Below are 54,048 nucleotides of genomic sequence, written 5' to 3' on the forward strand. Positions count from 1 at the left end.
GAGGGGCGCTCGTCGGACGAGTGGGTCGACTTCGACTTCCACGGTCACCAGATCGTCGCCCACCTCGCGCCAGGGCAGGCCGGGGACCGCGCCAGCAACCACGTCGACGGCCACGGCGTCCCCGTGCCCCACTTCGGCCTCGTCCTGACGATGGAAGCCTGGGAGGCCCTCGCCGCGCGCCTCACCGCCGGCGGCTGCGACTTCGTCATCGCGCCCACGATCCGCTTCAAGGGCCAGCCGGGCGAGCAGGCGACGATGTTCCTGCGCGATCCCAGCGGCAATGCGCTCGAATTCAAGGCCTTCGCCGACATGGGAAAACTCTTCGCCACCTGAGCCCCCCGCCGCCGCTTGCCCCGATGGTGCGCGTGCTGCACAAGCCGGGCATGGACATCGTCGCGCTTCTCTCCGACCCCGCCGCCTGGCTCGCGCTCCTCACCCTGATCGCGCTCGAGGTGGTGCTCGGGGTCGACAACCTCATCTTCATCGCGATCCTCTCGAACAAGCTCCCGCCCGAGCAGCAGGAGCGCGCCCGCCGGACCGGGCTGCTGCTCGCGCTGGTGATGCGCATCGGCCTCCTCATGCTGATCGGCTGGATCGTCACGCTCAAGCAGCCGCTCTTCGACCTCGGCCTCGTCGGCCCGCCGAGCGCCACCACCGGCGAGCCGAGCTTCGAGACCGCCTTCTCGGGCCGCGACCTGATCCTGCTCGCAGGCGGGCTGTTCCTGCTGTGGAAGGCGACCAAGGAGATCCATCACGCGATGGAGCCCGAGGATGCCTCGGGCGACCTCCTCGACAAGACGCCGAGAGTGGCAGGGGGCGCCGCCAACGCCGCCACGGCGAGCTTCGGTGCGGTGATCGCGCAGATCATCGCCATCGACCTCGTCTTCTCGGTGGATTCGATCCTCACCGCCGTGGGCATGACCGACGACATCCCGATCATGGTCGCCGCGGTCGTCATCACGGTCGGGATCATGCTGGTCGCGGCCAACCCGCTCGCGCGATTCATCGAGAAGAACCCGACGCTGGTGATGCTGGCGCTCGCCTTCCTCGTGATGATCGGCCTGGTCCTGATCGCCGACGGCTTCGGCTTCCACGTGCCCAAGGGCTACATCTACGCCGCGATGGCCTTCTCGGTGACGGTCGAACTGCTCAACATGGTGCAGCGCAACCGCCGCCGGCGGCTGGCGAAGGGGTGAGGGCCCAAGGCACACGCTCCCTTTGACGTCACCACGCCCCGGGTCAGGCCGCCTCGAGCTCCTCGAGCAGCGCGCCGGCGGCGAGCCAGGCTTCCTCGGCGGTGGCGAGGTTGTCGGCGGCGCGGGCGCGTTTCGTCAGCAGCGCCTGCATCGCGCCGCCCGCCGGGCCGCCCGGCCTGCCGCTCAGCGCGAGGATCTCGGCGTCGAGCGCCTCGACCTCCTGCGTGAGGCGGGCGATGGCGGTCTCGGCCCTGGTCAGGTCCGAGCGCGCCGCGCGCAGTTCCGCGGCGGCGTTGGGACCGCGCCCCGGCTTCGCCTTTCCGGCGCCGCCCGCGCGCTCCGCCTTGGGCTGATTCCGGCCGAGGATGAAGTCGATGTAGTCCTCCATGCTCCCATCATATTCGCGCGCCGTCCCGCCATCGACCAGCACCAGCCGGTCGGAGGTCAGCTCGACCATGTGGCGGTCGTGGCTGATGAGGATCACCGCGCCCGAGTAGCCGTTCAGCGCCTGGATCAGCGCCTCGCGCGCATCGACGTCGAGGTGGTTGGTCGGCTCGTCGAGGATGAGGAGGTGCGGCGCGTCGCGGGTGATGAGCGCGAGCGCGAGCCGCGCGCGCTCGCCGCCCGAGAGCTTGTCGACCCGCTGCTGGGCGCGCGGGCCCGAGAAGCCGAACCGCCCGAGCTGGGCGCGCACCGCCGCCGGAGACTGCCCCTCCATCGCGCGAGTCATGAGACCCAGCGGAGTGTCGGCGCCCGCCAGTTCCTCGACCTGGTACTGCGTGAAGTAGCCGACCTTCAATTTGCCCGGCAGGTTGACCGCGCCCTCGGCGGGCGGGAGCTGCGCGGCGAGCAGGCGCGCGAGCGTGGTCTTGCCGTTGCCGTTGCGCCCGAGCAGCGCGATGCGGTCGTCGGCCTCGATGCGGAAGTTGAGGCGCTTGAGGATCGGCGGCGCCGCGCCATAGCCGACCGCGGCGTGCTCGAGGGTGATCATCGGCGACTTCATCTCCGCCGGATCGGGGAAGTCGAAGCTCAGCGAGGGGTCTTCCATCAGCGCGGCGATCGGCTGCATCTTCGCCAGCATCTTGGCGCGCGACTGGGCCTGCTTGGCGGTCGAGGCGCGGGCGGAGTTGCGCGCGATGTAGTCCTTGAGCCGCGCGGCCTGCGCCTCCTGCGCGGCCCGCGCGGCGGCGAGCTGCGCGGCGCGTTCGGCACGCTGGGCCTCGAAGGCGTCGTAGCCCCCGGAGTAGAGCGTCAGCTGCCCGCCCTGGAGGTGGAGGATGTGGTCGACCACCTTGTTCAAAAGGTCGCGCTCGTGGCTGATGACGAGGAGCGTCGCGGGATAGGACTTGAGGAAGTTCTCGAGCCACAGCGTCGCCTCGAGGTCGAGGTGGTTCGAGGGCTCGTCGAGGAGCAGGATGTCGGGCTCGGAGAACAGCAGCGCGCCCAGGGCGATGCGCATCTTCCACCCGCCCGAGAAGCTGTCGACGGGGCGCTGCTGCATCGCTTCGTCGAAGCCGAGGCCGGAGAGGATCTTCGCCGCGCGCGCGGGGGCGGAGTAGGCGTCGATCGCGAGCAGGCGCTCGTGGATGTCGCCCATGCGGTCCATGTCGGTGCAGGTCTCGAGCTCGGCGAGGAGCGCGGCGCGCTCGGTCGCGGCGGCGAGCACGACCTCCTCGGGGGTCATGCTGCCGTGCGGGGCCTCCTGCGCGATGTAGCCGATCCGGGTGCGGGCGGGCTTGCTGATCTCGCCCGCGTCGGGCTCGATCTCGCCGATCAGCGCCTTCATCAGCGTCGACTTGCCCGCGCCGTTGCGGCCGATCAGCCCGACCCGCGCGCCGACCGGGATGGTCGCGCTGGCGCCCTCGAGGATCGCCCGCCCGCCGAGCCGCACGGTGATGTTGTCGATGGTGAGCATGGCGGGCGAGCGTCTAGCCGGGCCAGCCCTCGCCCAGCGCGTCGGCGACGACCGCCGCGCGCAAGGCTGCGATCCCCATGCCCTTGTCCGAGCTGGTGAGGTGGATCTCGGGATGCGCCGCGACGTGCTTCTTCGCCTCGGCGGCGGTCTTTTCCGCGACGGCGGCGAGCTCGCTCGCCTTGATCTTGTCGGTCTTGGTGAGGACGATCCGGTAGCCCGCCGCGGCCTTGTCGAGCATCGTCATCATCTCGCGATCGACGTCCTTGAGGCCGTGGCGGCTGTCGACCAGCACCAGCGTGCGCGCCAGCACCTGCCGCCCGCGCAGGTAGGAATTGACCAGCGCCTTCCACTTCTCGACCACCTTCACCGGCGCCTTGGCGAAGCCGTAGCCGGGCATGTCGACCAGCCGGAACAGCGGCAGCGCACCCTCTTCCTCGGGGCGGCCCACGTCGAAGAAATTGAGCTCCTGCGTCCGCCCCGGCGTCACCGAGGCGCGGGCGATCGCCTTCCTGCCGGTCAGCGCGTTGAGGAGCGAGGACTTGCCGACGTTCGAGCGCCCGCAGAAGGCGATCTCGGGCACCGCCGGATCGGGCAGGAATTGCAGCTGCGGCGCGGAACGCAGGAAGTCGACCGGCCCGGAAAAGAGCTTCGATGCCGCCTCCTCGCGGGCCAGCTGCTGCGCCTCGTCCACCATCGGCCCGCTAGGTCTTCTTCGCGTTCGCGGCCGCCGCCGCGTTCGCCGCCTTCAGCTGCGGGTGGCGCGAGTAGAGGTAGCTCTGCTGCGCGACGGTGAGCAGGTTCGAGGTCACCCAGTAGAGCAGCAAGCCGGCCGCGAAGGGTGCCATCACGAACATCAGGATCCACGGCATGATCGCGAACATCTGCTGCTGCACCGGGTCCATCGCGGAAGGGTTCAAGCGGAAGGTCAGCCACATGGTGATCCCGAGCAGCACCGCGAGCGGCCCGATCGCGAGGAAGCCCGCGGGCACCTGGTAGGGCAGCATCCCGAACAGGTTGAGGATGTGCGCCGGATCGGGCGCCGAGAGGTCGTGGATCCAGCCGATGAAGGGCTTGTGGCGCATGTCGATCGCCAGCACGAGCACCTTGTAGAGCGCGAAGAACACCGGGATCTGGATCAGCATCGGCAGGCAGCCCGACAGCGGATTGACCTTCTCCTCCTTGTAGAGCTTCATGATCTCCTGCTGCTGGCGCTGCTTGTCGTCGGCGAAACGCTCCTGAATCTCCTTCATCTTCGGCTGCACGGCCTTCATCGCCGCCATCGAGGCGAAGCCCTTCTGCGCGACCGGGAACATCAGGCCGCGGATGATGACGGTCAGCAGGATGATCGCGACGCCGAAATTGCCGACGAGGCTGTTGAGGTGCCGCAGCAGCCACAGGATCGGCTTCTCGAAGAACCAGAACCAGCCCCAGCTGATCGCGAGGCCGAAACGGGTGATGCCGCTCTCCTCGTAGCGGTCGAGCGTCTCGCTCTCCTTGGCGCCCGCGAACAGGCGGGTTTCCTGCGTCAGGCTGCCGCCCGCGGGGATGGTCGTCGCGCTGTAGAGGAGGTCGGTGCGGAACAGGTCCTTGCCCAGCGAGCGGAAGCCCGCGTCATCGACCGAGACGTTGCCCTTGCCGTCACCCGGGATCAGCGCGGCGAGCCAGTACTGGTCGACGAAGCCGAGCCAGTCGGGCTTGCCCTCGCCCTTGTCGGAGCCGAGCTCGGCGAGCTCCTTGTAGGAATGCGGGTCCCACAGCGTGTCGCCGAACACCCCTACCGGGCCGGAGTGCGAGGCGAACTGGTCGATCGTCGCGGTCTTGTCGGTGCGCTTGATGAGCGCGAAGGGCTGGACGATCGCGGCGTTGGCGCTGGCGTTGGTGACGCTCTGGCTGGCGGTGATCATGTAGTTGGCATCGACCGCGAAGCGGATGCGGTAGGTGATCCCGTTCGCGTCGGTGCGGCTCAGCGTCACCGGGGTGCTCGGCGTGAGCTTCGCCCCGTCGGCCTGCCACAGCGTGTTGGAGGGCTGGCGCACCCCGCCGGCGATGAAGCCGAACTCGGCGAAATACTGGTTCGGCGTCCCCTCCGGCGCGAACAGGCGCACGGGGCCCGAATCCTTCTTCACCGTCTCGCGGTAGTCCTTCAGCACGATATCGTCGATCCGCGCGCCGACGAGGTTGATCGAGCCGGCGAGGCGCGGGGTGTCGATCGCCACGCGGTTGCCGCCAGAAAGCGCGGTCTTGAGGTCGACCTTGCGCGCCGCGCCGTCGGTCCCGATGCTCCCCGTCCCGGCGGCCGCGGACCCGGCCTGCGCGGCGGGCGCGCCCTGCGCCGCGGCGGCGGACTTGGTCGCGGTCGGCGAGCTCGCCTGGCCCGAGAGCGCGGCATCGGGATAGAAGTAGCGCATCCCCACGTCCCACCCGAGGATGAGCAGGCCCGAAAGCACGACGGCGAGGAGGAGGTTGCGGTTGTCCAAGGATGCTCTCTTCGAAGAATGCGACGGGTCGGTGTATTATGGGGATAGAACGGTGCGAATCCAGCCCCCGGCGAAATGGCCTCAGGGAACCGGGTCGTGACCGTGACCGCCCCAGGGATGGCAGCGCATTAGCCGCTTGAAGGCCATCCATCCACCCTTGAGTGCGCCGTATCGCTCGATCGCCTCGATCGCGTATTGGCTGCACGAGGGGGAGTAGCGGCACGAGGGCGGGAGGAGGCGCGAAGGCCCGAGCTGCCAGCCGCGCGCGACGAGGATGAGCAGCTGTTTCATCGCGCCTTGCTCCCCCGGTTACCCTTGCGCGGACGCCGCCCGCCCGCCGGATCGCCGCGTCCCTCGCGCGCGCGTTCGAGCGCCTTCGCCAGTTCCTCGGCCATCAGGTGAAAGTCGCGCTCGATCCCGCCGGCGCGGCCGATCAGCACGTGATCGTGGTCGGGCAGCCCCTGCGCGGGAAGCGCGGCGCGCAGCAGCTCGCGGAAGCGCCGCTTCATGCGGTTGCGCACGACGGCATTGCCGATCTTCTTGGTGACGGTGATGCCGAAGCGGATGCCCTGTCCCTCGTTAGGCCGGGTGAGCAGCACGAACCCGGCGCGCGCGTTGCGGGTGCCGGAGTTGGCGGCGAGAAAGTCCGCGCGCTTGGTGAGGACTGAAATCACAGGGTCAAGATACGACAAACGGGCTCCCGAAGGGAGCCCGCAAGGCCGAACGGCCGCCCGCAGCGACGCGGCCTTCAGGCCGTGTGAGCGAGGATATCGCACCCGCGGATGCGGGTGCGCCGAAAATCACGCGCAGAGCTTCTTGCGGCCGCGGGCGCGGCGGGCGCGGAGCACCTTGCGGCCACCCGGGGTCGCCTTGCGCGCGAAAAAGCCGTGGCGACGGGCACGCACGAGATTGCTGGGCTGGAAGGTACGCTTCATATCATCCTCGAGAAAACTGACCGGCACGCAAGGCCGGGGCTCACCCTGAAGCGAGCCGCAAAACAGACCGGGGCCGTTATGGGAAAGAGGCGGGCGAGTCAAGCGCACCCGCAGCCGCGAAGGCATAGGCGAGCCGGGGGGCGGGCGGCTCGGCGGGCGCGGCTTCGGGCGCACTCGCCGCGAGCCGCTCGAGCGAGACCTTGAGGACCGCGCCGGAGCGGGCCAGCGCGGCGCGCAGCGGGCTCGCGAGGTCCTGCGCGATCGCGCGGGTTCCGGCGAGGCGCGGGCTTTCCGGCTCGGGTTCGATCCAGCGCGCCATTTCCGCGCCCTCCATCCAGCGCGCCCCGGCGTGGGGCACCGAGTTGGTCATCGCGTAGAAGGCGCGGGCCTGCGCGGGGGTCATGCCCATCTCGGCGTAGTAATCGAGGTAGAGCCGGTTCTCGGGCGCGTCGGGGGCGAAGTCGGCGGGCTCGCGGCCGAGCGCATCGCGCCACGAATGGACCGCGAAGAGCGCGCCGGGATCGACGCTGCGGTGGGTGCCGGCGAGGAACAGCTCGACCGCACCCGAGCGCGCCGAGCCGCCCGCGGGGACGTGGGTGGCGAGGCCCGCGGCGCGGATCGCGCGGCCGAGCCGGAGGTTGGCGAGATCGTGGCTGGTGCCCGGCGCGTCGAGGAACTCGAGCACCGCGAGGTCCGGATAGGCGGCCAACATCGCCGCGAAGGCCTGCGGCGAGGCGGCGTCGGTCGCATCGACGAGCGCGGCGTGGCGGCTGTCGAGCACGCGGAACGGGCCGAAGCGGGCGATCCCGGCGGATTGCAGGTCCGGCCGCGCGCGGGCGGCGATGAAGCGCACCGGCTCGGCTTCGCGGATCGTCTCGGTGACGAGGGTGTTGCCGCTGCGGCTGACGCCGATGGTAGTGACCGGGGTGGAGGTGCTGTCGTAGCTTGCGCGGGCGAGGCTCGCGGGGGCCTCCTCGATGCGCACCCAGCTTCGGGTGGCGGGGTCCCATTCCTCGACCCAGCTGATGGTCGAGACGATCCGCGCGCCGCTCGGGGCGGTCTGCGCGAGCGCCGCCGCACCGGGAAGGAGCAGCGCGAGCGCCGTCAGCAGCAGGGGGGCGAGGGTGCGGAACATCGCAGCCTGTCTCGCCCGGGCGGGGCTGCGAAATCGCGAAGATTTATCCTTACGAATTGCCTGCGTGGTGCTGCGTAGGTCGCTTGGGGGCGCGGGCTGGTTGATGCGCGAATTCCAACTGTTGGATCGGCTGAGGGCGGCTCCGACAGGGTTCGCGCCCAAAGCCCGAAAGCGAATGACTTTCGTCAACTTGCCCGCAGGGCGCTCGGCGCTCGACAAGCCCCTCGGAAGACTGCACAATCGGCCTCGGGGCAGTTCGGGGGGCAGGCAGCATGGTCGCGCTGGTGAGGACGGTTGCCTACCTCGGGCTCGAGGCGCGCGGGGTCGAGGTGCAGTGCCAGGTCGCGCCGGGCCTGCCGCGCTTCACCGTCGTCGGCCTCCCCGACAAGGCGGTGAGCGAGAGCCGCGAGCGGGTGCAGTCGGCGCTCGCCGCGATGGGCCTCGCGCTGCCGCCCAAGCGGATCACCGTGAACCTCTCCCCCGCCGACCTCCCCAAGGACGGATCGCACTACGATCTCCCCATCGCCCTCGCGCTGCTGGCGGCAATGGGCGTGACCGACGCCGAGCAGCTCGGCGACTGGATCGCGGTCGGCGAACTTGCGCTCGACGGGCGGGTGGTGGCGAGCCCCGGGGTGCTGATCGCCGCGCTCCATGCGAGCGAGGTCGGCGCAGGGCTGATCTGCCCCGCCGAACAGGGCCCGGAGGCGCGCTGGGCGAGCGGCGTGCCGGTGCTCGCGCCGCGCGACCTCGTCAGCCTGCTCGGCCACCTCAAGGGCTCGCTGGTCCTCCCCGAGCCCGAACGCGGCAAGGTCGCCGAGTCGGTGTCCGGCAACGACCTCAGGCAGGTGCGCGGGCAGGAGACCGCCAAGCGCGCGCTCGAGATCGCGGCGGCGGGCGGGCACAATCTGCTGATGGTCGGCCCCCCGGGCTCGGGCAAGAGCCTGCTCGCCTCGTGCCTCCCCGGCATTCTCCCGCCGCTGAGCCCCGCCGAGGCGCTCGAGGTGTCGATGGTGCAGTCGGTCGCGGGCACGCTCGAATCGGGCCGGATCAGCCGCGCCCGCCCGTTCCGCGCCCCGCACCATTCCGCGAGCATGGCGGCGCTGACCGGCGGCGGGCTCAAGGTGCGCCCCGGAGAGGTCAGCCTCGCACACCTCGGGGTGCTGTTCCTCGACGAGCTCCCCGAGTTCCAGCGCCCTGTCCTCGATTCGCTGCGCCAGCCGCTCGAGACCGGGACAGTCGACGTCGCGCGGGCCAATGCCCATGTGACCTTCCCCGCGCGGGTCCAGCTGGTCGCGGCGATGAACCCGTGCCGCTGCGGCTATGCGGGCGATCCGGCGAGGAACTGCAACAAGTACCCGCGCTGCGTCGGCGACTACCAGGCGCGGCTCTCCGGCCCGTTGCTCGACCGCATCGACCTCCACGTCCACGTCGCCGCGGTGAGCGCGCTCGACATGGCGCTCCCCCCGCCCGCCGAGGGCAGCGCCGAGGTCGCGCGCAGGGTTGCCGCCGCGCGCGCGAGGGCGACCACGCGGGGCGTGCGCTCCAATGCCGAGCTCGAGGGCGAGAAGCTCGACGCCTTCGGCGCGCCCGACGAGGCCGGGCGCAAGCTGCTGATGCAGGCGGCCGAGAAGCTGCGGCTCTCGGCGCGCGGCTACACCCGGATGCTGCGGGTCGCGCGGACCATCGCCGACCTTGCCGAGGCGGACACGGTCGGGCGCGTCCACATCGCCGAGGCGCTATCCTATCGGCTGATGACGGGCTAAGGGACAGCACAAGGCCCCGCACCCCCTCTCGCCGGCGGCCTCATCGAAGGCGCAGTGGCGATACCCGACAATCCTTCAGCGATGGTGGACGACCAGGCGCCGCGCGGGCTCGCCGCGCTGGTGGCGGCGGTGCGCGATGCCTCGCGGCGGCGCAAGCTCGCGGCGCTGGGGATCGCGCTGGCGCTCGAGGGGCTGATCCTCGTCCTGCTCCTGACGCTCGGCGCGAAGATCGTCGGGGACGAGGACGGGAAGGAGGAGGTCACCACCTTCAAGTCGGTCGAGTTCGCCGCCCCGCCCGACCCAGAGGAACAGCCGCCGGAGACGAGCCAGGCCGAGACCCCGCGGGAGAGCCCGCCGGTTACCGCGCCCGAGCAGCCCGCCCGACCCTCGCCGCTGCTGCTCAACCCGCAGCCCGCGCCCTCGCCGCCGCCGCCCGCTCCGCCGACGCCGCCGCAGCCTTCCCCCACGCCCCAGCCCCAACCGAGCGCCCGGCCCAAGATCGGCGCGCGCATCAACCCCGATCGCGGCTACGGCCCGGTCGACACCGGCAACCCGCGCACCGTCGGCGACAGCGAGCGGGTCGGGACGATGGCCAATGGCGAGCCGCTCTACGCCGCGCGCTGGTACCGCGAGCCGACCGACCAGGAGCTCGCCGGCTACCTCTCGACCGCCAACGGCCCCGGCGTGGCGCTGATCGCCCGCCGGACCGTCGACGGTTACTATGTCGAGGACTGCCAGCTGCTCGGCGAAAGCCCGCAGGGCTCGCAGATCGGGGCGCGCGGTGCTCGCCGCCTCGTGGCAGTTCCGGGTCCGCCCGGCGCGGATCGGCGGGCGCGAGCAGTTCGGCTCCTGGGTGCGCATCCGCATCACCTATTCGGTGAGTCAGAAGCCCCGCTGACGGCGGGCCGCGGCCCACGGCTTGCCACCGGCCGGCACGTCGTGCGAATCTCCCCCCTAATCCGGATCGGCGATTCGCCTGGGGATGCGCGTCGTCATCGGGCCCGGAGCACAAGGACAAGGGGGGCATCATCATGGAACTGTTTCGCGGGCGCGGCCTGGCGCGCACCTGTCTGCTCGGCGCATCGGCGGCGGCACTGGCGACGCTCGGGCAACCGGTCATCCGGGCAGCCCTCGCGGTCCCACCCGCCGCGGCGCAGGGCCCGAGCCTGCCCAAGCCGTTCGTCTCGCGCGCGATCGATGCGACGCTGATGGAGCTCACCCCGCAGGTGCGCTCGACCTTCGGGATCAAGCCCGACGTCAGGGGCGTGCTGGTGCTCTCGACCGACCCGAGAGGGATCGCCGCGAAGAACGGCATCCTGCCCGGCGACGTGATCACCGACATCCGCGGCCGGCGCGTCGCCAAGCCGATCGATGTCGACACCCACGTGCTCTACTACCTGAAGCGCGGGGACACCGCCTTCCAGTTCGCCGGCGAGCGCGGCGGCAAGGGCTACAGCACTGCCGCCGACATCACGCTCGCGCTGTTCGACGCGGTGATCGACCTTGCCACCCTCGGCTCGTGGAGCGCCTATTCCTACGGCAGCTTCAGCTACGCCGAGTATTACGAGGAGTACCGCGTCTCCATCGTCGAGGAATATTCCTATACCGAGACGCTGATCGAGGAGACGGTCGAATCCTCGAGCTTCGAGAGCGAGATGACCACCGAAGAGGTGACCGAGGAGACCACCGTCGAGGAGGAGGCGACCCTCGAGGAAGAGCGCGCGGAGGATGAGGCAGAGGCCGAGGATGAGGCCGAGGATGAGGCCGAGCAGGCAGACGACTCCGAAGATGAAGCCGCCGACGAAGCCGAGGGCGAGGGCGCGGACGAAGGCGAGGACGAGGGTGCCGACGAGGGCGAAGATCCGGGATCGGATGACGAGGCGGATGTCGATGTCGCGATGGCTGCGAGTGGCCTCTTTATCGCGGTGTCAGCCTGACGCGGCGAGGTGCTCGCGGACGATCGCGACGAAATCCGGCCCCCAGGTCTCGAGCTTCTTCGTACCCACGCCCGGGATCGCCGCCAGCTCGCCGAGGGTCTCCGGGCACTGGTGCGCCATGTCGCGCAGCACCGAATCGTGGAAGATGACATAGGCCGGCAGGCCGTGCTCGCTGGCGAGCGCCTTGCGCTTGGCGCGCAGCGCCTCGAACAGCGGGTTGCCGACCGGGTTCGGGGTGTCTCCGCCTGACCGCTCGCGGCGGCGGCTGCCGCGGGTCCTCACCGGAGGCTCGGCGATCGTCACCGCCGCCTCGCCCTTGAGCACGGCGCGCGCCTCGGGTCCGAGCATCAGCCCGCCGTGCTCGGTCACCGCGAGCATGCCCCGCGCGGTGAGCGTCCGGGCGAGCGGCCGGAGCAGCGCCGCCTCCTCGCGGCCGACGATGCCGAACACCGAGAGCTTGTCGTGGCCGCGGGATTCGATGCGCTCGTCGCTCGCGCCGGTCAGCACCTTCTCGATATGGCCGATCCCGAAGCTCTGCCCGGTGCGGTAGACCGCCGAGAGGAGCTTCCTCGCCAGCTCGCTCGCGTCGATCACGCTGGGCGCCTCGAGGCAATTGTCGCAGTTCCCGCAAGCCTCAGGGGGATGCTCGCCGAAATGCCGGAGCAGGATCGCGCGGCGGCAGGTCGGCGCCTCGACCAGCACGGCGAGCGCATTGAGGCGCGCCTGCTCGGCGGGGAGGCGCGCGGGCTCGACCTCGGAGAGACGCTGGCGGGCGAGCTGGAAATCGCTCGCGCCCCAGAACAGGTGCGCCTCGGCCGGATCGCCGTCACGCCCGGCGCGGCCGGTCTCCTGGTAATAGGCCTCGATCGACTTCGGCAGCCCGGCATGGATGACGAAGCGCACGTCGGGCTTGTCGATGCCCATGCCGAAAGCGATGGTCGCGGCCATCACCATGTTCTCCGAGGCGACGAAGGCGCGCTGCACCGCGGCGCGGCGCTCGGGTTCGAGGCCCGCGTGATAGAACGAGGCCTCGCGCCCCGCGCGGGCGATCGCCGCGGCGAGCTCCTCGGCCTGCTTGCGGCTCGGCGTGTAGACGATCCCTGCCCCCTCGAGCCGGCGCAGCAGGTCGACGATCTGGCGCGGCCCGTTGCTGCGCGGGGTGATGGCGTAGCGGATATTCGGACGGTCGAAGCCGGCGACGATCAGGCCCTCGTCGGGGATGCCGAGCTGGCGGAGGATGTCCGCGCGGGTCGCGCGGTCGGCAGTGGCGGTGAGCGCGAGGCGCGGCACCTCCGGGAAGCGGTCGAGCACCGGGCGCAGCGTCCGGTAGTCGGGGCGGAAATCGTGCCCCCACTCGGAAACGCAATGCGCCTCGTCGATCGCGAAAAGCGCGATCGGCGCGCGCTCGAGCAGCGCCTGGAAGCCCGGGGTTGAGGCGCGTTCGGGCGCGACGTAGAGGAGGTCGAGTTCGCCGCTACGGAAGGCCTCGGCCGTGGCGGCATTGTCCGAATCGGCCGAGGTCATCGAGGCGGCGCGGATGCCGGCGGCCTCGGCGGAGCGAATCTGGTCGTGCATCAGCGCGATCAGCGGGGAAATGACGATGGCGGTGCCGGGGCGGGCGAGCGCGGGGATCTGGTAGCACAGGCTCTTGCCCGCCCCCGTCGGCATCAGCGCGAGGGTATGCTGCCCGCGCATGACGCGGCCGATCACCGCCTCCTGCTGCCCGCGGAAGGCGGGGTAGCCGAAGGTGCGGTGAAGGATGTCATAGCATTCGGGTGGGAGGGCCGCGCTCATGGCGGCGGCCCTAGCCCAAGCGGCGCGCGATGGGCACCCGCCGCATCGCGCCTATCGACGGATTAGCAGGCGCTTGAGCGAACCGCGCGCTTTTCGCCATAGGCCTCGACCGGCACGAGAATGAGGTCCGCGTCCCCTTCCCGGCGATAGGTGAGTTCACCAGACCGGGCACCGGGCGCCCCCTGAGCCATAAGCGGCGGTCCGGCGGGCGCGCTGGCGGCGGCGTCATGCAGGAAAAAGCCGGGCGAGATTTCGAAGCGACCCATTGCCTTGTCGCGCCACGGGCCGATGGCTGCCGATTGAACATCACCCTTGATGAGAAGCGCAATCCTGCCCGGTTCCACCCTCATCAGCCAAGTGCCGTCCTCGAGGGCATAGCACCCGACGGGAGGTATCGCCGACACGTCCGAACATCCTGACAGCATGAGGGCCGCGACCAGAACCGCGAAGAACCCCCGCCTGCTCAGCGCAAGCTCGCCTTCTTGCTGGCGAGATCGACCACGTCGCCCTGCGCAAGGTCCGCGCCGCGAGTCGCGATGCTGCCGTCGGCGCGCTTGCCGAGGTCGGCGGGGCGGGTCAGCCACAGGTCCTGGTGCCCGAGAATCCGCCCGTCATGGGCGAGGATCGAGACCGGGCCGATCGGCAGGCGATCCCGCTCGTCGACCAGCACGGGGTCCTCGACGACCCGCTCGACGGCGTATTTCTGACCCCACTGCCGCAGCGCGAGCATCGCCGGGAGCAGGTCGAACCCCTTGTCGGTCAGGCGATACTCGATCTTGCGGCGGTCGTCGGCGCAGGGCTCGCGCTTGAGGATGCCGTGCTCGACCAGCTTGGCGAGGCGATTGGAGAGGATGTTGCGGGCGATCCCGAGCTCGCTCAGAAATTCCTCGAAGTGCTTGAGACCATTGAAGCTCGCGCGCAGGATCATGAAGGACCAGCGCTCCCCCATCACCTCGAGCGCCTGCGGCAAGCCGCATTCGATCAGTTCGCGCAGCGGTTCTCTCAGCTCACCCATAGGTCTCGTGTCCCTTCCCCTTCCGGGGCTGTGTGTAACCACTTTTTGGGCGGCTCACAAAAAAATTCAGTTTTCAGTTGCAACCCGCAACCTAAGGGCTTAGGTGGCGAATAGCAACCGGTTTCGAATCGAAATGTTGCGCTGCGAAAACACGGTGAAAGAGACCCGGGGGCAACGGCTCCCGAACAAAAGGCAAAGGATACCCCGATGATGACCAACACCCTCTCCCTCCCCCGCACCGGCAAGCTGGCCATCCTCGCCTCGGCGCTGGTCTACACGGGCGCCATGCTTGGCGTCGCCACCGGCGCCGCGCCGGTCGAAGCGGCCGGCGCGCCCTTCTACACCGCCAAGCTCGCCGCCCCCGCGAGCGACGTGCGCGCGGTCGCCGATGGCGTCGCCTGGGCCTGCAAGGACGAGACCTGCGTCGCCAACAAGACCTCGGCCCGCCCGCTGCGCGTGTGCCGCGGCCTCAACCGCAAGTTCGGCGAAGTGGCCGAGTTCAAGGTCAACGGCGAGCTGCTCGCCGCCGACGAACTGGCCAAGTGCAACGGCTGATCGCCGCCTGACACCGGTCCCTCTCCGTCCGGCCATCCCCCTCTCCACCGGACGGAGCTCCACGAACCCCCGGCCCGCGCCATCCCCAGAGCGCGGCCGGGGGATTTTTTGTGCGGGATGCAAGGGGAGAAGGATCGCCACGCTCACCGGACGGGCGAGCGGAAGGGCAGCTCGCTACAGCAGCCCCGCTTCCACCAGCTGCGCCTCGAGGCGCTTCGCATCGGTGAAGAGGTGCGCGTCCCAGCCACGCGCCCGGGCCGCGGCGATGTTGGCGGGGTTGTCGTCGGTGAAGAACAGCGCCGCGCCGCTGCGGCCGCTGCGCTGCTCGACGATCTCGTAGATCCGCGCATCGGGCTTGGCAACCTTCTCCACACCCGAGACGACGATATCCTCGAACAGGTCGAAGATCGGCTCGGTCGGGCGGAAGGCGGCGAAGAACTCGTCGCCGAAGTTGGTGAGGCAGAAGAGCGGCACGCCGCGGGCCGCGAGCCGTTCGACCAGCGCGTGCGTGCCCGCGACCGGGCCGGGGATCGTCTCGTTGAAGCGTTCCGCATAGGCGCGGATGTGGCTTTCGTATTGCGGGAAGAGCGCGATCCGCTCGGGCACCATGTCGGCGAGCGCGCGCCCCCGGTCATGCTCGAAATGCCACTCCTCGGTGACCACGTTGGCAAGGAACCAGTCGAGCTCCTCGCGGTCCGCGATCAGTTTCTCGAAGAGGGCGCCGAGCTGCCACTCGAACAGCACCCGCCCGATATCGAACACCACGGCCTTGCGCATCGAACTCCCCAAAAGCCTGCGGCCCGCGCTCCGGTGAGGAGGCGGGCCGCGAATTCCTCAGCCGCCCCGCGGGCAGCCGCGCCGGCTTAGCCCTGGCGGGCCTTGAAGCGACGATCGGTCTTGTTGATCACGTAGGTGCGGCCGCGACGACGGATCACGCGGTTGTCGCGGTGACGGCCCTTCAGCGACTTCAGGCTGTTGACGATCTTCATGGCTGTTTTCCAAATGCAAAGCGCGCCGGATCGGTCCGACGCGCGGAAATTCGAAGGGGGCCGATAGCCGCGCCGCGCCCCGGCGTCAATGCGAGTCTGTCAGGCCGGGGCCCTGAGATCGGTCAGTTTGCGCTCCCAGGCGAGCGCATGGGCGATGATCGTGTCGAGATCGGCGTTCCGCGGCTCCCAGCCGAGCGTCGCCTTGAGGCGCGAGGGGTCCGAGATCAGCGAATCGGGATCGCCCGCGCGGCGCCCCTCGATACGGCGGTCGAGCTTGCGATTCGTCACCCGGTCGACCGCGTCGAGCACCTCGTTGACCGAGAAGCCGCGCCCGTAGCCGCAGTTCATGGTCAGCGAGCGCGCGGGCTCGCCGATCAGCGCCTCGAGGGTCAGCACGTGGGCGGCGGCGAGGTCGCTGACGTGGATGTAGTCGCGCACCCCGGTGCCGTCGGGGGTGGCGTAATCGGTCCCGAATACGCTCACCGATTCGCGCTTACCGAGCGCCGCCTCGATCGCGACCTTGATGAGGTGCGTCGCCCCGGCGGTCGATTGCCCGCTGCGCGCCTGCGGATCGGCGCCCGCGACGTTGAAATAGCGCAGCACGCCGTAGTTCATCGGATGGGCGGCGGCGACGTCGGCGAGCATCTGCTCGGTCATCAGCTTCGACCAGCCGTAGGGGTTGATCGGGCGCTGCGGGGTGTCCTCGGACACCGCGCTCACCTCGGGGATGCCATAGGTCGCCGCGGTCGAGGAAAAGATGAAGTGCGGCACGCCCGCCTCGACCGCCGCCGCGATCAGCGCGCGGCTCTTGGCGGTGTTGTTGTGGTAGTACTTGAGCGGGTCCGCGACGCTCTCGGGCACCACGATCGATCCGGCAAAGTGCATGATCGCGCCCGTCCCCTGATCGGCGAAGATCCGCGCGAGCAGGCCCGCATCCTCGATATCGCCCTCGTAAAGCGGCACGCCCTCAGGGATAGCGAAGCGAAATCCGGTGGTGAGGTTGTCGATCACCGCGACCGGCCAGCCGGCGTCCTTCAGCGCGAGGACCGCGTGGCTGCCGATATAGCCGGCACCGCCGGTGACGAGGACGGAGGGTTTGCTTTGCTTTGTCATGGTGCGTGCCCCTAGCACGAAATGCGCTGAAAGAATCTCAACCTGGAGCAGACAAACGAAGCCTGTGCACCGAACATCGCGGGGCCTATGATGCCGCCCCCACCACAGGAGCCCGCCCCCATGCCGCGCCTTCCGTTCTTCACCGCCGCGCTCGCCGCCGCCCTCGCGCTGTCCGCCTGCGCGACCTCGCCCTACACGGGCCCGGTCGAGGTCACGCGCTTCGTCGCTCCCCCTGCCGAGCGCGCGGGGCTGGGCAGCGGCACCATCGCGATCGCCTTTCCCGACGGGCCCGAGAACCAGAACGCCCGCCGCGCCTTCGCCGCCGCGGTCGGCGCCGAGCTGACGCGGCTCGGGTATACCGTCGTGCCCGAAGGCGCCCCTGCCGATCAGACCGCCGCGGTTCGCACCACCCGCAACGCCATCGCTGCCGCCCCGCGCGAGCGGCAGGGGCCGGTCAGCGTCGGGGTCGGCGGCGGGACCGGCAGCTTCGGCTCGGGCGTCGGGCTCGGGGTGGGCATCAACCTCGGCGGGGGCAGCGAGGGGCCGAGCGCGATGACCGATCTTGCGGTGCGCATCACCCGCGCGGGCGGGGCGACGCTGTGGGAGGGCCGCTCGCAGATCGAGACCGGGGTGAAGAGCCCCTATTCGCAGGTGGACACCAGCGCCCGCGCCCTCGCGGCGGCCTTGTTCCGCGACTTTCCCGGTGGCAATGGCGAGACCGTGACGATCCCCGTCAGGAAGCTGCAAGGGACCAAATGAGCGCGCTTTTCATCGATGCCGGCTTCGACAGCGGCAATATCGAGGTGCTGGGGATCGAGGGGCGGACGGCGCGCCTCGCGATCCGCCGCGACAGGGAATCCGAGTTCTTCCAGTGGTTCCACTTCCGGGTGAGCGCGCCGGCCGGCGAGGAGGTCGTGCTGAGGCTCACCGGGCTCAACGCCAGCGCCTATCCCGGCGGCTGGCCGGGCTATGACGCCTGCGTCTCCGAAGACCGCGCCTACTGGACGCGCGCCGCCTCCACCTTCGACAGGGACGAGGAGGGCGGCACGCTGACGATCCGCTACCTGCCGGCGGGCGGGGTGTTCTGGGTCGCCTATTTCGCGCCCTACTCGATGGAGCGCCACCACGACCTCGTCGCCGAGGCGGCCTCGTCCGAGGGCGTCGATTACGTGCGGCTCGGCACCACCCTCGACGGCCAGCCGATCGACTGCCTCGAAATGGGCGAGGGGCCGACGCAGGTGTGGCTCTATGCCCGCCAGCACCCGGGCGAGACGCAGGCCGAGTGGTGGATGGAGGGCGCTCTCGAATGCCTTACCGACCCCGCCGATCCGGTGGCGCGGATGCTGCGCAAGAAGTGCCGCCTCCACATCGTGCCCAACTGCAACCCCGATGGTTCGCGCCGCGGGCACCTCAGAACCAATGCGGTTGGCACGAATCTCAACCGCGAATGGGCCGAGCCGAGCCCCGAGCGCTCGCCCGAGGTGCTCGCGATCCGGAACCGGATGGACGCAACCGGCGTCGACTTCGCGATGGACGTCCACGCCGACGAGGCGATCCCGGCGGTGTTCCTCGCCGGCTTCGAGGGCATCCCCTCGTGGACCGAGGCGCAGGGCGAGGGTTTCTACCGCTACCAGCGCATCCTCGACCGCCGCACGCCCGACTTCCAGACGAAGCTCGGCTATCCCAAGGCGCCTGCGGGCAAGGCCAACCTGGCGATGAGCACAAACCAGCTCGCCGAGCGCTTCGGCGCGGTCGCGATGACGCTCGAGATGCCCTACAAGGACCTCGCCGACTTCCCCGAGCCGGAACAGGGCTGGTCGCCGGAACGCTGCAAGCTGCTCGGCCGCGAATGCCTCGCCGCGCTGGTGGAATGGCTGGAGGGGCGGGACGCCTAAGCCTCGCTCGCCCTTCGTGTCGAGCGCAGTCGAGACACCCCGAGCGAGCCTGTCGACTTCGCTCGAGGCGAACGGATCAGGCGAGGTGCCCCGGCCCGAAGGCGTGCGGCAGCAAGGCCGACAGCTTGACCCGCCGCACCTCGTCCTTCCCGACGCACAGCACCAGCGGGTCCGTGCCGCCGAGCGCGGCGACCTCGTTCAGCACCTGGCGACACCGCCCGCAGGGGGTGATCGGCGCAGCGTCCGCCTTGAGCCCGACCACGGCGACCGCCGCGAGTCCCCCGCGCCGCCCCTCGCCCAGCGCCTTGGCGACGGCAACGGTCTCGGCACACAGGGCAAGGCCGTAGCTCGCGTTCTCGACATTGCACCCCGTCACGACCGCGCCGTCACCGAACAGCAGCGCGGCACCCACGGGGTAGTCGGAATAGGGCGCATAAGCGTGTTCGGCCGCGGCGAAGGCGGCGGCGATGAGGGCCTGTTCCTGTTCGCCCGCAAGGTTCATTTCTGCACCACCACCCATTCGACCGGCTCCGCGCTCGCCTCGGTGACGCGCGCGCCGTTGGCGCTCCATAGCAGCCAAGGGCGGCCTGCATAGTCGGGCCGCGCGCGGTCGCGGGACAGCCACAGGTCGCGCACGAGCGTGGTCGCGGTGTTGTGCCGCTCCTGGAAGCCGCGCGAGAGCTTGAGGATCACCGGCTTGCCCGCGTGCGTCTCGACCTGGTTGATGAGCGTCATCAGCTCGCTCTCGACCGCGGCATCGCTGACCTTGGGCGCGCAGCCGTCGGCGAGCGCGGCCAGGCCGATCGCCGGGGGCAGCAGGTCGGGATCGCGCGGGACCATCTGCGCGAACATGCCCGACTGCGCGTCGGCGCCGGTGCAGGGGTCGAATTCGAGCACCACCCCGACCCTGAGCCCCGCCGCCCGCGCCCGCACGAATCGGTCGGCGAAGCCCCCGGGCGCCTCGGCCCCGGCATCGCCGAGCGCGAGCGGAAGATAGACGAACTGCGCGCCGACCGCCTTCAATGTCGCGAACCGCACCTCGCCGCCGCCCGCCGGGACGAAGGCGCCCTGCTCGGGATATTGCGCTGGATCGGGACGCCACGAGCGCATGTCCCACCACAGCCACGCCGCGAAGGCGAGGCCGAACAGCACGACGAGCGCCGTGAGCCGCAACAGCCAGCGCCGCGGTGCCCCGCGCGACTTGGCGCGCGCGCGCGCCCTGCCCCCCTTTGCCATGCCCTCGGTGCCCCTCAGCCCTTGATGTGCAGCACGCAGATCAGCGTGAACAGCCGCCTTGCCGTGGCGAAATCGGTCTCGACCTTGCCCTCGAGCCGCTCGAGCAGCAGCTCGGCGGCATTGTTGTGGATGCCGCGGCGGGCCATGTCGATGGTCTCGATCTCGGCCGGCGTCGCCTTGCGGATCGCCTGGTAGTAGCTGTCGCAGATCGCGAAATACTCGCGGATCGGGCGGCGGAAGCGCGCCATGCCGATCAGCAGCGTCTCGAGCAGCTGCTCGCCGGTATCCCTGATGTCCATCGCCAGCCGCCCGTCGGTGACCGAGAGGTGGAGGTGGTAGGGCCCCGGCGCCCCGCGCTCGGCCGAGCGCAGCGGCTTGAAGGTGTTTTCCTCGATCAGGTCGTAGATCGCGACCCGCCGCTCCTGCTCGACGTCGGCATTGCGCCACAGGATCGTCGCCTCGTCGAGGGTGATGTGGGCAATGCGGTGCGCCCCCGCGGCGCCGGGCGCAGGGGAAAGCGGCAGGGAATCGGACGGCGGCTGGGCCATGCGCCCTGCCTTCGCAGATCGGGGGCACGCACTTCAAGCACTTCGATGCGCCGCGGCACGCGCTCTCCCCACTATCCACAGCGCGCGAAAAAAATATACCGGTGCTGCGCCCTTGCCCCGCCGGGGCCGCGCGCGCATCACGCAGCCCATGGCCGAACCCGAGAAAGTGACCCCGATCAAGCCGCCAGCCGGAGAACCCGAGCTCGCGGTGCGCAAGCTGCCCGCCAATCTCGAGGCGGAGGCGGCGTTCCTCGGCGCGGTGCTGATCGACAACCGGGTGATCGAGGAGTTGCAGGTCCCGATCCGCCCCGAGCATTTCTTCGAGCCCCTCCACGCGCGCATCTACGAGCGGGTGCTGACCCTTATCGAGCGCAACGCGACCGCCTCGCCGGTGACGCTGCGACCCTTCTTCGAGGCCGACGAAGCATTGAAGGAGCTGGGCGGCACCTCCTACCTCGCACAGCTCACCGCGAGCGGCGCGGGCCTCCTCGTGCCGCGCGAGCTCGCCCAGCAGATCTACGACCTCGCCCTGCTGCGCGAGCTAGTGAGCGTCGGGCGCGGGCTCGTCGAAGGCGCGCTCGACACCTCGGAAGACACCTCGCCGATGGAGCGCATCGCGCAGGCCGAGGCGGACCTCTTCAAGGTCGCCGAGGGCGCATCGACGGGCCGCGAGGCGGCGACCTTCCGCGAAGCCGCGATGACGGCGATCAAGATGGCCGAGGCCGCGATGAATTCGGGCGGCGGCCTGTCGGGCAAGACCACCGGCCTTGCCACCATCGACCAGAAGACGAGCGGCCTCCACAATTCCGACCTCGTGATCCTCGCCGGGCGCCCGGGCATGGGCAAGACCTCGCTCGCCACCAACATCGCCTTCAACTGCGCCGAGGCGCACCTCACCTGGCAGCGCGAGGGCGGCGAGTTCAACTACGGCGCGCCGGTCGCCTTCTTCAGCCTCGAAATGAGCTCCGACCAGCTCGCGACGCGCATCCTCGCCGAGCAGGCCGAGATCTCCTCGGAGAACCTGCGCAGCGGCAAGCTGACCCGCGAGGACTTCCAGAAGCTCTCCTACGCGAGCCAGCGCCTCGCCGAGCTGCCGCTCTACATCGACGACACCCCGGCGCTGACCATCGCCGCACTGCGCACCCGCGCGCGGCGGATGAAGCGGCGGCACGACATCGGGCTCATCATCGTCGACTACCTCCAGCTCCTCCAAGGCTCGGGGCGCGGCAACGACAACCGCGTCAACGAGATCTCGGAGATCAGCCGCGGGTTGAAGACGCTCGCAAAGGAATTGCAGGTCCCGGTGATCGCCCTGTCGCAGCTCAGCCGCGCGGTCGAGAGCCGCGAGGACAAGCGACCCCAGCTCTCCGACCTTCGCGAATCCGGCTCGATCGAGCAGGACGCGGACATGGTGTGGTTCATCTTCCGCGGCGACTACTACCATCTGCTGGTCAAGCCCGACACGCCAGACGCCTCCTCGACGCCCGACGTGCAGGAGAAATACCGCCAGTGGGAAGAGAAGTTCGAAGGCCTCGTCGGCCGCGCGACGCTGATCGTGGCAAAACAGCGCCACGGCTCGACCGGCAACGTGCCGCTCCACTTCCAGAGCGACATCACCAAGTTCACCTCGCCCAACTTCAAGGACTACTCGGACTACGGCTACGAGTAGCGGGCGGCGGGTTTCGGGGTACTACGCTCGGGCCGCGAATGACCGAAGCTGGGTGGTAAGGCGAAAGGCGGATCATTAGTGCCCGATCGCTCCCTAGCGATCCGGTCTATGGCGCGACAACCCAAGAATACATCGATGGGCGTGTCGAAAGAAGCTGACGACGGAGCCGTTGGGCGCGCGCCCAGAGCGCTGGCCCGACTGAATGGTTCTCGCACTCATGACAACCGTGCGGACTGACCTCGGTCAACAATCCATGCTGATGCGCGAGCGCCAAACAGCATCATCCTTATGTACCGCGCATGCTGAAGAGGTGAATGGGATGCACGTCGATACGGTCTTTGTCAGCGTCAACGCCGATGACTTCGGGGCTCAATCTCGGTGGTGGAGCCTTCTTCTCGACCGATCATGGGATCAGGAACCGAGGCCGAGTTGCCACGAATGGAAGCTAAGCGACAGCGTCCTCTTTCAGGTTCTCGACAATCCTCCGGGCCCACGGACGACTGTCACCCTGCGAGTGGCTGATCTCGACGTCGAACTGGCGAGGCTGAGGGCGCAGGGTGTGAGTGTTGCTGACCCGTCGAAGGTCGAAAGCTTCCAGACACTTCGTTACGTTCAGTTTGTCGACCCCGAAGGCAATACGGTCGGTCTGCTTGACGGCCGATAGACAGACTAGGGAGGGAATTCCGGTGAGCGCAGACGACGAAATCAGACGCGTGCTCGATAGCAGGCGCGCAGCGATATCTGCGAAAGCGGCTGATGCGAGTATCGAGAACCTCGCCGAGGATGTGGTCTTGTTCGATCTGGCACCGCCACTGGCTCAGTCTTCGACCGATGCGAGAGATCCGGCGCAGGCGCAGAAGTGGTTCGACACTTGGGACGGGCCGATAGCGATTGAAATCAACGATCTTGTGGTGAGGGCGGAGGGTGATACCGCTTTCGCATTCGGGCTGCTGCACATGTCCGGCAACAGGACAGACGGCAGTCAAAGCGACTTCTGGTGCCGGACAACCGTGTGTCTGGAACGGCGAGCCGGCAAGTGGCGCATCGTGCATGAACATAACGGCTTTCCGATGCTGATGGACGGCAGCGGCAAGGCGGCTTCCGATCTGCGACCCGAAACATCCATTGATTAGGCGGGCCTCGCCAAGACCGCAGAAACAGGTATGAAGCTGAACGGAACCTCCATCGCCTTGGGCACGGCAATCGGTGTCGTCATCGGACTTCTGATGGACAACGTCATCGCAGGTATCGGCATCGGGATCGCCATAGCGATTGCACTGACGCTTCCGCGCGCAAGGAGCAGGAAACGAAGAACATCCGAGGGATGAGGGCAGATAGCCTACTGCCGCGGGCACTTCTCGGGCGGCAGCTCCTGCAAATGGTGGATATCAGTCGACTTGCCTGCGATACCTGCGCGACCTTTGCGAACGCAGGCTTCAACGTGGTCTATCAGGATGTAATTCTCAGCAAGCACTTGGAAGTTGTCGTCGCGCGACTCGCTCGCTTTGACCCCTTGGTGGTCGTTCTCGATCCCAGCTTCGCCGAGATCGCAAAGCGCGATGCCTCGCGTCAGAAAACAGCATATGGCGGCTCGTGGACACCCGCTAGCCTCGGCGCTGCATTGCGCGAGACACCGCCACTGGGTCATTGGATCGACACATCGTCGATGACGGTGTCCGATACCGCAGAGTCGATCCTGATCCGATGGGGGGCCTTGCAGACGCAGGCTCGCAAATGACTGATCGTGAACCTGATGCATTACATCAGCTAAGCCGCAGAAGTGTCCGCTTCGGGGTCGATAACGGAACGGCAGCTTTCGGCCGCCAGCCAGCGATAACCGCCGTTTCCTACACCCTCCGCCACCCGCTGCCCCCGCGTCGCGGCCTTGGCCTGATAAAGCGCGCGGTCCGCGTGGTGGCGAGCAGCACGACGTACATGACCGGGGTCTGCGTCTCGACCCGGCGCGCGCGCAGCAGAGTGAACTCGTCCCGGATCGCCTCCGGAAATGGGGGCATCACGGGCGCGCGCAATTTGTGGATCATCCCCGCATCCCGCCATGCCTGGGGAGAGGCCGCAAGGTCCGCGTTAACGATATTCGGCGCGCGCGGCTAACGGGTTAAGCGGTGCCCGTCTTGCTGATGCGGTAATCGGCAAGGCTCAGCCAATAGGCGATCCGCCAGCGCAGCCGGGCGAGCGGGGTGCTGTGCTTGGCATACCACGAGGGGGTGATCGCATCGCTCGATCCCTCGAGGTGGTCGATCATCTCACGCAGTTTCGCCGCGAGCCCCGCGTCCTCGACCCGCACCATCAGCTCGACATTGATCCGGAACGAGCGCTTGTCGAGGTTGGCGCTGCCGAAGTAGCTGTTGTCGTCGACCACCAGCAGCTTCATGTGGAGCTTGCAGATGGCGAATTCGTAAAGCTTGACCCGCGCGCGCAGGAGCTGCCCGTAGACGAGCCGGGCCATCGATATCGAGGCGGCGATGTCGGACTTGCCGGCCATGATCATCCGCGCCTGCCCCCGCTCGCCGACCCGCGCGATCAGGCGGCGGAAGCTGCGCGGCGGGGAGAAATACGCCGAGACCGTGTCGAGGCGCCGCGCACCGACCAGGTCCTTGCGCAGCACCCAGGCCCAGTGGCCCTTCCTCACCAGCGGCCCGCCGACCAGCAGGCGCACCGGTCCGTCGCCCCCGTCCCAGTCCTTGACGATGTCGCGCAGCCGCCGGAGCTGGGGCGTGTGCCCCTCGGCCTCGTTGACGACCCAGCTCTTGAGCAGGCCGAACCAGCGGGTGAACTGCTCGACCACCGGGCCCTCGACCAGCACCGAGAGGTCGCACCAGCCGTTCTCGGCGGGGACCGCGAAGTAGTGGTCGGAGATGTTGGCGCCCCCGGTCATCACCCGGGCCTCGTCGACGATGGCGAGCTTCTGGTGGTTGCGCACCAGGTAGCGGGTGCCCCACTTGGGCGAGAAGATCGCGAAGTGCCCGCCCGCCTCGACGAGCGGCTGGAAGAAGGCCGCGCCGGCTTCGTTGCCGAAGGCGTCGACGATGAGGTCGACCATCACCCCGCGCCGCGCCGCGCGCACCAGCGCGTCGCGCACCATCGTCCCCGAGACGTCGCCGGCGAAGAGGTAGTAGAACAGCTTCAGCGACACCCGCGCGCTGTCGATCTGCGTGAGCAGCGCCTTCAGCCGGTCCTGCCCGTGCGGGTAGAAGGTGAAGTCGTGCCCTGCCGCCGCGACATGAAAGGGGTTGAGGTCGCAATAGTCCGGTGCCTCGTCCGCGGCAGGGGGCTGTTCGGGAGCGGTGGCCATGGACCGCAGCCTCAGCACAGCCGGGCGCTGCCCGACAGCGCCAAGCGGCGAGTGGTGCAGCGGATGCGGGCGGGTTGACCTCTTTGCCTACTCGGCAGATAGACAATCCATGCTCTCGCAGAAAACCCGCTACGCCATCCGCGCCATGCAGCACCTTGCCGACCACTACGGCGAGGGGCCGGTGCAGCTCGCCGCGATCGCCGAGGCGCAGAAGATCCCGGCGAAGTTCCTGACCGTGATCCTCTCCGAGCTGACCCGCTCGGGCCTCGTCGAATCGCAGCGCGGCCGCGACGGGGGCTACTGGCTCGCGATCCCGCCGCTCGACATCACCTATGGCGACCTCATCCGCCATATGCGCGGCAGCCTCGCGCTGGTGCCCTGCGCGAGCCGCTATGCCCACGAGAAGTGCCAGAACTGCGTCGCCGAGGGCGAATGCCGGACGCGGGCGCTGATGCTCGACGTGCGCGACCGGACCGCGCAGATCCTCGACGGGATTCGCCTTTCCGACCCGATCGAGCCGGTGCCGCCCTTCGCCGGCGACACCGCCTGAACGCGGCTCCCGCAAGGGCCTGAAGAGCGGCTGCCGCCGGGGCCTGAAGCTGAAGCAGGTCTGCTCCAAGCCGCATCCGTTCGGCGCACAAAGCTAACCTTTCGCCCCGAGACAGAATTTCTGCGTCGTCCTCCCTATTGTCAACCAGATCGCTTGAATTTAATTCCTGTCCCGTCGGCGCACTCCTGCGCAACGAAAGGGCTATCCATGGACCGCACCGAGAAAGCTTCGTCGCAGCGCGGTATCGTGCCCGAGGCGCTTGCCGTGGTCGACGAGGCGCTGTCGCGCCTGCGCTACGGCACCATCCAGCTTACCGTGCATGACGGCAAGGTCATGCAGATCGACGTTACCGAGAGGAAGCGGCTGACCGACTGAGGACAGCCCGCGAGACACATCCATCAACAGGGGAAGCGCAGACCGGACTGCCGGATGCATGCCCGCTTGCAAAGGCGAGACATCATGAAGACACATGCGATCCGCAGCGCCCTCCTGCTCGGCGCGGCATTCACCGGGCTGGCAGCCGTGCCGGCCCAGGCCCAGGACCAGGCCGCAGCGGCCACCGACCAGGCGACCGATTCCACTGCCAGCGAGGCCCAGGGCGGCAATGGCGGCGACATCATCGTCACCGCCCGCCGCCGTCTCGAGAGCGCGCAGGACATCCCGCTCGCCGTGACCGTGCTCGGCGGCCAGCAGCTTACCGAGACCGGGGCCTTCAACGTGGCGCGCCTCCAGCAGATCGCGCCGACGCTCCAGCTCTACTCCTCGAACCCCCGCAACACCTCGCTCAACATCCGCGGCCTCGGCGTGCCCTTCGGCCTCACCAGCGACGGCTTCGAGCAGGGCGTCGGGATCTACATCGACGACGTCTACTACTCGCGCGTCGCCGCGGCGACCTTCGACTTCCTCGACGTCGCGCAGGTCGAGGTGCTGCGCGGCCCGCAGGGCACGCTCTACGGCAAGAACACCACCGCGGGCGCGGTCAACATCAAGACCAACCAGCCGACCTTCGACTTCGAGGGCACTGCCGAGGTGTCCTTGGGCAACTACGAGTTCAAGCAGGCCCGCACCGCCGTCTCCGGCCCGCTCAGCGACACCGTGGCGGTGCGCGTCGCGGCCTCGCTCACCGACCGGCGGGGCACGATCCGCAACGTGCGCACCGGGCAGGACATCCAGAGCCTCGACAACCTCGGGCTGCGCGGCCAGGTGCTGTGGCAGCCGGCCGAGAACCTCCGGATCACGCTCGCGGGCGACTACAACAAGCAGGACGCCAATTGCTGCGGTTCGGTGTTCGTGCGTACCGTATCCACCCAGCGTCCGCTCAACCGCCAGTTCGCCGCGCTCGCCGCCGCGCTCAATTACGCGCCGCCGAGCACCAATGCCTTCGACCGCCTCAGCGACCTCGATTCGACGCTCAATGCCGGGAACGTGATCGCCGGGGTCTCGCTGCGCATCAACTGGGACGTGGGGCCCGGCACGCTCACCTCGGTGACCGCGTGGCGGCACTGGGACTGGAAGCCCGAGAACGACCGCGACTTCACCGGCCTTCCGATCGTCGCGCGCTCGCAGAACCCCTCGCAGCAGGACCAGTACACCCAGGAATTCCGCTACGCCTACACCAGCGAGGCGATCGACTTCGTGGTCGGCGCCTTCGCTTTCAACCAGCGGATCGACACGCAGGGCCTCGAATCCCAGGGCGCGGCCGCCAGCCGCTGGAACATCGCGCCGAGCAACGCGCTGTCGAACGATCCGAGCGTCCTCAACGGGCTGACCGCGCGCAACACGCAGTTCCTCAAGTCGACCAGCGCGGCGGTGTTCGGCCAGCTGAGCTGGAAGGTGACCGATGCCTTCACCATCCAGCCGGGCGTGCGCCTCAACTACGACAAGAAGGAAGGCTTCTACCAGCGCCGCGTCTTCACCGGCACCGGGACCGAGCTCACCGGCACCGAGACCGATGCCCGCAGCCGCGCGCAGCTCGCCATCTTCCAGCCGCAGCTCAGCGCGCCCGAGGACAGCGACTGGAACTTCACCTACGACCTGACGCTTAGCTACGAGCTGGCACCCGACGTGCTCGCCTATGCGACCTATGCGAAGAGCTTCAAGACCATCGGCATCAACCAGAACGGCCTGCCCACCGACGCCAACGGCGTGCCGATCGCGGCGGCCGGGGCGATCAAGCCCGAGAACGTCAATCACTACGAGATCGGCGTGAAGTCGCAGTTCTGGGACCGCAAGGCGACGCTCAACCTCGCCGCCTTCCGCACCGACATCCGCGATTACCAGGCGACCGTCACCAACGGCCAGTTCGGGGTGCTGCGCGGCTTCCTCGCCAATGCCGACAAGGTCCGCTCGCAGGGGATCGAGGCCGATTTCACGGTCCGCCCGAGCGAGCGCTTCAACGCCTATGTCAACGGCGCCTACACCGACGCCAAGTATGTCCGCTTCGTCGATGCGCCCTGCCCGCCCGAGCTGTCGGGGGGCACCACCGCGACCGCCGGTCAGACCCCCTCGGCGCCCGGCACACCCGGCGGGATCAGCCCGGCCAACTGCGACATCTCGGGCCAGCGGCTCGCGGGCGTGTCGAAGTGGGCCTTCTCCTTCGGCGCCGAGGCAAACGCCCCGGGCAGCCTGTTCGGCGAGGCGGGGCAGTTCTACCTCGGCTATGACGGCTCCTACCGGTCGGACTTCTCGTCCAACGCCTCGCCCTCGGCGGCGACGCTGGTCAAGGGCTACAGCCTGTCGAACTTCCGCGCCGGCTTCCGCAGCGACGACGGCCTCAACATCTTCGCCTGGGTGCGCAACGCCTTCGACGAAAACTACTTCGAACAGCTCTTCATCGCGCCCGGCAACACGGGCCTGATCGCGGGCCTCCCGGGCGACCCGCGCACCTGGGGCGGGACCGTGAGCATCGCGTTCTGATCCCCTTCACGGCTGCCACAGAGAGGACCGCCTCATGCCGGACATAGCCCAGCTTCTTGTCGACATCCTGCCGTTCATCCTCATCGGCTTTGCGGCACAGATGATCGACGGGGCGCTGGGCATGGCCTTCGGGGTCACCACCCAGACCCTGCTGGTAAGCGCGATGGGCGTGCCCCCTGCAAGCGCCTCGGCGAGCGTCCACCTCGTCGAGTTCTTCACCACCGGCGCCTCGGGCCTCAGCCACATGTGGCAGCGCAATGTCGACTGGGGGCTGTTCCGCAGGCTGGTGCCCTTCGGCGTGCTCGGCGGGGTGACGGGCGCCTATATCCTCTCGAACATCGACGCGAGCGCCGCGCGGCCCTTCGTCATGCTCTACCTGACCGGGATCGGCTTCTACCTGCTGTGGCGGGCGATCCGCATGCTCAAGCCCCGGCTCGAGGACCCACGCTACACCAGCCCGCTGGCCGCCATCGGCGGATTCCTCGATGCGGCGGGCGGCGGCGGGTGGGGGCCGGTTGTCACCTCCAACCTGCTGATCCAGGGCGGTGATCCGAGGAAGGTGATCGGCACGGTCAACACCGCCGAGTTCCTGCTGACCACCTCGATCTCGCTGACCTTCCTGCTGACCCTCGGCCCGGCGGCCTTCACGCTCATCACCGTCGGCCTGATCATCGGCGGGGTGATCGCGGCGCCGTTCGGCGCGATCCTCGTCAGCCGGATCAATCCGCGCCTCCTGCTGTTCGGGGTCTCGCTGGTCTTGATCGTCACCAGCGCCTACAGCATCTGGAAAGCCTGGCCGATCATCTAGGGTCGGCGGAGCCTCCCGATGGATACCGAACTGCTGCTCATCTGCGCGCTCACGGGCGTCATCAACCTCATCGGCGCGCTCGCCTATGCGGCGCGCATCGCGGGCGTGAGGACCGGGCGCATCGCCCTGTCCTTTGCCCTCTTCAACGTGCTGCTGCTGGTGAGCCGCACCTCCAACGGCTTTCTCGGCCCGTTCCTCGCCAAGCGGATCGAGACCGCGCTTCAGACCGGCAACGGCGACCTGCTGCTGCTCGACCTCAGGCTGGTGCTCGCCTCGGCGGCGCTCGCGGTGTTCGTCGGCATCCTCATGGTGCCGAGCTTCCAGCGCCTGTTCGCCGCGGCGATCACCTCGTTCCAGCACAAGCGCTCGACCGGCCGCCTGCTGCTGCGCGCCGCGACCCCGGCGGGGCTGAGGACGATCCGCGAATCCGTGGCGCTGCCGAAGAAGGCGACGCTCGAATCGCTGAGGGGCCCGCGCGGGGTGAGCTGGGGCGTGCTCGCGGCCAATGCCATCGCGCAAGGGCTCCTCGCCGTCGGCGTGATCGCCTCGCTCTATGCCGGCTACCTCGTTCCCGAGTTCCGGGTCACCGCCTCGCAGATGACCGCGATCGTCAACGGCTTCGCGACGATCCTGCTGTTCGCGCTGATCGACCCGCAGATCTCCGCGCTGACCGACGACGTGGTCGACGGCTCGGTGAGCGAGGCGACCTTCCGCCGGGCGATGATCTGGGTCTCGCTGAGCCGCCTCGCGGGCACGCTCGCGGCACAGGCGCTGCTGGTGCCCGCCGCGGTGGTGATCGCCTGGGCGGCGGGCTGGCTCTAGGCGAGCTGGCCCAGGAGCAGGCCGCCCGCCGCGCAGACCGCGAGGAGGCGCAGCACCGACCACTTCGCCCCGAAGGCGAGCGCGAAGGCGAGCGCCGCCAGCAATCCCGCACGCCAGTCGAAGCTGGCAAGCTCGGGCCAGGAGAGCCTCAATGGCCCCGCCTCGACCTCGCCGACGCGGGCGAACAGCACGTGCAGCGCGAACCACGCGGTGAGGTTGGCGATCACGCCGACCACCGCCGCTGTCACCGCCGCAAGCCCCCCCTTGAGCCACACCGCGCGCCCCATCCGGTCGATCCACGGCGCGAGCGCGAAGATCCACAGGAAGCACGGCGCGAAGGTCACCCAGGTGGTCAGCAGCGCGCCGAGGAAGCCGGCCATCAGCGGCGAGAAGGGCTCCGGCGCGCGGAAGGCGGCGAGGTAGCCGACGAACTGCGTCACCAGGATCAGCGGCCCGGGGGTGGTCTCGGCGAGACCCAGCCCGTCGGCCATCTCGCCGGGCTGAAGCCAGCCAAAGCCCTGCACCGCCTCCTGCGCCATGTAGGCGAGCACCGCATAGGCGCCGCCGAAGGTGACGATCGCGAGCTGCGAGAAGAACGCGCCGATCTCCCACAGCACGTGGCCGCGCCCGAGCGTCGCGGCGATCAGCACCATCGGCGCCGCCCAGATCGTGCCCCACACCAGCACCGAGAGGATCGTCTTGCGCCACGGCCGCGCCGGGAGCTCGCCCGAGCCCTTGCCGGGCTTCAGGGCGAGGAGATCGGGCCTCGTCCGGGCGATCACCATGCCGATGACGCCCGCACCCAGCACGATCAGCGGGAAGGGCAGGTCGAGCAGGAACAGCCCGACGAACGCCGCCGCCGCGAGCGCCTTCTTCACCCCGGTGTCGAGCGCCCGTCCCGCGATCCGCAGCAGCGCCTGCACCACCACCGCGAGCACCGCCGCCTTCACCCCGAGGAACAGCGCCGCCACCCAGCCGAGGTTCGCCGCGAGCGCATAGAGCACCGACAGCGCGAGGATGATCGCCGCGCCGGGAATGACGAACAGCAGCCCGGCCGCGAGCCCCCCCTGCCAGCCGTGCAGCCGCCAGCCGATCCAGGTCGCGAGCTGCTGCGCCTCGGGCCCGGGGAGCAGGTGGCAGAAGTTGAGCGCGTGGAGGTAGTCCTCCTCGGCGACCCAGTGCCGCTCCTCGACGAGCTCGCGGTGCATCAACGCGATCTGCCCGGCCGGGCCGCCGAAGGAGAGCAGGCCGATGCGGGTGAAGACGCGCACCAGATCGGCGAATCTCGGCGTGGGGGCGGTGCCCTGAAGGTCGGGGGAAAAAGATACGTCCAGCTCGGCCATGCCTACCTCGAAAATGGCCCCGCCGCGCGCGGGCGCAGGGGGTGATGACGAGGCAACACTTGGGCCTGTCTCGGCCTGGACGGGAGGTCGCTTGGCCCCGTGGAGCGCGTGATAACGGGGCCGCGCCCCGGCTTCAAGAGGTGGCGCGCACCGAAGTCTGCGCTATAGCAGGGTGCGCGCGGCGGGTCGGTGGGGCTCGCCCGGCCAACGGGGGACGACCATTGCGGAAAGACACGAGGAGGCGCGGCATGGCGGTCGATTGGCGGCCTGCCCGTTGGAAGTGTCGCGGGGCTCACCCAAAAGGGGAAGGATCGCCGGCCTCACCGCATCCCGTGCCAGCGATTACGTTTCCGGGAGCCCGCAAGTGATGATGAACAAGGTTCAGCTACCCGGGACGCCGATCACCTGCGGCGTGCTCGGCATGGGGTGCGCATCGCTCGGCTCGCGCGTGTCGCGCGCGCAGGGTCTGCGGGCGCTGGCCGCCGCGCACGAGCAGGGGGTCGACTGGCTCGACGTCGCGCCGGTCTATGGCGCCGGCCAGGCCGAGGAGATCATCGGCAGCTTCGTCAAGGGCCGCCGCGACCGGGTGCACATCTGCTCCAAGGTCGGGCTCTCGGTGGCGCGCAGCGGCGCGGCGCTGCGGCTCGCCTACGCGCTCGGTCGGCCGCTGATCGGGGCGGCGAAGGGCCTCAGGAGCCGGTTCAAGAAGGTCACCGCGGCGCAGAACGTCTCCGTGCCGCTCACCCCGGAACTGATCGCGACCTCGCTCGAAAGTTCGCTGCGGCGGCTCGGCACCGACTATCTCGACATGCTCGCGCTGCACCGCGTCGAGGTGGCGGACCTCGCCCGCGACGAGATCCGCCGCGCGCTCGAGGATGCCGTCGCCGCGGGCAAGGTGCGCCACGTCGGCGTCGCGGGCAGTGTCGAGTCCGCCGAGGCGGCGCTCGCGTGGCCGGAGACCTTCACGATCCTGCAACTCGCCGACGCGCCGCACGAGGCGCCGCTGCCGCGCCTGCGCGCCGCGGCGAGCCGCCCGCCCGCCTTCATCACCCACTCGGTGTTCGGCGTCGGCGGCGCGATGGCCGCCGCCGAGACCGCGCTCGCCGCGAACCCCGCGCTGCGCACACGGCTGGCGGAGGCGGGCTATGCCGGGGGCGACCGGCAGGTGATCGCCGACCTGCTGCTCGACCGGGCACTCGCCTCGAACTGCGAGGGCGTGGTGCTGGTCAGCATGTACGACCCTGCGCACCTTGCCGCCAACGTGGCGCGCGCGCGCGGGCCCGCTCGCGAGGAGGCGATCGCGCTGGTCGCGGCCTTGCAGGGCGCCGCCGCCGGTTCCGGCGCGGCGGCGCCTGCCCCCTAGCCGGACGGCGTATCGGGATTGACCAATATCGGGGGCACAGCGCATGGGGCGCTCGCGGGGCAGGGCGGGTCGGGGGATGCCCCCGCACGGCCCATTCGCCAAACCGGCTTGCCTGACATGGCGTGCCATCAGGAGACGATGATGACTGCCGATGCGGATCGCGGTGAGACAGGGAACGACACGGCAAGCGCGGCGCCGCGCATCGCCGTCATCATCCCGCATCTCAACACCCCGGACCTGCTTGCCCGGTGCCTCGCCTCGATCACCTCCCAATCGCTCGATCACGGGCGGTGCGAGGTGATCGTCGTCGACAACGGCTCGCGCGTCAGCCTCGATGAGGTGAAGGCAGCCTTTCCCGAGGTCACCTTCCTGCTCGAGCCCACCCCCGGGCCGGGCCTCGCGCGCAACCGCGGGATCGCCGCCACCCGCGCACCGGTGCTCGCCTTCACCGACGCCGATTGCCAAGCGGCCCCCGACTGGCTGCAGACGGCCGTCGCGGTGGTCGAGGCTGCGCCCGATCGCGCGGTGGTCGGCGGCGACGTCATCATCGAGACCCGCGACGATACCTCGCTCAATCCCGTCGAGGCCTTCGAGAAGGTGTTCGGGTTCCGGCAGAAGATGTACATCGAGCGGCTCCATTTCTCGGTGACCGCCAACCTGGTGATGAGCGCCGCGGTCGCCCGCGCGGTGGGGCCTTTCGCCGATATCAGCATCGTCGAGGACAAGGACTGGTGCCTGCGCGCGCGCAAGGCGGGCTTCACCGTCCGCTACGAGCCACGCCTCAGGGTGCGGCACCCGGCGATCGCCGATTACGAGTCCCTCACCCGCAAGTGGCGGCGCAATGTCCACCACTACTACACCGACCACCTGCGCGCCGGACATCCGGCGTGGCGCTGGCAGCTCAAGACCGCGATGGTGGTGGCCTCGATCGTGCCGGACACGTTCCGGGTGCTCGCCTCGCGCAACCTCGCCGGGATCGGCAACCGCTGGCGCGGGGTGCTCGGGCTGGCCAGGATCAGGCTGTTCCGCGCCGCCGAGATGATGCGGGCCCCCGCCAGCCGGACAAACTCCCCCGCGACGTTCTGGAACCGCTGACCGGGCATTCTCCGGCCTCACCCGCTTTATAGAGGCAGTTGAACACCAAATGATCGATGAACAGGTCGAGCTTCTTCATCGAAGATGCTGATCGTCGACCCGAACAGATCATCGGACGAGGCGTTGCTGTTCAAGGAACCAGCGAATTCCCGCAGAGGTTGGCCTCAGCCATTGCGGCAATTTGTGAGAAGGGATGTTCCATGAACAAGTCTATCTACTTCGCGGGAGCGGCAGCGGCCGCGCTCCTTACCGCCTCGATCGGCTACGCGCAGTCGACCGGCACCACCGGCACCGGGAGCGGGACCAACACCGGCACCTCGACCGGCACCAACCCGGCCGGCAGCGGGCAGGCAACCGGCACCACCAGCGGCTCGCGCACCGGCAGCACGACCACCACCGGCGAAGGCACCGGCACGACCTCGAGCCAGACCGGCACGACGGGCTCGACCGGGACCGGCACCTACAACTCGGGCACGACGGGCACCACCGGCACCGGCACCTACCAGAACGGCCAGACCTCGAGCGGCACCTACGCCACCGGCCAGACCTCGACCGGCGGGACCTACAACGGCACCGCGGGCTCGACCGGGACCACCGGCGGCACCTACAACAGCACGACCGGCACCACCGGAGGCGCCCGCGGAGGCTCGAGCTGGCAGGGCGCCGGAGAGCGGGGCTGAGGCCCCCTGACCCCGTGACCCACAGGACATCTGCCGCGCCGGACCCGGCGCGGCAGTTTCTGCGCGGCGCGGCCGCCTGGACGCTGGCGCTGGGCGGCGGCGCGGCGCTGGGACTGACCGCCCTGCACCTCGCCGGACCTTCCGGCGGCCTGCCTGCGATGGCGGCGCTCGCCGCAGCCCCTGCCGCCGCGTCGCGCGGCACGCCGTGGCTCGACGCGCAGGGGCAGGCGAACGCCGAGACCCGCGCCTTCCTCGCCCTGCTCCGCCGCGCGGGCGAGCACGGGCTCGACCCCGCAGCCTACCGCATCGACGCGATCGAGACCGCGCTGGCAGACGACCCCGCGGCAGCGACAGCCCTGCTCGACGAGACCATCGCCGCCTATGCCCGCGACCTCACCGTCCCGCAGCGGCTTGCCGAAGTCATCTATATCGACCCCGAGCTCGTTCCCGCCCCGCCGACCCTCGCCGCGCTGACCGCGCAAGGCACGCCGGTCGCGGCGCTCGAAGCGCTCCAGTCCGGGAACCTCGCCTATCAGGAACTGCGCGCCGCCCTCGCCGACTACCGCGCGCGCTGGGGCCACCTCCCGCAGGTCACCATCCCGCAAGGCCCGACACTCGCCCCCGGCAGCCGCGGCGCGCGCGTCGCGCTGCTGCGCGAGCGGCTCGGCCTGCCCGAGGGCACGAGCTACGACACGGCGCTCGGGCAAGCGGTGCTCGCCTTCCGCGCCGCGCATGGCCTCCCCCCCGCGCGCCTCGCCGACGCCGCGACCATCGCCGCGCTCAACAAGGGCGCGGCGGGTTACGAGGCGCTGATCCTCGCCGACCTCGACCGCCTGCGCGCGCTCCCCGCCGACGGGCGGCGCCACGTCCTCGCCGACACCGCCGCCGCGCGCCTGCGGATGATCGAAGGCGGCCGGGAGGCAGGCAGCATGCGCGTGGTGGTCGGCAAGCCCGGCATGGCAACGCCGCTGCTCGCCGGGCTGATCCGCTATGCGCTGGTCAACCCTTACTGGAACGTGCCCCCCGACCTCGTGCGCGCGACCATCGCCCCGGCGGTGCTGCGCGAGGGGCCGGGGATGCTCGCCCGCCGCCGCTACGTGCTCTCCCCCGACTGGCGCTCGACCGCGCCGCTCGATCCCGGCGCGGTCGACTGGCAGGCGGTCGCGGCGGGACGCGCGAGCGTCTGGGTGCGCCAGCTGCCGGGCGGGCGCAACATGATGGGCCGGGTCAAGTTCATGCTGCCCAACGACATGGGCATCTACCTCCACGACACCCCCGACAAGACCCTCTTCACCCGCGCCGACCGCCGCCTGAGCTCGGGCTGCGTGCGGGTGGAGGACGCCGCAAGGCTCGGCGCCTGGCTGTTCGGCCGCGACATCCTCGCCGGCGACCCCGCGCCCGACCGGCGCGTCGATCTCGAAGAACCGGTGCCGGTCTACACCCTCCGACTGAACACCGGCGTGGAGCGCGGGCGCGTGCGGTTCCGGTCGGAAGGGCTCGACGGAGGAGAGCCAAGTCCGCCACACCTCCCTCCCCGGCACGGAGCGACGAAAACAGATCGCTCGGTCCACATCAAGGAGCCGAGCGCCCAGCAATCCGCGCATTGATCTCGGCAATTTGCGCGCGCAGGAGCTCGACTTCGGCCTCGGCCTTGGCGCGGGCGATCGCCTTCATCGGATCGGGCACCGGGTCGGCGGTGAGACCATCGAGCTTCTTCTTGGCCTCCTCGTAGGCAATCTCCTTCTGGAGACGCGCGGTCTCGTCGCGATTGGCACGCAGTTCGTCCTGGCGCTGCTTGTAGAAGCCTGCGCCTTGCGATGCGGCATCGGCAAGGGTCTTGGCGAGAGTGCTGCTCGAGGCGTACTGGAACTTCTCGACCGCCCCTTCCTTGCTCAGGCTGAGCGACAGGCCGTTGTTGCTGAACATCTCGTTCCGCAACCGCACGAAGCGCAGCTGGCCGAGTTGCGGCACGAGGACCTTCTCGTCCTTGACGAGATCCGGCGAGTCCTTCGCGCACTTCGACGTGTTGCCCGGCCCGTTCTTGCCGAACTCGGCCCGGCAGATGGTCAGCGTGCCGCGCGCCGGAGGCCGGATGAACAGACCCTGCTGCGCGCTCGTCCCGCGCCCGTCCACCTGACGCGGGAAGTCGTCCTTCGCGAGGCTCGCGTCGCTGGCGAGCGTCCGGAGGCATTCGGCGTCCAATTTGGCGCCTTCTGGGCAAGCGGGCAGATTGTCGGTCGCGACCGCATCGAGCGTGGCGGCAAGCTTCGTCAACCCGGCGATGCAACCCGGCACGTCGAGACTGCCCGCCTTGGAGCAAGCGTCTGGCGAGACCACTTCCTCGAACGTTCTCGCCCTGCCGTCGCGATCGATGTACCGCTCGACAAAATCCTTGGCAAACCCGCGGAGCGCTTCGCGGTCCGGCGAGGCCGCGATGGCCTTGGCGAGGGCCTGCTGATCGACCATCCGGCGGCTCTCGACTGTCACCAGACCCTCGATCCGGGCCTGGTCGGTCTGCGACAGCGGCGCGAGGCCGACGATCGCACGTTCATCGAATTTGCCCGGCCAGACCGCGGTGGCTTTGGCCGCCAGGCGCTTCTCGATCTTCCCCAGCTCCTCGGTGCGAGCCTCGATCAACGCCTGCTGGAGGAGCACGTCCTCGAGCTCCTGGCGGAGCGCCTCGCGGCCTGCGGAATTGAGGCCGCCCGCCTCGGCGAGCTTGGTGCGCCTCTCGAGGACGCCGTTCGCGGCCTTCAGCTTCGCATTGAGGCCGGAGAGCTCTTCGCCGATGGCGGCGCGCCGGACGACATCTTCGCGCACGCTCGGCTGACAGACGATGACGGCTCGCGCTTCTCGGCTTGCGCTCGCCTCGACAAGGTCGGCCAGCGTGTTGCGCAAGCGGCTCTGTTCGTCCTCTACCGCCTTCTGCGCAGCCGCATCGGTCGCATACCGTGAGAGGTCGAGTTTGAGGCCCTTGGCCAGAACCGAAAACTCGCTTCGCTTCTTGTCGCCGACGGGAAGCACCGCCGGAATGGCCGCCAGCCCTGCCGGCCCTGCCGCCACCGCGGCCACGGTCAGGCCTGCCTTCAGCAGCGTGCCGGCGACTTCCCCGCTCTGATCCGCTATGCTGACGTTGATCCCCTTGAGGATCTCCGTTCCGGGCTGATACTCAATGGCGAAGCTTGTGGTCTTGAGGAAGCTGTCGAGCTTGGAATGGTCGATGAGGTAACGCTCACCGGCGATCTGCGTCGGCTTGGCCGTGGCGCCGAGTTCGACGGCGAGCTGGCCCGTCCAGAACTGGCCATCCTTGGGGTGCCCTGCGATGGCGATCGGCTGCGGACAGGCCGACAGGATGCGGGTCGCCTCCACCTCGTATTGCAGCATCGGCAGCGCGTAGGGTGTGCCCGAAAGCGCCATGCGGGGTTGCGCGCTGACCACTCGGTCGGGGATGACGGAAAGGCTGGTGCAGCCGGTCATGGCGAGCCCCGCCGCAGCGGCCACCAGCGCCCGGGCAATCGGCGTCATGGGCCTGCGCGGTGCAGGCGAAGTCTTTCTCGTCGCGATGTTCATGGCTCACCCCCCGGTTGCCGTTGCCGCTGGCACGCAACGGCCTTGAACGAATCGCCGATTGCCACGCGAGATACTTCTTAAAACAATCGATTAGGCGGCACTATAGCGATTCTCGGCGGTCTGGCCGCGTCTGTTGCGCTCAGCTTGGCCGATTTCCGCCCCGTCCCCTTCTCCTTGACTTCGCGCCGGGTGCGCCCTAGCGGCTGCGCTTTCCTACTTTCCCCGCGATTCTGCATAAGGGCCGCCCATGGCACGCGTTACCGTTGAAGATTGCGTCGACAAGGTTCCGAACCGCTTCGACCTCGTCCTGCTCGCCGCGCAGCGTGCGCGCGAGATCTCGGGCGGGAGCGAGCTGACCATCGACCGCGACCGCGACAAGAACCCGGTCGTGGCGCTGCGCGAGATCGCCGAGCAGACCATCACCCCGGGCGCGCTGCATGAATCGCTGGTGACGGGCCTCCAGAAGATCCTCCCCGACGACGAGGACGAGGCCGACGAGATCGGCTCGCTCAGCCAGTCGGCCGAAGCGCTGCGGATCACCGCCTCGGCGCCGGCCCGCACTTCCTCGCTGGGCGGCGATTACGACGGGTAATCGTTGCTTTTCAAAAATTTGAGCCTTTTTCAGGGGCGGTCTAGACCCGGTCTAGGCCGCCCTTGCTGCATCTCAGACCCCGGTCAGACCCCCCCTTGACCCCTCCTTGACCCCCGCTTGACCCCCGTCAGAGCGGCCTTGCCAAGGGTTTCGGGGGCGCTATCCCTTGGTCCGGTCATCCGGTGGTCGCACCGGAAAAGCTGGGGGGTGCGCATGGCGGGTATCGCGGTCTACAGCGTCAAGGGCGGGGTCGGGAAGACCACCCTGGCGGTCAACCTCGCCTGGGCCGCGGCGAGCATCTCGCGCCGCCGGACGCTGCTGTGGGACCTCGACGCGGCGAACGGATCGGGCTTCCTGCTGGGCGTCGATCCGCGGAAAAAACGCAGCGCCGACAGCATCTTCGCCGAGGGAAGCGATCCTGCGAAGCTGATCCGCGAGACCGCCTACCCGGGGCTCGACCTGCTCCCGGCGGACGAGAGCATCCGCACCCTCGACCGCACGCTCGACCGGCTCGGCAAAAAGAAGCGGCTGGCGCGGGTGACCGAGGGGCTGGCCAAGGAATACGAGCGGATCATCTTCGATTGTCCCCCGGTTCTCAACGAGTTGAGCGCGCAGATCATCCGTGCTGCCGACCTCGTGATCGTCCCCCTGCCCCCCTCCCCGCTCTCCGCACGGGCGCTCGAGGCGGTGACCGAGGAGGTGCGGAGCGCCGGCAAGGGGCACCCGCCGATCCTCCCGGTGCTCTCGATGCTCGACCTCCGGCGTTCGCTGCACAAGGCGGCGCGCGAGGCGAACCCGGACTGGCCGGCGATCCCGCTGGCGAGCGCGGTCGAGCAATGCGCGGTCGAGCGGCGGCCGGTCGGCGCCCTCGCCCCCCGCTCGGCCGCGGCACGGGCGGTGACCGGGCTGTGGACCGCGGTGGAACGCAAGCTCGCACGGGGGTAGGCCCGGGAGGGGGCAAATCGCCGCTTCCGCTGGCGCGGCAAAGGCGATTATACCGGGCGCAACGGGGTCCGGAAGGGGCTGGAAATGGGCGATTTCGGCGATAGCATCGGGACGGTGATCGAGGGCGGGCTGCTCGGCCGGGCGGTCGAGCCAACTGCGGGCGAGGTCGCCGCGCACGCCGCCACGCCGGTCGACTGCCCCAATTGCGGGACCTCCCACCGCGGCAACTTCTGCCCCGAATGCGGCCAGAAGGCGCATCTCCACCGCAGCCTCGCCGCGATCGCCCACGACATCATGCACGGCGTGTTGCACCTCGACGGCAAGCTCTGGAACACGCTGCCGATGCTGGTCTTCAAGCCGGGCGAGCTGACCCGCCGCTTCGTCGCCGGGGAGCGCGCGAAGTTCGTGAGCCCGATGGCGATGTTCCTGTTCACGGTCTTCGCGATGTTCGCGGTGTTCCAGATGGTCGGCCTTACCGCGCCGACCGACCTCGCCGAGGGCTTCGCCGACGGCGCCGGCCAGGGAGCCGGCGTAGTGCAGACCAACATCCGCGAACAGATCACCGCGCTCGAGAAGGAGAAGGCCGACCTGCCCCGGGAAAGCCCGCGCCGCGAGGAAATCGACAACGAATTGAAGGGCCTCAACACCGTGCTCGAGAAGGGGATCGGCGCGGCGAGCGAGAACAAGGGGAGCGTCACCTTCAACACCGGGAGCAGCTGGCTCGACGAGCACCTGCTCGAGAAGTGGAAGAAGAACCCCGGCCTGATGCTCTACAAGCTCCAGTCGAACGGCTACAAGTTCAGCTGGTTGCTGATCCCGCTGTCGATCCCCTTCCTGTGGCTGATGTTCGCGTGGCGGCGCCAGTTCAAGGCCTATGACCACGCCGTGTTCGTCACCTATTCGCTGAGCTTCATGTCGCTGCTGTTCATCGCAATGTCGATCCTCAGCACCATCCCGCAAGGGCCGGGGATCGCCGCACTGCTGTTCACGATCGGCGGGCCGCTGCACCTCTACAAGCAGTTGCGTTATGCATATGGGCTGAACCGGTTCTCGGCGCTGTGGCGGTGGTTCGTGCTGCTGGTCTGCACGCAGATCGTGCTGACGATGTTCCTGCTGATCCTCGGGGTGCTCGGCGCCTTCTGAGCGGGGGCGCGTCAGGACTTGCAGCTCGGCCTGTCCCGCTCAGGGAACGTTTCGCCGGGCCCCTTGTTGATTCGCGAGCGAGGGTGCAAGGTCGGCGCAGGAGTGCGTCATGGCAATTATCGCGGTCTACAGCGCGAAGGGCGGCGTCGGGAAAACGACCATAGCGACCAATCTGGCATGGTGCGCCGCGCAAGGACGCGCGCCTGCGCGGCGGACGCTGCTGTGGGACCTCGATGCGGCCGACGGTGCGGGGTTCATGTTCGCGCTCGAAGCGGGGCGCAAGCGGCAGGCGCGCAGCCTCTTCGCGGGCGACGTCCAGCCCCATGCGCTGATCCAGCCGACCGCCTATGCGGGGCTCGACATCCTCCCGGCGGACAGCAGCCTGCGCGAGCTCGACGGGCTGCTGCTGCGCATGGGCCAGCGCCACCGGCTCGCGACGCTCGGGAGACAGCTCGAGCGCAGCTACGACCGGCTGATCCTCGACTGCCCGCCGATGCTCAACGAGCTCTCCGCGCAGGTGCTGCGCGCCGCGACGCTGGTGATCGTGCCGCTGCCGCCCTCGCCGCTGTCGGCGCGGGGCTTCGACTTCGTGGTCGAGGAGATCCGCCGCCACACCAAGCGCCCGCCGCCGATCCTGCCGGTGCTCTCGATGATCGACCGCCGCCGGGCGCTGCACAACGAGGCGCTGGCGGCGAACCCGACCTGGCCGTGGATCCCGCTGGTCAGCGCGGTCGAGCAATGCGCAGTGCACCGCCGCCCGCTCGGCGCCTTCGCGCCGAACTCTCCGGCAGCCGACGCCTTCGCGCGCCTGTCGCAGGGGATCGAGCGCAAGCTCGCGCAGATGGCGCAGCGGGCGGCTCAGGCGGCCTAGAACAAGGGCGCCCGGATCGCTCCGGACGCCCCCTTGGTGATTGCCTGAAAGACGCGCGGGGCCTCAGGCGCCCTGCGGAGCCTCGTCGCTGCCCGGGTGGGTGCCGAAGCGCTTGCCCGCCCGCGGGATCGCGGAGCCGCGCACCGGCGCTGCCAGTGACGGCCCGCGCGGGGCGTCGGGACGGTCGATCTTGCCGGTCTCCAGAAGCGCCTTGATCTCCTCGCCGGTCAGCGTCTCGTATTCGAGCAGCGCCTGGGCGAGCAGGTGGAGCTGGTCCTCATGAGTCGTGAGGAGTTCGGTCGCACGCTTGTGCGCACCCTCGACGAGGCCCTTGATCTCGTTGTCGATCAGCTCGTTGGTCGAGCCCGATCGGAAGGTCCGCTGCGCCGCGCCCATGCCGAGATAGCCTTCCGACTGCTCCTCGTACTGGAGCGGCCCGAGCTTCTCCGACATGCCCCACTGGGTGACCATGTTGCGCGCGAGGTTGGTCGCATACTGGATGTCGGACGAGGCGCCCGAGGAGACCTTGTCGTGTCCGAAGATGATCTCCTCCGCCACGCGCCCGCCCATCGCGACCGAGAGGTTCGCGTGCATCTTGTCGCGGTGGTAGGAGTAGCTGTCGCGCTCGGGCAGGCGCATCACCATGCCCAGCGCCCGGCCGCGCGGGATGATCGTCGCCTTGTGGATCGGGTCGGAGGCGGCCTCGTGCACCGAGACGATCGCGTGGCCGGCCTCGTGATAGGCGGTCATGCGCTTCTCGTCGTCGGTCATCACCATGCTGCGACGCTCGGCGCCCATCATGACCTTGTCCTTGGCGTCCTCAAACTCCTGCATCGCGACCAGCCGCTTGTTGCGGCGCGCGGCGAGCAGCGCGGCCTCGTTGACGAGGTTCGCGAGGTCCGCGCCCGAGAAGCCGGGGGTGCCGCGGGCGATCACGCGCGGGTTCACGTCGGGGGCGAGCGGGACCTTCTTCATGTGCACGCCGAGGATCTTCTCGCGCCCGTCGATGTCGGGGACGGGGACGACCACCTGACGGTCGAAGCGGCCCGGGCGCAGCAGCGCCGGATCGAGCACGTCGGGACGGTTGGTGGCGGCGATGATGATGATGCCCTCGTTCGCCTCGAAGCCGTCCATCTCGACGAGCAGCTGGTTCAGCGTCTGCTCGCGCTCGTCGTTCGAATTGCCGAGGCCGTGCCCGCGCGAGCGGCCGACCGCGTCGATCTCGTCGATGAAGACGATGCAGGGCGCGTTCTTCTTGGCCTGTTCGAACATGTCGCGCACCCGACTCGCCCCGACGCCCACGAACATCTCGACGAAGTCCGAGCCCGAGATGGTGAAGAACGGCACGCCCGCCTCACCCGCGATGGCGCGGGCCAGCAGGGTCTTGCCGGTACCGGGCGAGCCGACCAGCAGCGCGCCCTTGGGGATCTGCCCGCCGAGCTTGGAGAAGCGCTGCGGATCGCGCAGGAACTCGACGATCTCCTGCAACTCCTCGCGCGCCTCGTCGATGCCGGCGACGTCGTCGAAGGTGACGCGGCCCGAACGTTCGGTGAGCAGCTTGGCCTTGGACTTGCCGAAGCCCATCGCCCCGCCGCCACCGCCCTTCTGGACCTGGCGCAGCGCGAAGAAGGCGATCCCGAGGATAAGGATGAAGGGCAGCGAATTCAGAAGGATGAAGAGTAGCACGTTCTGCGATTCACGCGGCTTGCCGGTGAAGCGCACGCCGTTGTCTTCCATCAGCTTGGTGACTTCAACGTCGTTCGGCACGGGGACGGTGCTGAAGGTCTCGCCGTTCTTGAGCGTGCCGGTGATGAGCTCGGGGCCCATCTGCACGTCCTGCACCTGGCCCTCGGCCACAGCGGCGCGGAAGTCCGAATAGCGGATCGCGGTCCCGGCGCTCTGCCCGGCATTGCTGAACATGGTCACCACCAGCAGCAGGGCGAGGAAGATCCCGCCCCAGATCATCAGCTGCTTGACCCAGGGGTTGGGACCGTCGCCTTGCGGCTGGGGATCGTTGTGCTGACTCATCGCCGGGGATTCCTTTCGTCGCGATCAATGTAGGACGCGAGGGCTGAATGGCAAGATAATGCGCCGACCCGATCGGATACGAAAAAGCGCAAGCGCAAGATGCATTGCCGCGCGTCTTGCGGCGCGGCTCACGCGGGGCCGTAGGCCGCGAGGAACACCTCGACCGCGCCGTCGATGCGGCGGTCGCGCTCGGGGCCGGTGACGATCGCCCCGAACCGGCGCTCGAGGTCGCCCATGCCCTTGCACATCGAGACGAATTGTTCGGCCGCCAGCATGGGGTCGGGGATCGTGAGTTCGCCGCTTTCGCACGCGTGCTCGAGCCAGGCGGAGAAGGCTGCCTTCATGCGCCATGGGCCAGCTTCGAGAAAGGCCACGCCGAGCGCCGGATCATCCTCGGTCTCGGCAGCGATGCGGCGTTCGAACTGGAGCATTTCGGGCCGCGACAGGAACACGCAGATCGCATGGCCGATGTCGGTCAGGCGCGCGCGGATCGGGCCTCTGGGCGTGTCTTCGAGCGAGAAGTGCCCGCGGATCTTCTCGCATTCGCACTCGACCGCGGCGGCGAACAGCGCGCGCTTGTCGCCGAACTGGTTGTAGATCGTGACCTTGGACACCCCGGCGTCGGCAGCGACCTGCTCGATCGCGGTCGCGGCGTAGCCGTGCTGGAAGAAATGATGCGCCGCGGTCTCGACGATCGCCGCGCGCTTGGCGGCGTCGAGCGGCCGTCCGGCCTTGCGCCGGGCGGGGCATCTTTCCGGGGCAGGCGGAATGTCAATTGACAAAGTGAACGGTTCCGTTCAGTTAAACGCGACCGTTCAATAATGCGCTGATTCGGACGTCGGTGCAACCCCGTCCCCGGAAAGAGGTTCCCGCCCACGTGCTCTGGATCGCCATCAGGATGCTCACCGGGGATGCCCAGAAATTCTACGGGCTGCTGTTCGGCATCGCCTTCTCGACGCTGCTCATCACCCAGCAGATGACGATCTTCGTCAACCTCGTCGAGCGCGGGGCGAGCGGGGTCTACAACGCGCCCGAGGCGCAGGTGTGGGTGATGGACCCGGTCAGCCGCACCACCGACGTCAGCTACGCCATGCCCTCGACCGCACTCGACAAGGTGCGCTCGGTGCCGGGCGTCGAGTGGGCGGTGCCGCACCTGCGCGCGGTCGCCAACGTCCGCACCAAGGACGGCGATCTCGAGGGCGTGGCGGTGATCGGGGTCGACGATGCGACGCTGATCGGCCTGCCCAAGCGCATGGCGAGCCAGGACAAGAACGTCCTCTTCGCCCCCGACACGGTGGTGATCGACGACGTCGGCGTCACCCGCCTGTTCTCGAACGGGGCGAGCCCGCTCGGCGAGCGGCTCGAGCTGAACGACCAGCGCGCGGTGATCCGCGGCATCGGCGACGCGATCCCCTCCTTCACGAGCCAGGTGACGCTCTACACCCGCTATTCGAACGCGCTCAACTTCGTCCCCGGCACCCGCAACCGCCTGTCCTTCGTGCTCGTCGGCATCAGCCCGGGCGAGACCCCCGAGGGCGTCGCCGCGCGGATCGAGCAGCAGACCGGGCTGAAGGCCGAGACCCGCCGGGAGTTCGCGCGCGCCGGGGTCGACTTCATCATCCAGAACACCGGCATCCCGACCAATTTCGGGATCACCGTGTTCCTGGGCTTCGTCGTCGGGGTGGCGATCGTCGGCCTCACGTTCAGCCTGTTCCTGCGCGACAACATCAAGCAGTTCGGCGCATTGAAGGCGATCGGCGTGACCAATTCCAAGATCGTGCAGATGGTCGCGGCGCAGGCCGGGCTCGTGGGCATGGTCGGCTATGCGCTGGGCGTGATCGGCACCGTCGCCTTCATCAAGGGCTTCGGCTCCAACCCCTTCTTCAAGGGCTTCTACATCCCCTGGCAGATCCCGCTGATCAGCCTGGCCGCGGTGGTCGTGATCCTCGCCATCACCGGCTTCATCGCGATCCGCTCCGTTCTCAAGACCGAACCGGCCTCGGTGTTCCGGTGAGCGAGGCCCCCATGACCCTCCCCGTCCCCGCCCCCGCCCCTTCCGCCCCCGGCTGCGACGCCGAAGCCGCGATCTGCGCGCGCGGCATCACCCGCGACTTCGAGGCCGGGCAGTCGACGATCCGCGTGCTCCACGGCATCGACGCCGACATCCGCCCGGGCGAGCTCACCTACGTCGTGGGCGAGAGCGGCTCGGGCAAGACGACGCTGATCTCGATCATGTGCGGCATCCTCTGGCCGACCGAGGGCGAGGTGAAGGTGTTCGGCACCGACATCTACAAGCTCTCGGACACCGAGCTGGTGAAGTTCCGCCTCAAGAACATCGGCTTCATCTTCCAGCAGTACAACCTCATCCCCTCGATCGACGTCGCCTCCAACGCCGCGGTGCCGCTGATCGCACAGGGGATGCCCCGCGAGGAGGCGCGCGAGCGGGCCAAGGTGCTGCTCGACAAGCTCAACATCGGCAACCAGGCCGACAAGCTGCCGCGCCAGCTCTCCGGCGGCCAGCAGCAGCGCGTCGCGATCGCCCGCGCGCTGGTGCACGAGCCGCGCCTCGTGGTCTGCGACGAGCCGACCGCGGCATTGGACGCCTCCTCGGGCCGGCGCGTGATGGACCTCCTGCGCGAGGTCGCGGTCGCGCCCGACCGGGCCTGCGTGATCGTCACCCACGACAACCGCATCTTCGATCTCGCCGATCGCATCATCGTCCTCGAGGACGGCCGCGTGACCCATGACGGCACCGAGATGCCCGATGGCCATTGATTCACCCTCTCCCTCCCTCTCTCCCCTCATGACCCGCCGAGGACCCCATGCTGCGTAATGTGAGCTTTGCCCGCCAGATCCTGCCGGCCGCCGCGCTGATCGGCCTTGCCGTCGCCGCCTGGCTGATCCTCGTCGGCCTGCCCGACCGCTCGACCGCCGAACCCGTCGAGCAGCCGCCCAAGGCGGTCGGCAAGCTGGCGAACGGCCCGCGCGTCGCGGGGGCCGGGGTCGTCGAGCCGTCGAGCGAGACGATCGACATCGGCTCGGCGCTCTCGGGCCTCGTCACCGACGTGCTGGTGCGCCCGGGCGACCGGGTCGCGAAGGGCGAGGTGCTGTTCCTCGTCGATTCCCGCGCCGCGCGCGCCCAGCTGGCCGAGTCCAACGCCGCCATCACCGAGGCCCGCGCTTCGATCGCCGAAGCTGTCGCAGCCCAGAAGACCGCCCGCGAGCAGCTGGCGCTGTACCGCAGCCTCGCCGATCCGGCCGCGGTAAGCCGCTCGGAAGTGATAAAGGCCGAGGGTGACGAAGCCGCCGCGACGAGCCGCCTCGGCATAGCCCGCGCGCGCCTCGTCTCCGCCCAGGCCGCCGCCGACGCCGCGCGCACCGAGATCGAGCGGCTCACCGTGCGCGCCCCGATTGCGGGCGAGATCCTGGCGGTCAACGTGCGGCCCGGCCAGTTCGTCGCGACGCAAGGGGGCGGCAACCAGGACCCCTTCATCCAGATGGGCGAGACCAACCCGCTCTACGTGCGCGTCGATATCGACGAGAACGAGATCGGGCGCGTCGCCCTCGGCCAGCCGGCGGTGATCTCCCCGCGGGGCGCCGCCGAGCTCCACGTGAACGCCACCTTCGTGCGCGCCGAGCCGCAGGTCGTGCCCAAGCGCTCGCTGACCAACAGTGCGGCCGAGCGGGTCGACGTGCGGGTGCTCCAGCTGCTCTACGCCCTGCCGCCCTCGGACGCGTTCCGGGTCGGCCAGCAGATCGACGCCTTCATCCCGGCCAAGGCGGGCGCCCCGGCCCAGCAGAAGGGGGGCTGATCCGATGCGCCGCCTGATCCTTGCCGCGCCGCTCGCGCTGGCGCTCGCTGGCTGCATGGCGCAGCCCGCCCCCAAGATCGCCACCCCCACGCCCGAACTTCCGCAGGCCTTCTTCTACCGGCCCGAAGCGTCGACCGGTGCGGCCTTGGCGGCCCTGCTGCCGCAGAGCGACCCGGCGTGGCAAAAGCTCTCCGCAGCGGCGCTCGCCGGTGCGCCCGACCTCGCCGAGGCAGCCGCGCGGATCGAATCCGCCCGCGCCAATGCGCGCAGCGCAGGCGCGGCGCGCCTCCCCAACATCACCGCCGACGGCAATGCGAAACGCAACCGCATCAACACCGCACAGTTCGGGCAGGCCGGGCAGCAGGGCTTCATCCCTGCCGAACAGACCTCCTACGGCGCGAACATCACCGCAAGCTGGGACCCCGACATCTTCGGACGCCTGAAGGCGCAGGAGCGCGCCGCGCGCGCCCGCCTCGACGCCGCGACAGCGGAAGCGCAGAGCGTGCGGCTTGCCCTGCTCGCCGAAATCGCGGGGAGCATCACCGACTGGCGCACCCTCGACGCGCGCGCCGCCGCCATCTCGTCCGACGCGGCGGCGGCCCGGCAGCTGGCAAGTCTGGCCAAGGTCCGCGAGGACGCCGGCATCGCACCCGGCTTCGACCGGGTGCGCGCCGAGGCGACCGCCAGTGCCTCGGCGACGCGTCTCGCCGCGCTGGAGAGCGAGCGTGCGAGCCTGATCGGCCGGCTCGTGACCTTGACCGCGCAGGATGCCGCCACGGTCCGCGCCGCGCTTTCAGCGCCCGCGCCCGAGCTTGCGCTGCCCCCTGCCCCTGCGGGCCTGCCGTCCGAGCTGCTCGCCAACCGCCCCGATGTCACCGCCGCCGCCGCCAATCTTGCCGCGAGCGACGCCGACCTTGCTGCGGCCGCCCGGGCGCGCTTCCCGAAGATCACGCTTTCGGGCGTGATCGGCCTGCTCGCCTTCGATCCTTCCGACTTCTTCGACGGGGATTCGCTGGTGGGCACGCTGACCGCCGCAGTCGCCGGGCCGCTGCTCGATTTCGGCCGGGTGGGCGCGCAGATCGATGCCGCCGCAGCCGACAAGCGCGCGGCCTTCGCCTCTTATCGCGGCGCGGTGTTCACGGCGCTCGGCGATGCCGAGGCCGCCTACGGCACCGTCTCGGCCGCAGACGCCGAGGCCGCGCTCGCCGTCAAACAGCGCGACCAATTGAACCGCGCCGCAGCAATCGCCGAAACCCGCTATCGCGCTGGCCTTGGCAGCTTCCTCGACGTGCTTGAAGCCCGCCGCGCGGCGGATTCGAGCGGGGAGAACGCGGCGGCAGCTCTGGGCCGTGCGGTCCGCGCGCGGATCGTGCTGTGGCAGGCGCTGGGCGGCGAAGCGGCGGGGACGCGCTGAGCAGCGCGGCGATTTCCTACGCGGCGCGGGCGGGCTATTGCCGGCCCGCTCTTTCCCATCGTTGTCTCGCCCCTAGGGGAGTTTGCGCGTCGCCCCCCATGTCCGCCTCGGTCTGCGCGAGCAGGCTATGACCTTGCCGTTTCAAGATAATTCCTGTCGGAGACAAGCGGACAGGGTGTCACCTTTGTCCGCTTAGCGCGCGCTGGAGCAGTGCGGTCCGCTCGCAGCGGCACACCACCTCGTCGCGCTGGTTCCACATCTCGTGCACCCAGGTGACGATCCCCGCGTCGGGCCGCGACTTGCTCTCCCGCAACTCCTTCACCTCGGAGGAGGCCCGCAGCGTGTCGCCGATGAACACGGGCTTCGGCGTCACCACCTTGTCGAAGCCGAGGTTGGCGACCAGCGTGCCGAGCGTCGTCTCCCCCACCGACAGCCCGACGAGGAGGCTGAAGGTGAAGGTCGAATTGACGAGGATCTGCCCGAACCCGCTCGCCTTCGCCGCCTCGACATCGAGGTGCAGCGGCTGCGGGTTGTGGGTCATCGTCGAGAACAAGAGGTTGTCGGTCTCGGTCACGGTGCGGCGGATCGGGTGCTCGATCCGCTCGCCGATCCGCCATTCGTCGAAGAACTTGCCCGGCATCAGGCGGCACCCCAGCGGGCGACCACCTCGGCTCCGTCATCGGCGCTCGAGCGGACCGCGCCCGGCGTGCGGCTGAAGCGCGGCGCGGGGGCCGTGTGCCAGATGCCGTCGTGCTCCACGTAGGCGCCGCGCGCCTTCATGTGCGGATGCTCGCGCGCCTCCTCCAGGGCGAGCACCGGCGCGAAGCAGGCGTCGGTGCCTTCGAGGAGGTCGCACCACTCGGCTTGCGTCTTCGTCTTGAACAGCGCCGCGAGCCTGTCGGCGTAGGCGTCCCAGTTGGCCGGGCTCATCTGCCCTTGCGCCAGTTCCTCCGGCGCCCCGGCGCGCTTGAGCATTTCGGCGTAGAACTGCGGCTCGATCGACCCGAGGCTGATCTCCTTTCCGTCGGCGCAGGTGAAGCAGCGGTAGAAATGCGCCGCCCCGCCGAGCATCCCCTTGCCGCGTTCGGTCGAGAGGTGCGGCAGGTGGCGCACCCCGAAGAAGAAGCTCATCAGGCTGGTCGCCCCGTCGACGATCGCGGCATCGACCACCTGGCCCTTGCCCGACCGCTCGCGTTCGTAGAGCGCGGCCATGATCCCGAAGGCGCAATACATCGACCCGCCGCCGAAATCGCCGACGAGGTTCTGCGGCGGGGTCGCGGGCTCGCCCGGCTTGCCGACGGCGGCCAGCGCGCCGGTGATGGCGATGTAGTTGATGTCGTGCCCGGCCGCCTGGGCGAGCGGGCCGTCCTGCCCCCAGCCGGTCATGCGCGCATAGACGAGCCGCGGGTTGCGGCCGAGCAGCTCCTCCGGCCCGAGCCCCAGCCGCTCCATCACGCCGGGGCGGAAGCCCTCGATCAGCACGTCGGCATGGGCGGCGGCGGCGCGCACGGCGGCCTTGCCCTCCTCGCTCTTGAGGTCGAGCGCCAGCCGGTGCCGCGCGCGCTCGACCACCGGGTTGCTTGACCCCGCGCCCGGCCGGTCGATCCGCACCACCTCGGCGCCGAGGTCGGCGAGCAGCATGGCGACGTGCGGCCCCGGTCCGATGCCGGCGAACTCGAGGACACGAAGGCCCGAAAGCGGGCCGGTCGGATGGCTCATGATGTCTCTCCCTTTTGCCCCGCTCTAAGCGTGGGCTGCGCAACAGGGCAAGCCTCGCCTTGCCGCACCCAAAGGCAAACTTGCTTGTTGCCGCCATCGAAGCGGCTAACGGCGAGGCCATGCGCAGTCTGACCCATCTCGAACGGCTCGAGGCCGAGAGCATCCACATTTTCCGCGAGGTCGTCGCCGAGGCGGAGAACCCGGTGATGCTCTATTCGGTGGGCAAGGACAGCTCGGTCATGCTGCACCTCGCGCGCAAGGCCTTCCACCCCGCGCCCCCGCCCTTCCCGATGCTGCACGTGGCGAGCGGGTGGGACTTTGCCGACCTCCTCGCCCACCGCGACCGGACGGTGCGCGAGTACGGCCTCAAGCTCATCATCGCCCAGAACGAAGAGGCCGAGGCGCAGGGCATCAACCCCTTCGACACCGGCAGCGCGCTCTATTCGCAGGCGCAGCTCACCGACCCCTTGAAGCGCGCGCTGACCCAGCACGGCTTCGACGCGGCCTTCGGCGGCGGGCGGCGCGACGAGGAGAAGGCGCGGGCGAAGGAGCGCATCTTCTCCTTCCGCAACGCCGCGCACCGCTGGGACCCCAAGAACCAGCGCCCCGAGCTGTGGAACCTCTACAACGCGAAGAAGAACAAGGGCGAGAGCATCCGCGTCTTCCCGATCTCGAACTGGACCGAGCTCGACATCTGGCAATACATCGCGCTCGAGAAGATCGACATCGTGCCGCTCTACTTCAGCAAGCCCCGCCCGACGGTGGAGCGCGACGGGATGATCCTCGTGGTGGACGACGACCGCTTCCGCCTCGAGCCCGGCGAGGAACCGGTGACCCGCCCGGTCCGCTTCCGCACGCTCGGCTGCTACCCGCTGACCGGGGCCACCGAGAGCGAGGCGACCGAGATGAACGACATCATCCAGGAAATGCTGCTCGCCACCGGATCGGAGCGCCAGGGCCGCGCGATCGACAAGGGGCAGTCGGCGAGCATGGAAGACAAGAAGGCGGAAGGGTACTTCTGATGCACAGCCCCTCCTCCTTCCAGACCGACGCGCTCATCGCCGAGGACATCGCGGCCTATCTCGAGGCCCACCAGCGCAAGAGCCTCTTGCGCTTCATCACCTGCGGCTCGGTGGACGACGGCAAGTCCACGCTGATCGGGCGGCTGCTCTACGATTCGAAGATGATCTTCGAGGACCAGCTTGCCGCGCTCGAGTCCGACAGCCTCAAGCACGGGACGCAAGGGCAGGAGATCGACTTCGCGCTGCTCGTCGACGGCCTCGCCGCCGAACGCGAACAGGGGATCACCATCGACGTCGCCTACCGCTTCTTCGCGACCGAGAAGCGCAAGTTCATCGTCGCCGACACGCCGGGGCACGAGCAGTACACCCGCAACATGGTGACCGGCGCCTCGACCGCGGACCTCGCCGTGATCCTCGTCGATGCGAGGAAGGGCGTGCTCCAGCAGACGCGGCGGCACTCCTATCTCGTCCACCTGCTCGGTATCCGCCACGTCGTGCTGGCGGTGAACAAGATGGACCTCGTGGGCTACGATCAGGCGACCTTCGAGGCGATCGTGGCCGACTACCGCAGCTTCGCGAGCGAGATCGGCATCAGCGACTTCACCGCGATCCCGATCTCGGGCTTCAAGGGCGACAACATCACCGCCGCGCCCTCCGCGAACACGCCGTGGTATGGCGGCCCCGCGCTGATCGCGCATCTCGAGACGGTCGAAGTCGATGCCGCCGCCGCGCAAGGGCAGCCGTTCCGGATGCCGGTGCAGTGGGTCAACCGCCCCAATCTCGACTTCCGCGGCTTTGCGGGCCAGATCGCCAGCGGCACGATCCGCCCCGGCGACGCGGTCCGGATCGTGCCCTCGGGCAAGACCAGCACGGTCACCCGCATCGTCACCTTCGACGGCGACCTCGACGAAGCTGTCGCGGGCCAGTCGGTCACCCTCACCCTCGCCGACGAGGTCGACTGCTCGCGCGGCGACCTCATCGCGGCTGCGGGCGATCCGCCGCAGGCCTCGGACCAGTTCTGCGCGACCTTCGTGTGGATGGACGAGGAGGCGCTGAAACCCGGGCGCGGCTACTGGCTCAAGATCGGCACCCAGATGGTCACCGCCACGGTCCAGCCGCCGAAATACGAGATCGACGTCAACAGCCTCGAGCACCTCGCGGCCAAGACCCTCGGTCTCAACGCGATCGGCGTCGCCGAGTTCGCCACCGACCGCCCGATCGCCTTCGAGCCCTACGACACCAGCCGCCAGCTCGGCGGGTTCATCTTGGTCGACAAGTTCACCAACGCGACCGTCGCGGCGGGCATGATCGCCTTCAACCTGCGCCGCGCCGACAACGTCCACTGGCAGCCGACCGCGATCACCCGCGAGGACCATGCGGGGATGAAGAACCAGAAGCCCAAGGTGCTGTGGTTCACCGGCCTCTCCGGCTCGGGCAAGTCGACCATCGCCAACGAGGTCGAGAAGCAGCTCTTCCTCATGAACCGCCACACCTTCCTGCTCGACGGGGACAATGTGCGCCACGGCCTCAACCGCGATCTCGGCTTCACCGAGGCCGACCGGATCGAGAACATCCGCCGGGTGGGCGAGGTCGCCAAGCTCATGGCGGACGCGGGGCTGATCGTCCTCACCGCTTTCATCAGCCCCTTCCGCGCCGAGCGCGAGATGGTGCGCGCCATGCTCCCCGAGGGCGAGTTCGTCGAGATCTTCGTCGACACCCCGCTCGCCGTCGCCGAGGCGCGCGACGTCAAGGGGCTTTACCGGAAGGCGCGCGATGGGCAGCTCAAGAACTTCACCGGGATCGACAGCCCCTACGAGCCGCCCGAGAACCCCGAGATCCGGGTCAACACGGTCGACATGACCCCCGAGGA

At 69.3% G+C, this 54,048-nt stretch carries 55 protein-coding genes (2 of these 55 running past the window's edge); 32 read left to right on the top strand and 23 right to left on the bottom strand.

Annotated elements, in window-relative coordinates; all coding sequences use genetic code 11:
- A protein-coding gene (locus ACLBKU_RS13220) for a VOC family protein (protein WP_410180020.1) crosses the window boundary here: on the top strand, positions 1-333 show its 3' portion. Its footprint begins 87 nt before the window's first position; the window shows 333 of its 420 coding nt (coding positions 88-420); the start codon falls outside the window, past its left edge; its stop codon occupies positions 331-333.
- Between the two features lie 50 nt (positions 334-383).
- Positions 384-1,196, top strand: coding sequence for a TerC family protein (locus tag ACLBKU_RS13225; RefSeq protein ID WP_410180021.1), 813 nt, complete (start codon positions 384-386; stop codon positions 1,194-1,196).
- Between the two features lie 43 nt (positions 1,197-1,239).
- Here ACLBKU_RS13225 and ACLBKU_RS13230 read toward each other — a convergent pair whose 3' ends face one another.
- From ACLBKU_RS13230 to ACLBKU_RS13260, 7 genes are all read right to left on the bottom strand, one after another.
- Complete coding sequence (locus tag ACLBKU_RS13230; RefSeq protein ID WP_410180022.1) at positions 1,240-3,111, bottom strand: ABC-F family ATP-binding cassette domain-containing protein; 1,872 nt, start codon at positions 3,109-3,111, stop codon at positions 1,240-1,242.
- A gap of 13 nt (positions 3,112-3,124) precedes the next feature.
- On the bottom strand, positions 3,125-3,805 hold the full coding sequence (gene yihA / locus ACLBKU_RS13235; protein WP_410180023.1) for a ribosome biogenesis GTP-binding protein YihA/YsxC: 681 nt from the start codon (positions 3,803-3,805) through the stop codon (positions 3,125-3,127).
- Positions 3,806-3,812: 7 nt separating this feature from the next.
- The gene (gene yidC, locus ACLBKU_RS13240) at positions 3,813-5,588 is read right to left on the bottom strand and encodes a membrane protein insertase YidC (RefSeq protein WP_410180024.1); all 1,776 of its coding nucleotides are present in this window, start codon (positions 5,586-5,588) and stop codon (positions 3,813-3,815) included.
- Between the two features lie 81 nt (positions 5,589-5,669).
- Entirely contained in the window at positions 5,670-5,879 is a 210-nt protein-coding gene (gene yidD, locus ACLBKU_RS13245; RefSeq protein ID WP_410180025.1) for a membrane protein insertion efficiency factor YidD, read from the bottom strand.
- Positions 5,876-6,262, bottom strand: a complete 387-nt coding sequence (gene rnpA, locus ACLBKU_RS13250) for a ribonuclease P protein component (RefSeq protein ID WP_410180026.1) — start codon at positions 6,260-6,262, stop codon at positions 5,876-5,878. The genes yidD and rnpA overlap by 4 nt, the downstream gene beginning before the upstream one ends.
- A 126-nt stretch (positions 6,263-6,388) precedes the next feature.
- Positions 6,389-6,523: a 50S ribosomal protein L34 gene (gene rpmH / locus ACLBKU_RS13255; protein ID WP_057884309.1), complete on the bottom strand. Its 135-nt coding sequence runs from the start codon at positions 6,521-6,523 to the stop codon at positions 6,389-6,391.
- Between the two features lie 76 nt (positions 6,524-6,599).
- Positions 6,600-7,658, bottom strand: coding sequence for a hypothetical protein (locus ACLBKU_RS13260; RefSeq protein WP_410180027.1), 1,059 nt, complete (start codon positions 7,656-7,658; stop codon positions 6,600-6,602).
- A 272-nt stretch (positions 7,659-7,930) separates the two neighbouring features.
- Between ACLBKU_RS13260 and ACLBKU_RS13265 the strand changes: the two genes are divergently transcribed.
- The 3 genes from ACLBKU_RS13265 (at position 7,931) to ACLBKU_RS13275 (ending at position 11,358) form a co-directional block, all read left to right on the top strand.
- A complete protein-coding gene (locus tag ACLBKU_RS13265) occupies positions 7,931-9,421 on the top strand; it encodes a YifB family Mg chelatase-like AAA ATPase (protein ID WP_410180028.1) in 1,491 nt (496 codons plus the stop codon).
- Positions 9,422-9,502: 81 nt separating this feature from the next.
- Positions 9,503-10,630 carry a hypothetical protein gene (locus ACLBKU_RS13270; RefSeq protein ID WP_410180029.1) on the top strand — a complete coding sequence of 376 codons (1,128 nt, stop codon included), beginning with the start codon at positions 9,503-9,505 and terminating at the stop codon, positions 10,628-10,630.
- Positions 10,630-11,358: a hypothetical protein gene (locus ACLBKU_RS13275; RefSeq protein ID WP_410180030.1), complete on the top strand. Its 729-nt coding sequence runs from the start codon at positions 10,630-10,632 to the stop codon at positions 11,356-11,358. The genes ACLBKU_RS13270 and ACLBKU_RS13275 overlap by 1 nt, the downstream gene beginning before the upstream one ends.
- Here ACLBKU_RS13275 and recQ read toward each other — a convergent pair.
- From recQ to ACLBKU_RS13290, 3 genes are all read right to left on the bottom strand, one after another.
- The gene (gene recQ, locus ACLBKU_RS13280; RefSeq protein ID WP_410180031.1) at positions 11,350-13,152 is read right to left on the bottom strand and encodes a DNA helicase RecQ; all 1,803 of its coding nucleotides are present in this window, start codon (positions 13,150-13,152) and stop codon (positions 11,350-11,352) included. The genes ACLBKU_RS13275 and recQ overlap by 9 nt on opposite strands.
- A gap of 62 nt (positions 13,153-13,214) precedes the next feature.
- A complete protein-coding gene (locus ACLBKU_RS13285; protein ID WP_410180032.1) occupies positions 13,215-13,502 on the bottom strand; it encodes a hypothetical protein in 288 nt (95 codons plus the stop codon).
- 113 nt (positions 13,503-13,615) lie between these two features.
- The gene (locus ACLBKU_RS13290; RefSeq protein ID WP_410180033.1) at positions 13,616-14,167 is read right to left on the bottom strand and encodes a winged helix-turn-helix transcriptional regulator; all 552 of its coding nucleotides are present in this window, start codon (positions 14,165-14,167) and stop codon (positions 13,616-13,618) included.
- A gap of 207 nt (positions 14,168-14,374) precedes the next feature.
- Here ACLBKU_RS13290 and ACLBKU_RS13295 point away from each other — a divergent pair, with 207 nt between their 5' ends.
- Positions 14,375-14,722, top strand: coding sequence for a CC_3452 family protein (locus tag ACLBKU_RS13295; RefSeq protein ID WP_410180034.1), 348 nt, complete (start codon positions 14,375-14,377; stop codon positions 14,720-14,722).
- 174 nt (positions 14,723-14,896) lie between these two features.
- Here ACLBKU_RS13295 and ACLBKU_RS13300 read toward each other — a convergent pair whose 3' ends face one another.
- From ACLBKU_RS13300 to galE, 3 genes are all read right to left on the bottom strand, one after another.
- Positions 14,897-15,499, bottom strand: coding sequence for an HAD-IA family hydrolase (locus tag ACLBKU_RS13300; protein WP_410180035.1), 603 nt, complete (start codon positions 15,497-15,499; stop codon positions 14,897-14,899).
- Positions 15,500-15,585: 86 nt separating this feature from the next.
- Positions 15,586-15,711, bottom strand: coding sequence for a type B 50S ribosomal protein L36 (gene ykgO / locus ACLBKU_RS13305; RefSeq protein ID WP_017666014.1), 126 nt, complete (start codon positions 15,709-15,711; stop codon positions 15,586-15,588).
- Positions 15,712-15,810: 99 nt separating this feature from the next.
- The gene (gene galE / locus ACLBKU_RS13310; RefSeq protein ID WP_410180036.1) at positions 15,811-16,824 is read right to left on the bottom strand and encodes a UDP-glucose 4-epimerase GalE; all 1,014 of its coding nucleotides are present in this window, start codon (positions 16,822-16,824) and stop codon (positions 15,811-15,813) included.
- Between the two features lie 120 nt (positions 16,825-16,944).
- On the opposite strand from galE, the gene ACLBKU_RS13315 reads away from it, so the two are divergent.
- Both ACLBKU_RS13315 and ACLBKU_RS13320 read left to right on the top strand, forming a co-directional pair.
- On the top strand, positions 16,945-17,583 hold the full coding sequence (locus ACLBKU_RS13315; protein WP_410180037.1) for a hypothetical protein: 639 nt from the start codon (positions 16,945-16,947) through the stop codon (positions 17,581-17,583).
- The gene (locus ACLBKU_RS13320) at positions 17,580-18,719 is read left to right on the top strand and encodes a M14-type cytosolic carboxypeptidase (RefSeq protein ID WP_410180038.1); all 1,140 of its coding nucleotides are present in this window, start codon (positions 17,580-17,582) and stop codon (positions 18,717-18,719) included. Before ACLBKU_RS13315 ends, ACLBKU_RS13320 begins: the two co-directional genes overlap by 4 nt.
- Positions 18,720-18,795: 76 nt before the next feature.
- Here ACLBKU_RS13320 and ACLBKU_RS13325 read toward each other — a convergent pair whose 3' ends face one another.
- Genes ACLBKU_RS13325 through ACLBKU_RS13335 form a run of 3 tightly spaced genes read right to left on the bottom strand, consistent with a single transcriptional unit; the run spans position 18,796 to position 20,503 of the window.
- Positions 18,796-19,221: a cytidine deaminase gene (locus ACLBKU_RS13325; RefSeq protein ID WP_410180184.1), complete on the bottom strand. Its 426-nt coding sequence runs from the start codon at positions 19,219-19,221 to the stop codon at positions 18,796-18,798.
- Complete coding sequence (locus tag ACLBKU_RS13330) at positions 19,218-19,955, bottom strand: glycoside hydrolase family 25 protein (protein ID WP_410180039.1); 738 nt, start codon at positions 19,953-19,955, stop codon at positions 19,218-19,220. Before ACLBKU_RS13330 ends, ACLBKU_RS13325 begins: the two co-directional genes overlap by 4 nt.
- Before the next feature lie 14 nt (positions 19,956-19,969).
- Positions 19,970-20,503, bottom strand: a complete 534-nt coding sequence (locus ACLBKU_RS13335; RefSeq protein WP_410180040.1) for a UPF0262 family protein — start codon at positions 20,501-20,503, stop codon at positions 19,970-19,972.
- A gap of 148 nt (positions 20,504-20,651) precedes the next feature.
- Between ACLBKU_RS13335 and ACLBKU_RS13340 the strand changes: the two genes are divergently transcribed.
- From ACLBKU_RS13340 to ACLBKU_RS13360, 5 genes are all read left to right on the top strand, one after another.
- Positions 20,652-22,172 (top strand): replicative DNA helicase, encoded by a 1,521-nt coding sequence (locus ACLBKU_RS13340; protein ID WP_410180041.1) that lies wholly within the window; start codon positions 20,652-20,654, stop codon positions 22,170-22,172.
- Positions 22,173-22,425: 253 nt separating this feature from the next.
- Positions 22,426-22,836, top strand: a complete 411-nt coding sequence (locus tag ACLBKU_RS13345) for a VOC family protein (protein WP_410180042.1) — start codon at positions 22,426-22,428, stop codon at positions 22,834-22,836.
- A gap of 22 nt (positions 22,837-22,858) precedes the next feature.
- Complete coding sequence (locus ACLBKU_RS13350) at positions 22,859-23,305, top strand: YybH family protein (RefSeq protein ID WP_410180043.1); 447 nt, start codon at positions 22,859-22,861, stop codon at positions 23,303-23,305.
- Between the two features lie 30 nt (positions 23,306-23,335).
- Positions 23,336-23,500 (top strand): hypothetical protein, encoded by a 165-nt coding sequence (locus ACLBKU_RS13355; protein WP_410180044.1) that lies wholly within the window; start codon positions 23,336-23,338, stop codon positions 23,498-23,500.
- 50 nt (positions 23,501-23,550) lie between these two features.
- Complete coding sequence (locus tag ACLBKU_RS13360) at positions 23,551-23,910, top strand: hypothetical protein (protein ID WP_410180045.1); 360 nt, start codon at positions 23,551-23,553, stop codon at positions 23,908-23,910.
- A 378-nt stretch (positions 23,911-24,288) separates the two neighbouring features.
- On the opposite strand, the gene ACLBKU_RS13365 is transcribed toward ACLBKU_RS13360, so the two are convergent.
- Entirely contained in the window at positions 24,289-25,485 is a 1,197-nt protein-coding gene (locus tag ACLBKU_RS13365; RefSeq protein WP_410180046.1) for a phospholipase D-like domain-containing protein, read from the bottom strand.
- A gap of 109 nt (positions 25,486-25,594) precedes the next feature.
- On the opposite strand from ACLBKU_RS13365, the gene ACLBKU_RS13370 reads away from it, so the two are divergent.
- The 5 genes from ACLBKU_RS13370 (at position 25,595) to ACLBKU_RS13390 (ending at position 30,581) form a co-directional block, all read left to right on the top strand.
- Complete coding sequence (locus ACLBKU_RS13370; protein WP_410180047.1) at positions 25,595-26,035, top strand: RrF2 family transcriptional regulator; 441 nt, start codon at positions 25,595-25,597, stop codon at positions 26,033-26,035.
- Positions 26,036-26,242: 207 nt separating this feature from the next.
- Positions 26,243-26,410 carry a YezD family protein gene (locus ACLBKU_RS13375; RefSeq protein ID WP_410180048.1) on the top strand — a complete coding sequence of 56 codons (168 nt, stop codon included), beginning with the start codon at positions 26,243-26,245 and terminating at the stop codon, positions 26,408-26,410.
- Between the two features lie 84 nt (positions 26,411-26,494).
- Positions 26,495-28,951, top strand: a complete 2,457-nt coding sequence (locus ACLBKU_RS13380) for a TonB-dependent receptor (RefSeq protein ID WP_410180049.1) — start codon at positions 26,495-26,497, stop codon at positions 28,949-28,951.
- A gap of 34 nt (positions 28,952-28,985) precedes the next feature.
- Positions 28,986-29,759, top strand: a complete 774-nt coding sequence (locus ACLBKU_RS13385; protein ID WP_410180050.1) for a sulfite exporter TauE/SafE family protein — start codon at positions 28,986-28,988, stop codon at positions 29,757-29,759.
- A gap of 18 nt (positions 29,760-29,777) precedes the next feature.
- Positions 29,778-30,581 carry a lipid II flippase Amj family protein gene (locus ACLBKU_RS13390; RefSeq protein WP_410180051.1) on the top strand — a complete coding sequence of 268 codons (804 nt, stop codon included), beginning with the start codon at positions 29,778-29,780 and terminating at the stop codon, positions 30,579-30,581.
- Here the strand turns inward: ACLBKU_RS13390 and chrA are convergent.
- Positions 30,578-31,924: a chromate efflux transporter gene (gene chrA / locus ACLBKU_RS13395; protein ID WP_410180052.1), complete on the bottom strand. Its 1,347-nt coding sequence runs from the start codon at positions 31,922-31,924 to the stop codon at positions 30,578-30,580. The genes ACLBKU_RS13390 and chrA overlap by 4 nt on opposite strands.
- A 367-nt stretch (positions 31,925-32,291) precedes the next feature.
- Here chrA and ACLBKU_RS13400 point away from each other — a divergent pair, with 367 nt between their 5' ends.
- From ACLBKU_RS13400 to ACLBKU_RS13415, 4 genes are all read left to right on the top strand, one after another.
- Positions 32,292-33,287 carry an aldo/keto reductase gene (locus ACLBKU_RS13400; protein ID WP_410180053.1) on the top strand — a complete coding sequence of 332 codons (996 nt, stop codon included), beginning with the start codon at positions 32,292-32,294 and terminating at the stop codon, positions 33,285-33,287.
- Positions 33,288-33,425: 138 nt separating this feature from the next.
- Complete coding sequence (locus tag ACLBKU_RS13405) at positions 33,426-34,382, top strand: glycosyltransferase family 2 protein (protein WP_410180054.1); 957 nt, start codon at positions 33,426-33,428, stop codon at positions 34,380-34,382.
- Positions 34,383-34,582: 200 nt separating this feature from the next.
- Positions 34,583-35,062 (top strand): hypothetical protein, encoded by a 480-nt coding sequence (locus ACLBKU_RS13410; RefSeq protein WP_410180055.1) that lies wholly within the window; start codon positions 34,583-34,585, stop codon positions 35,060-35,062.
- Between the two features lie 14 nt (positions 35,063-35,076).
- A complete protein-coding gene (locus tag ACLBKU_RS13415; RefSeq protein ID WP_410180056.1) occupies positions 35,077-36,669 on the top strand; it encodes a L,D-transpeptidase family protein in 1,593 nt (530 codons plus the stop codon).
- Here the strand turns inward: ACLBKU_RS13415 and ACLBKU_RS13420 are convergent.
- Entirely contained in the window at positions 36,635-38,632 is a 1,998-nt protein-coding gene (locus ACLBKU_RS13420) for a hypothetical protein (protein WP_410180057.1), read from the bottom strand. The genes ACLBKU_RS13415 and ACLBKU_RS13420 overlap by 35 nt on opposite strands.
- A 247-nt stretch (positions 38,633-38,879) precedes the next feature.
- On the opposite strand from ACLBKU_RS13420, the gene rpoZ reads away from it, so the two are divergent.
- The 4 genes from rpoZ to ACLBKU_RS13440 all read left to right on the top strand — a co-directional run bounded on the left by rpoZ (position 38,880) and on the right by ACLBKU_RS13440 (position 42,183).
- Positions 38,880-39,224: a DNA-directed RNA polymerase subunit omega gene (gene rpoZ / locus ACLBKU_RS13425; RefSeq protein ID WP_017665997.1), complete on the top strand. Its 345-nt coding sequence runs from the start codon at positions 38,880-38,882 to the stop codon at positions 39,222-39,224.
- A gap of 213 nt (positions 39,225-39,437) precedes the next feature.
- The gene (locus tag ACLBKU_RS13430; RefSeq protein ID WP_410180058.1) at positions 39,438-40,169 is read left to right on the top strand and encodes a ParA family protein; all 732 of its coding nucleotides are present in this window, start codon (positions 39,438-39,440) and stop codon (positions 40,167-40,169) included.
- Positions 40,170-40,253: 84 nt separating this feature from the next.
- On the top strand, positions 40,254-41,312 hold the full coding sequence (locus ACLBKU_RS13435) for a DUF3667 domain-containing protein (RefSeq protein ID WP_410180059.1): 1,059 nt from the start codon (positions 40,254-40,256) through the stop codon (positions 41,310-41,312).
- Positions 41,313-41,421: 109 nt separating this feature from the next.
- On the top strand, positions 41,422-42,183 hold the full coding sequence (locus tag ACLBKU_RS13440) for a ParA family protein (RefSeq protein ID WP_410180060.1): 762 nt from the start codon (positions 41,422-41,424) through the stop codon (positions 42,181-42,183).
- A 63-nt stretch (positions 42,184-42,246) separates the two neighbouring features.
- Here the strand turns inward: ACLBKU_RS13440 and ftsH are convergent, their stop codons facing one another.
- Positions 42,247-44,211 carry an ATP-dependent zinc metalloprotease FtsH gene (gene ftsH / locus ACLBKU_RS13445; RefSeq protein ID WP_410180061.1) on the bottom strand — a complete coding sequence of 655 codons (1,965 nt, stop codon included), beginning with the start codon at positions 44,209-44,211 and terminating at the stop codon, positions 42,247-42,249.
- Positions 44,212-44,339: 128 nt separating this feature from the next.
- A complete protein-coding gene (locus tag ACLBKU_RS13450; protein ID WP_410180062.1) occupies positions 44,340-44,993 on the bottom strand; it encodes a TetR/AcrR family transcriptional regulator in 654 nt (217 codons plus the stop codon).
- A gap of 95 nt (positions 44,994-45,088) precedes the next feature.
- Here ACLBKU_RS13450 and ACLBKU_RS13455 point away from each other — a divergent pair, with 95 nt between their 5' ends.
- From ACLBKU_RS13455 to ACLBKU_RS13470, 4 genes are read left to right on the top strand one after another with little or no spacing between them, the layout of a single operon-like run.
- A complete protein-coding gene (locus tag ACLBKU_RS13455) occupies positions 45,089-46,225 on the top strand; it encodes an ABC transporter permease (RefSeq protein WP_410180063.1) in 1,137 nt (378 codons plus the stop codon).
- An 11-nt stretch (positions 46,226-46,236) separates the two neighbouring features.
- The gene (locus ACLBKU_RS13460; RefSeq protein WP_410180064.1) at positions 46,237-46,986 is read left to right on the top strand and encodes an ABC transporter ATP-binding protein; all 750 of its coding nucleotides are present in this window, start codon (positions 46,237-46,239) and stop codon (positions 46,984-46,986) included.
- 47 nt (positions 46,987-47,033) lie between these two features.
- Positions 47,034-48,023, top strand: a complete 990-nt coding sequence (locus tag ACLBKU_RS13465) for an efflux RND transporter periplasmic adaptor subunit (RefSeq protein WP_410180065.1) — start codon at positions 47,034-47,036, stop codon at positions 48,021-48,023.
- A 4-nt stretch (positions 48,024-48,027) separates the two neighbouring features.
- Complete coding sequence (locus ACLBKU_RS13470; protein WP_410180066.1) at positions 48,028-49,437, top strand: efflux transporter outer membrane subunit; 1,410 nt, start codon at positions 48,028-48,030, stop codon at positions 49,435-49,437.
- 178 nt (positions 49,438-49,615) lie between these two features.
- On the opposite strand, the gene ACLBKU_RS13475 is transcribed toward ACLBKU_RS13470, so the two are convergent.
- The gene (locus ACLBKU_RS13475; RefSeq protein WP_410180067.1) at positions 49,616-50,077 is read right to left on the bottom strand and encodes a MaoC family dehydratase; all 462 of its coding nucleotides are present in this window, start codon (positions 50,075-50,077) and stop codon (positions 49,616-49,618) included.
- A complete protein-coding gene (locus ACLBKU_RS13480) occupies positions 50,077-51,156 on the bottom strand; it encodes a CaiB/BaiF CoA transferase family protein (RefSeq protein WP_410180068.1) in 1,080 nt (359 codons plus the stop codon). Before ACLBKU_RS13480 ends, ACLBKU_RS13475 begins: the two co-directional genes overlap by 1 nt.
- A 119-nt stretch (positions 51,157-51,275) precedes the next feature.
- Between ACLBKU_RS13480 and cysD the strand changes: the two genes are divergently transcribed.
- Both cysD and cysN read left to right on the top strand, forming a co-directional pair.
- On the top strand, positions 51,276-52,178 hold the full coding sequence (gene cysD, locus ACLBKU_RS13485) for a sulfate adenylyltransferase subunit CysD (protein ID WP_410180069.1): 903 nt from the start codon (positions 51,276-51,278) through the stop codon (positions 52,176-52,178).
- Positions 52,178-54,048: the 5' portion of a sulfate adenylyltransferase subunit CysN gene (gene cysN / locus ACLBKU_RS13490; RefSeq protein ID WP_410180070.1), read on the top strand. 43 nt of this gene lie beyond the right edge of the window; 1,871 of the gene's 1,914 nt are visible here — the first part of the coding sequence; its start codon is at positions 52,178-52,180; its stop codon lies off the right edge, out of view. Before cysD ends, cysN begins: the two co-directional genes overlap by 1 nt.

Source organism: Erythrobacter sp. NE805, assembly GCF_046452355.1.
In the GTDB taxonomy this organism is placed as follows: domain Bacteria; phylum Pseudomonadota; class Alphaproteobacteria; order Sphingomonadales; family Sphingomonadaceae; genus Erythrobacter.

What these genes read in the sequence shown, in the direction of transcription:
- ACLBKU_RS13225 (WP_410180021.1), top strand. Translation starts at nt 384, where the DNA reads ATGGACATCGTCGCGCTTCTCTCCGACCCCGCCGCCTGGCTCGCGCTC.
- ACLBKU_RS13230 (WP_410180022.1), bottom strand. Translation starts at nt 3,111, where the DNA reads ATGCTCACCATCGACAACATCACCGTGCGGCTCGGCGGGCGGGCGATC.
- yihA (WP_410180023.1), bottom strand. Translation starts at nt 3,805, where the DNA reads ATGGTGGACGAGGCGCAGCAGCTGGCCCGCGAGGAGGCGGCATCGAAG.
- yidD (WP_410180025.1), bottom strand. Translation starts at nt 5,879, where the DNA reads ATGAAACAGCTGCTCATCCTCGTCGCGCGCGGCTGGCAGCTCGGGCCT.
- rpmH (WP_057884309.1), bottom strand. Translation starts at nt 6,523, where the DNA reads ATGAAGCGTACCTTCCAGCCCAGCAATCTCGTGCGTGCCCGTCGCCAC.
- ACLBKU_RS13260 (WP_410180027.1), bottom strand. Translation starts at nt 7,658, where the DNA reads ATGTTCCGCACCCTCGCCCCCCTGCTGCTGACGGCGCTCGCGCTGCTC.
- ACLBKU_RS13265 (WP_410180028.1), top strand. Translation starts at nt 7,931, where the DNA reads ATGGTCGCGCTGGTGAGGACGGTTGCCTACCTCGGGCTCGAGGCGCGC.
- ACLBKU_RS13270 (WP_410180029.1), top strand. Translation starts at nt 9,503, where the DNA reads ATGGTGGACGACCAGGCGCCGCGCGGGCTCGCCGCGCTGGTGGCGGCG.
- ACLBKU_RS13275 (WP_410180030.1), top strand. Translation starts at nt 10,630, where the DNA reads ATGGAGCTCACCCCGCAGGTGCGCTCGACCTTCGGGATCAAGCCCGAC.
- recQ (WP_410180031.1), bottom strand. Translation starts at nt 13,152, where the DNA reads ATGAGCGCGGCCCTCCCACCCGAATGCTATGACATCCTTCACCGCACC.
- ACLBKU_RS13285 (WP_410180032.1), bottom strand. Translation starts at nt 13,502, where the DNA reads ATGAGGGTGGAACCGGGCAGGATTGCGCTTCTCATCAAGGGTGATGTT.
- ACLBKU_RS13290 (WP_410180033.1), bottom strand. Translation starts at nt 14,167, where the DNA reads ATGGGTGAGCTGAGAGAACCGCTGCGCGAACTGATCGAATGCGGCTTG.
- ACLBKU_RS13295 (WP_410180034.1), top strand. Translation starts at nt 14,375, where the DNA reads ATGATGACCAACACCCTCTCCCTCCCCCGCACCGGCAAGCTGGCCATC.
- ACLBKU_RS13300 (WP_410180035.1), bottom strand. Translation starts at nt 15,499, where the DNA reads ATGCGCAAGGCCGTGGTGTTCGATATCGGGCGGGTGCTGTTCGAGTGG.
- ykgO (WP_017666014.1), bottom strand. Translation starts at nt 15,711, where the DNA reads ATGAAGATCGTCAACAGCCTGAAGTCGCTGAAGGGCCGTCACCGCGAC.
- galE (WP_410180036.1), bottom strand. Translation starts at nt 16,824, where the DNA reads ATGACAAAGCAAAGCAAACCCTCCGTCCTCGTCACCGGCGGTGCCGGC.
- ACLBKU_RS13315 (WP_410180037.1), top strand. Translation starts at nt 16,945, where the DNA reads ATGCCGCGCCTTCCGTTCTTCACCGCCGCGCTCGCCGCCGCCCTCGCG.
- ACLBKU_RS13320 (WP_410180038.1), top strand. Translation starts at nt 17,580, where the DNA reads ATGAGCGCGCTTTTCATCGATGCCGGCTTCGACAGCGGCAATATCGAG.
- ACLBKU_RS13325 (WP_410180184.1), bottom strand. Translation starts at nt 19,221, where the DNA reads ATGAACCTTGCGGGCGAACAGGAACAGGCCCTCATCGCCGCCGCCTTC.
- ACLBKU_RS13330 (WP_410180039.1), bottom strand. Translation starts at nt 19,955, where the DNA reads ATGGCAAAGGGGGGCAGGGCGCGCGCGCGCGCCAAGTCGCGCGGGGCA.
- ACLBKU_RS13335 (WP_410180040.1), bottom strand. Translation starts at nt 20,503, where the DNA reads ATGGCCCAGCCGCCGTCCGATTCCCTGCCGCTTTCCCCTGCGCCCGGC.
- ACLBKU_RS13340 (WP_410180041.1), top strand. Translation starts at nt 20,652, where the DNA reads ATGGCCGAACCCGAGAAAGTGACCCCGATCAAGCCGCCAGCCGGAGAA.
- ACLBKU_RS13345 (WP_410180042.1), top strand. Translation starts at nt 22,426, where the DNA reads ATGCTGATGCGCGAGCGCCAAACAGCATCATCCTTATGTACCGCGCAT.
- ACLBKU_RS13355 (WP_410180044.1), top strand. Translation starts at nt 23,336, where the DNA reads ATGAAGCTGAACGGAACCTCCATCGCCTTGGGCACGGCAATCGGTGTC.
- ACLBKU_RS13360 (WP_410180045.1), top strand. Translation starts at nt 23,551, where the DNA reads ATGGTGGATATCAGTCGACTTGCCTGCGATACCTGCGCGACCTTTGCG.
- ACLBKU_RS13365 (WP_410180046.1), bottom strand. Translation starts at nt 25,485, where the DNA reads ATGGCCACCGCTCCCGAACAGCCCCCTGCCGCGGACGAGGCACCGGAC.
- ACLBKU_RS13370 (WP_410180047.1), top strand. Translation starts at nt 25,595, where the DNA reads ATGCTCTCGCAGAAAACCCGCTACGCCATCCGCGCCATGCAGCACCTT.
- ACLBKU_RS13375 (WP_410180048.1), top strand. Translation starts at nt 26,243, where the DNA reads ATGGACCGCACCGAGAAAGCTTCGTCGCAGCGCGGTATCGTGCCCGAG.
- ACLBKU_RS13380 (WP_410180049.1), top strand. Translation starts at nt 26,495, where the DNA reads ATGAAGACACATGCGATCCGCAGCGCCCTCCTGCTCGGCGCGGCATTC.
- ACLBKU_RS13385 (WP_410180050.1), top strand. Translation starts at nt 28,986, where the DNA reads ATGCCGGACATAGCCCAGCTTCTTGTCGACATCCTGCCGTTCATCCTC.
- ACLBKU_RS13390 (WP_410180051.1), top strand. Translation starts at nt 29,778, where the DNA reads ATGGATACCGAACTGCTGCTCATCTGCGCGCTCACGGGCGTCATCAAC.
- chrA (WP_410180052.1), bottom strand. Translation starts at nt 31,924, where the DNA reads ATGGCCGAGCTGGACGTATCTTTTTCCCCCGACCTTCAGGGCACCGCC.
- ACLBKU_RS13400 (WP_410180053.1), top strand. Translation starts at nt 32,292, where the DNA reads ATGATGAACAAGGTTCAGCTACCCGGGACGCCGATCACCTGCGGCGTG.
- ACLBKU_RS13405 (WP_410180054.1), top strand. Translation starts at nt 33,426, where the DNA reads ATGATGACTGCCGATGCGGATCGCGGTGAGACAGGGAACGACACGGCA.
- ACLBKU_RS13410 (WP_410180055.1), top strand. Translation starts at nt 34,583, where the DNA reads ATGAACAAGTCTATCTACTTCGCGGGAGCGGCAGCGGCCGCGCTCCTT.
- ACLBKU_RS13420 (WP_410180057.1), bottom strand. Translation starts at nt 38,632, where the DNA reads ATGAACATCGCGACGAGAAAGACTTCGCCTGCACCGCGCAGGCCCATG.
- rpoZ (WP_017665997.1), top strand. Translation starts at nt 38,880, where the DNA reads ATGGCACGCGTTACCGTTGAAGATTGCGTCGACAAGGTTCCGAACCGC.
- ACLBKU_RS13430 (WP_410180058.1), top strand. Translation starts at nt 39,438, where the DNA reads ATGGCGGGTATCGCGGTCTACAGCGTCAAGGGCGGGGTCGGGAAGACC.
- ACLBKU_RS13435 (WP_410180059.1), top strand. Translation starts at nt 40,254, where the DNA reads ATGGGCGATTTCGGCGATAGCATCGGGACGGTGATCGAGGGCGGGCTG.
- ACLBKU_RS13440 (WP_410180060.1), top strand. Translation starts at nt 41,422, where the DNA reads ATGGCAATTATCGCGGTCTACAGCGCGAAGGGCGGCGTCGGGAAAACG.
- ftsH (WP_410180061.1), bottom strand. Translation starts at nt 44,211, where the DNA reads ATGAGTCAGCACAACGATCCCCAGCCGCAAGGCGACGGTCCCAACCCC.
- ACLBKU_RS13460 (WP_410180064.1), top strand. Translation starts at nt 46,237, where the DNA reads ATGACCCTCCCCGTCCCCGCCCCCGCCCCTTCCGCCCCCGGCTGCGAC.
- ACLBKU_RS13465 (WP_410180065.1), top strand. Translation starts at nt 47,034, where the DNA reads ATGCTGCGTAATGTGAGCTTTGCCCGCCAGATCCTGCCGGCCGCCGCG.
- ACLBKU_RS13470 (WP_410180066.1), top strand. Translation starts at nt 48,028, where the DNA reads ATGCGCCGCCTGATCCTTGCCGCGCCGCTCGCGCTGGCGCTCGCTGGC.
- ACLBKU_RS13475 (WP_410180067.1), bottom strand. Translation starts at nt 50,077, where the DNA reads ATGCCGGGCAAGTTCTTCGACGAATGGCGGATCGGCGAGCGGATCGAG.
- ACLBKU_RS13480 (WP_410180068.1), bottom strand. Translation starts at nt 51,156, where the DNA reads ATGAGCCATCCGACCGGCCCGCTTTCGGGCCTTCGTGTCCTCGAGTTC.
- cysD (WP_410180069.1), top strand. Translation starts at nt 51,276, where the DNA reads ATGCGCAGTCTGACCCATCTCGAACGGCTCGAGGCCGAGAGCATCCAC.